The following is a 57671-nucleotide window of genomic DNA, read 5'->3' as shown; positions in this document are numbered from 1 at the left end:
CAATCACGCGTGATTACGGCTTATCGATTGCATATGACTCCGTGAAACGTATTATTGAGGTTATTGACAAAGCCCTAGCTTTAGAAGAGACATCTTCGGATGTTCTTGCACTCGAATTTTTGAAAAAAACTGTTTCCGATTGGAGCAGTCACGCATCTGTCCGGACCAATGTCATTCAATCCACCCTGACAGTAAAAGCAAAAGATATCGGAGTGCATGTATTTATTGGGAATCCTTACAAAATTACTTCTACAAACCTTCCGCAGATTTTTGACGCCAATACACCTACAGATCAGTTGTCACCTGAACTTTCTGATTTGAGACCTGCACTCAGTAAAGCAAAAGTCATCATCGGAGCTGACGGCAAGCATAGTACTGTAAGGAAAGTAGTCATGGGTAATGACGAAGAAATGCTTGCAGATGAGGAAACTTATTCCTATGCAGTGGAAGTGAAGCATGAAATCTACCCCTCTTCAACTAGAAGACCAGGTAAGATAAAAATGAGCTTAAATGCTTCTGAAATGGGGGAAATCATAAATGAATCCATCGGTAAACCGGATGAATCCAATCGCGTTCCAGTCACTGACTTGATTCTTGTAGATGAAGTAATTCACAATAACTTTGTTGTAAAGAACGCGCAAGGCGAAGTTGTGAAAGGATCCCCCGCTAAACCTTGGACTATGACTGAGCTTGAAGAAAGAGCTAAAGAGAATGAAACAGTAAGGGAATTTCTTGATAAAATAAACAAGCAGATCGAACGCACCAAAGACATTTGCCATGCAAATAACGTTGCTGAAACAAAATCTCCTCAAGTGACAACAATACCTCTTTCAATTTACCGCTGCACTGAAATAGCAAAAATATACCTAAATAAAGCTGTTTTGTTGGTAGGCGATGCCAGCTCAGGCCTGATCCTAAGACGTGGTTTAAACAAAGGCTTTATGGAAGTTGCCTTTAGTGCAGAAGCTGTCATTAAGACATTCAAAGAAATGGGTGATGCCGAAAGTTTTGAGACCCTACCTGAACCAATGCGACAGTACCAAGTCCGCTCGCATGAAACTTTTGCTAATGAAAAATGGTGGATCGAAAAATACGCAAAACTGATCGATTTTTTAAAGTGGCCTCTTAGACACATTGTCATGCCTGTATATCATTTTACAGCTAGTATCTTGAATAAAGCCATTCTGCCGATTCGCAGAGCTATAGATGCTTATGCGAATGCTGTTGGCACAGCTCAAGCTTACACATGATTTTTCAATCGTAAAATCAAATCCCTCCCAGGGAGTAGCGGTTACATCCGCTTACTCCCCTACTTCTCATCTACCTAAAACATGTAAAAGGCTGTTCATAAACCTGTAATTTTGCTTATATGGACTAAATGTCCCCCCAAGTGGCAAAATGAAACGTGCAATTATTGTCGGAGCCTCCTCCGGAATCGGTTATGAGTTAGCTAAAATACTTGCTGAGGATGGCTATGAGATAGGTCTTGTCGCCCGTCGCCACGGTCATCTCTTGAAATTACAAGAAGAGATCCCCACCAAGACGCATGTCAGGCCTGTGGATGTAAGCCTAATCCCGGAAACACGCAATGCCATAGAGTCTATTATCCTTGAGCTGGGTGGCGTTGACCTGTTTATCATCAATGCCGGCATCGGTTTTCTAAATCCTCACTTAGAATGGCAACATGAAAAAGACACGATAGACGTCAACGTCTACGGATTTTGCGCCTTAGCAAATCTTGCCTACCGTTATTTTACAAAACAGGGCCACGGTCATTTGGTGGGTATTTCTTCGATAGGCGCATTGCGTGGGAACGCACTTGCTCCAGCTTACAATGCATCTAAAGCCTTTATGTCCAATTATCTTGAAGGGCTGCAAAAGAGGGCTGCACGTGAGCAACCCCAGATCACTGTAACGGATATCCAACCCGGAGCGGTCCATACTGCCATGATGAAAGGTGAAGGACATTTTTGGATAGCCAGTCCCAAGAAAGCTGCAGCTCAAATATTTAATGCTATACGTCACAAAAAACGCCACGCCTATATTACCAAGCGTTGGAGATTGATCGCTTGGCTATTAAAAGTTATGCCGCGCTGTGTGCATGAAAAGATCTAACATATTCATTTAGAGGATACAATGATTCCATTAGGCGACGACAATAGTTCTAGAAAATCTATCCCTGTAGTTACATATGCCTTAATTGCAATCAATATTCTATTCTTCTTACTGGAAATGGCTGGCGGAGAGGCTTTCATTAAGGAATGGGCATTTATCCCTTCACGTTTTCTTGCTAACCCCGCAGCGAATTTCCTTACGATCTTTACGGCCATGTTCATGCATGCCGGCTGGGGTCATCTAATTGGGAATATGATCTACCTATGGATCTTTGGTGATAATGTAGAGGATAGGTTTGGCAAGGGTAAATATATCTTCTTCTATCTATTGAGCGGTATAGCTGCTACGTTTTCACAGTTGGTGTTCAATCCGGAATCTAATGTACCCAATGTAGGAGCTTCAGGTGCTATTGCAGGTGTTTTAGGAGCCTACATACTATTTTTCCCTAGGGAGCGAGTAAAAATTCTTATCGGTCAATATATTACGGATCTTCCGGCATTGGTAGTGATCGGCTTTTGGTTTTTCCTCCAGTTTATCAGCGGTTTCTCCACTTCATCTACTTCGGCAGACACAGGTGGCGTAGCCTATATGGCGCACGTGGGCGGCTTTATTGCCGGGTTGGCTGTAGCTGGAATTTTTAAAGTGTTTGAAACCCGGTCTGTCCGTTGAGCTGATTGGAAAAAGAACTTTAGTCCACTTGGTAAGTGTTAAAATATTGGCCAAGGGGGCTAAATTGTTCTTTCAAAATTGCTACCAACCTCTCTTTAACTTCTTTCATTGTAGGTCTGCCGGCGGGTTCTATTGACAACATATCATTAATCAGTTTGTCCATTGGTGTTATAGGATTTCTAACAGCCTGTGGTTCAACCTGTATTCTATTTAATCTAGATCTAAGAAGGAACCTAATGATCTTATTAAACTTGCCATCGCTAGACTCATTTTCCCTTATCCATATATTTTACTTTGTTCCTAGGAGAAATAATTTACCTCAAAAGTAAGAAAAATAACAATGGTACAATTAAAAACAAAAATTAACGTATAATACAAATGAAACCATGGAGGGTTATATGGCCTATGTACCAACGTTTGGTGATCCCGCTCAGATAGGTGCTGAGGGTGCTAATTCGTCAGAGGTATTAAGTGCTGACACTCTAAAGTTTATAAATAAATGGAATGACGAATCAAAAACAGAGCTTCTTCTAAAGGCATTGGAAACTGCAAGTAATTCTAATCAATTAAATAATATTAATTTTACAATAGTTAGTAAAATCTACTTTTTGATCGGTGACAAAAATTTAGCCGATCAAAAGATAGTTGAAGTGTTTAGCGATCGCGGATTAAGGATGCTCAGTAATTGTATTGAAATGGCGAAAATCGATGCTTCGACTTTCAATAACATAAAAAACGAATCTGCTGAGACTGTAGTTATGCATAAGGCTTCGAGAAGTAAAATTGACTCCTCTGATGTCCAGCAAAAGTCCATATTTTCTAATCTAGCCTCAAGGGTCTCAAAACTTCTAAAATCTAAAATCAAACGTCAAAACGACCCTCCACCAGAAAGTTCATGAAAAATAAAACGATTTAATCCACGGAATTGCATCCTATACTAGGATTTGAAGAAGAAATAAAGACATAAACTGAAGGTTTATGTCTTTATTTTTGTCCCTGATGATTATTTACGTGAAGCTGGAACGCTTTTTGTGGTTGTTTTGGTCAGGGATTTTTTGACTGTCTTTGTTGCTTTTTTAGTTTTTTTAGGCATTTTCAACCTCGAGTTTATTTGTGTATAAAGTTAATTCAAATAACAGCAGGGTTAAAAATTACTTCTCCTTAAAAACAATTATATAACACCAGTTTTTAATTAATATATAAATACACTAAAATAATTAAAATATTTGTACACTGATCTATTCAGGATTTCCCATCTTTTGCACTTCAACATTAAACGCCCTTTCACGTGTTTTTAGAGGTTATTTATTGTAGATAGAATAAAATTTAAATAGGATTATTCATCTTTCTGCTAACCTAGTCAAAAATTTGGGGAGTAGATTTTGGAAGAAGATCAGAATGGCAAGAAAAAAGTACGCTTTGAGGAAAAGAAAAAGTCCTGGAGTATCCTGGCAACACCCTTTGTTCTAGTAGCCCCACTTATCATCGGATATTTTTTCGGAGACTGGCTAGACGGCTACTTGGGAACAGGGGCGATTTTCACTTATATTTTTCTTGCCTTAGGTTTTTTTGCAGGTTTTCGTGAGCTATATATGATTATTAAGAAGACTAGTAACGATGAATAAACTGATATACTCCGTCATCGGAACAACACTCATTCTCGCACTTCTAGCCTCTTTTTTTATTGTTTATGTATTTGACTTTAGCTACTCCTTAGTCTTTTTTGCAGGGGCGCTTTGGGGCTCGGTCAATCTTTTCTTAATCAAATGTTTAGTGGAAAACCTCTTGAGCAATCTGTCAAAAAATTATATAAAGGTGTCTCTGCTCTTGGTATTAAAATTCCCTTTACTCTACGGTGCAGGATACTTTTTACTTAAAAGCGAAGAACAGGCTGTCATAGCATTCATGGCCGGCTTGACCTTATTATTATTGACGACTGTTCTCTTGGGAATCAGCTACTCGCTACAGGAAAGGACTTAAGCATGTGGGAGATCGTACGACAGTTTATCCCGTTAGCAGTAAATAATGTGCCTGAACTACCTAATTTCATCGAGCTGCTTAACCACTATTTCGAAGGCGAACCTGTCCTCCACTACTTGTTTTATTGGGAGGATATTTTCTTCTCGCTCCTCGTCGCAAGCGTGGTTGCCCTAACTTTTCATTTGGGTATACGCAACCACAAAATGATCCCTAGAGGACTGCAGAATTTCTTAGAACTAGTCGTTGAGAAGCTGCGCAAATTGATTCACGATGTTCTCGGACCTAAAGGGGATGAACACCTTCCGTTTCTAGGCACGCTTTTTATATATATATTAAGTATGAACCTATTTGGTTTGATCCCTTTCATGAAGTCCCCTTCCACCAGCCTAAGTGTAACCCTTGGCATGGCTATCTGTGTCTTTATGCGGGTCCAATATTTAAATATCAAAAATATGGGTTTGGGTGGTTTTTTCTACCATATGGCCGGAGAACCTAAAGATTTTGTAGGCTGGCTTTTGGTTCCTCTCATGCTGCCAATTGAGCTGATCACACAGATCTCACGCCCTGCAACTCTGGCTTTGCGACTATTCGGAAATATTATGGGAGAACACATCCTCATCAGCGCTATCGCGTTATTTAGCGTGGGACTGATTGCTTTCGGAGAAATTCGCCTGGGAATTCCTTTACAAACCCCTTTTATGCTTTTTGCCCTGCTGACAAGTACAATGCAAGCCCTTGTATTTACTCTGCTTAGCACCGTTTATATTCTTTTATCTTCTCCCGCTGGAGAAAAACATTGATTAACCTGTAAGGAGTAAGTTTTTTATGAACATCTCTATAGCCATTGCTATGATAAAGCTGACCTCGATCCTCGCTGTTATTGACGTGCCTACTGCTCTAGCAATCTCCGCACCGCTTGCCATTGGTTTAGCTGCCTTTGGTTCCGGCATCGGCCTGGGTCGCGCTGTAGGTAGTGCGATGGAAGCTATCGGACGTCAGCCTGAAGCCTCCGGTAAAATCATGACAAGCATGATCATCGGTGCTGCTCTGATCGAAGCTTTAACAATCTATGCTTTGATCGTCTTCTTTATCTCACTCGGAAAAATGGGGTAGTTTACTAAGCTATGAGCTTTTCAATCGAGCATATCATCACCCAAATCATTGCGTTTATCTTGATGCTATACGTACTTAAGAGATTCGCATGGAAACCGCTGCTTAAAATCTTGGATGACAGGACGGAGAAAATTAGAAAATCCTTCGTTCTCATTGAAGAGCAAAAACTCGAAGTGAACGAACTTGCTCAACTTTATGAGAATAAAATCCTGAACATCAAAGAAGAAGGACGCGTCATAATCCAAGAAGCCGTCAAGCAGGGGCGGGAAATTGCGGATGATATTCAGCACGATGCTCAAAATAATGCTAAAGAGATCCTTAAAAAAGCCCACGAAGAAGTGCAGCGTGAGCTGGTGAAGGCTAGGATAGAGCTGAAAAATGAAATCATCAACACCTCAACCGCTATTTTTGAAAAGCTAGCCCACACAAAACTGAACCAAGCCGAAAACGAGAAGCTTGTAAGTAAGTTAATGGATGAGGTTGAACTTAAATGAAAGACCGCCAATCTGCCATACAATATGCCAAAGCATTGTTAAAGTCAGATTCTGAAGGCAATAACTTGCGCCAATACCAGCAAGAACTGGAGGATATCAGCGGGATATTAAATCATACCCCTGGAATGCTTAAGCTGCTGGACAACCCGCAAATAGAGCATGAGAAAAGGGCCGATATTATTAAAGGTACTTTTGAAAGTAGTGTCAGCCCCACCTTGCTAAGGTTAATGCTCCTCCTCCTAGAGAAACGTAAACTTCACTTCCTACCAGAGATCACTGAGGAGTTCCACCATATGGTAGCTCAGCGTCTTGGAATTGTCGAAGTAACAGTTATTTCCCCGTGGCCCCTAAGTGAAACATTACGCGCTGATGTCAAGCAGGAACTAGAAAAGTACTCGCAGCACGAAATTGAAATCCACGAAGAGGTCGATCCCTCGCTATTAGGTGGCATTTCAATCATTATGGCAAGCAAAATGATGGATTTCAGCCTCCAAGGCCGATTGAATAATCTTAAACAAATTCTATTAAGATAAGAGCTTTTATGTCGCTAAAACAAGACGAAATATCCTGGATCATCCAACGTAAAATCGAAGACTATAAGGAAGAGTTCTCTTTCGAATCCGTCGGCAGAGTCCTCCAGGTAGGAGACGGTATCGCTCGTGTCTGGGGCCTGGATGATGTGATGATTTCCGAACTGGTCGAATTCCCCAACGGCACCATTGGAATGGTTCTTAACCTTGAAACTGACAACGTCGGCGTTGTTTTGCTAGGACCTGATGAAGGGATCAAGGAGCATGACCTTGTTAAACGCACCAATAAGATTGCCTCTGTACCTGTAGGAGAAGGCTTGCTAGGCAGGGTTGTCGATCCGCTCGGCCGTCCGATCGACGGAAAAGGCACAATCGCTTCTGAAACTTATATGCCGATCGAAGGCGATGCCCCTAACGTCATTGAACGCCAACCTGTAAATGAACCCGTCCAAACCGGCATCAAAGCTATTGACTCCATGATTCCTATAGGAAAAGGACAGCGTCAATTGATAATCGGTGATAGGCAGACAGGCAAAACCACTGTCATTTTAGATACTATCCTCAATCAAAAAGGCAAGGACGTCATCTGTATCTATGTTGCTATCGGACAAAAATCCTCCACCATTTCACATTTCGTCTCCACGCTTGAAAAACATGGCGCACTCCCCTACTCCATTATCGTGGCAGCATCCGCTTCTGATAGGGCCCCTCTCCAATATATTGCCCCCTTCGCTGCCACAGCCATGGGCGAATATTTCATGCACAAAGGTAAACACGCCATCTGCTTTTATGACGATCTGTCTAAACATGCTCAAGCCTATCGACAACTTGCCTTGCTATTGCGCCGCCCTCCAGGCAGAGAAGCCTATCCAGGGGATATTTTCTATTTACATTCCCGCCTGCTCGAACGTGCCGCAAAACTCAGCGACAAGCTAGGTGGAGGATCGCTCACCTCACTGCCCGTCATCGAAACACAAGCGCAAGACGTCACAACCTACATCCCTACAAACGTAATCTCTATTACTGACGGACAAATTTATCTCGAATCCGACCTATTTTTCTCCGGTGTAAGGCCCGCCATCAATGTGGGCATCTCCGCCTCGCGCGTAGGGGGTAAAGCACAGACAAAGGCTATGAAACGAGTTGCACAAAGCCTCCGTCTCGAAATTGCACAATACCGTGAACTTGCCGCCTTTGCCCAGTTCGGCTCAGAAATGGATGACGCCACCAAAGCGCAGATCAACCGTGGCGACCGCATGGTTGAAATCCTTAAACAAGACAAACTCAATCCTTATTCGCTTGAACAACAAGTCATCATTATTTTTGCAGGGATTAAAGGCTACCTAGATGATCTTCCTCTTGAGCAAGTCAAACTGTTTGAAAAAGAACTTCTAAAGTTCGTTGAACATGACTACCCCCATATCCCCCATGCCATTGAAGAAACTAAAGACCTAGATAAGAAGACGATGGAAGAGCTTGAACAGGCTGTCAACAGGTTTAAAAACGACTTCATTACTAACCGCAATCTGAATGTCGGAGAGAAATGACGACATTAAGGGATATAAAAAAACGACTTCACTCGGCAGCGAATATCCAGCATATCACTAAAGCTATGGAGATGGTTGCTGCCGTACGCCTGCGCAAAGCGTTGAATAAGTTGGAGCTTTTTCGTCCTTACGCTGAGAAAATGCACCAAATGCTGCAACAGCTCGCTAGAGCATCTAACGAAGTTTCCCATCCCTTATTCGAAGAACGCACTGAACGAAAAAAAGGCGTACTGATCATCACTGCGGATAAAGGGCTCTGTGGTGCATATAACAACAATGTGATCCAAGCTGCTGAGAAATTATTGCGCAAAGATGAATACTCCGGAGCTGTCCTCTTCTTAGTGGGCAATAAAGCCATTGAACATTTCAAAAAGCAGCCCTGGGAAATAAAATTCTCCATGCGAGATCTAAGCAACAAGATGAATGCATCCGAAGTTGAAAAACTTAGCTCTTTTCTCGTTGAAGGATTTCTCAAGCGGGAATGGGACGAAATAACTATTGTCTACACTATATTTAAAAATATCCTCTCAAGGCAAATACGTATCGATAATTTTCTGCCAATATCTAAAGGAGAAATTGACGCTACCGCTCCTTCAATAGATTATATTTTTGAACCTAGCGCGGAAGAGATTTATTCTGTGCTCATCCCCCGCTACTGTTTCACACGCTTGATGAAAGTCCTCTCCGAAGCTCAAGTATCCGAACTCGGAGCGCGTGTAACAGCAATGAAAGCTGCTACAAAAAATGCGGATGAAATGATTGAAAAGTTAACCCTCATAAGAAATAAAGTCCGGCAGGCCGGCATCACAAAAGAAATGTTAGAAATTACTGCTGGTGCAGAAGGATTGGAGTAAAAGAGTTATGTCAGAAGGTAAAATTAAACAAGTCATCGGACCCGTCATCGATATAGAATTCCCACACGGCGAACTACCCAATATTTTAAACGCCATCACTATCGATAACGACGAAAGAAATATCCACCTAACCGCAGAAGTCGCCCTGCACTTAGGGGATAATGTCGTCCGCTGCATCGCCCTTTCCTCCACCGACGGTCTAGTCCGTGGCATGCCTGCCAAAGACACAGGTAAGCAAATCACCGTTCCAGTCGGCAAAGATGTTCTCGGACGTATCCTGAATGTTCTCGGCAACCCTATTGATGAAGGGCAACCTATCCCCGCTAACGCTCCCCGCTCTTCCATCCATAATCCTCCCCCTCCCTTCGAAGAACAAGAAACATCCATGGCTATCTTCGAAACTGGAATCAAAGTCATCGATCTTCTTTGTCCTTATGCGAAAGGCGGAAAGGTCGGCCTCTTTGGCGGCGCCGGCGTAGGCAAATCTGTTATCGTCATGGAACTAATTCGCAATATAGCGCAGGAACATGGCGGATTCTCTGTCTTCTGCGGTGTGGGCGAAAGAACCCGCGAAGGTAATGACCTATGGCTCGAAATGAAAGAATCCGGCGTCCTCTCTAAAACCTGCCTTGTTTTCGGACAAATGAATGAACCCCCCGGTGCACGTCTGCGCGTAGGCCTCACAGGCTTGACAATAGCCGAACACTTCCGCGATACCCAACGCCAAGATGTCCTCCTATTCATCGACAACATCTTCCGCTTCGTACAAGCAGGTTCCGAAGTTTCTGCTCTGCTAGGTAGAATGCCCTCTGCAGTAGGATATCAACCTACTCTTAACACTGAAGTCGGCGCCCTGCAGGAAAGGATCACCTCAACAAAATCCGGCTCCATCACTTCCGTACAAGCCATCTACGTCCCTGCGGACGACTACACAGACCCCGCTCCCGCTAGCCTTTTCACCCACCTCGACGCCTCGACAGCCCTATCACGACAAATTGCAGAGCTAGGCATCTACCCTGCCGTCGACCCCCTCGCCTCCTCTTCACGCATCCTCGATCCCGCCGTCCTCGGCGACGAACACTACAACCTCGCCAGCAACGTAAAGAAAATCCTCCAACGCTACAAAGACCTGCAAGATATCATCGCCATTTTAGGTATCGACGAACTAGCGGAAGACGACAAACTTCTCGTCGGAAGAGCCCGCAAAATTCAAAAATTCCTCTCCCAGCCTTTCTTCGTAGCCGAAACCTTCACCGGTAAACCCGGAAAATATGTCAAACTCCACGACACCATCAAAGGCTTCAAAATGATCATCAACGGAGAACTTGACCACCTACCAGAACAAGCCTTCTACATGACCGGCTCAATAGAAGAAGTCCTCGCCAACGCCGAAAAATTAAAAGCCGATACCAATGTATAAGCTACTTATCTTATCCCCCGAAGAAATTCTCTTCGAAGGCGAAGTTCACAACGCCATATTCCCAGGCTCCGAAGGCTCCTTCGAAGTCCTCCCTAACCACACTCCCATCATCTCCCAACTCAAAAATGGCAACATCACTATCGATAACCAAACCCAAATCCCTATCCCCAACGGCTTTCTGGAATTCTCTAACAACAACTGCACCGTCCTCGTCAACTAGCAGCGCGCAGTGCAAGGCTTCGCCCTGCACCCAGCAGGGTTTCCCCCTGGCAAGGCTTCGCCCTGCACCCACCAAAGGTCTGGCGACCATCTTATTACACATAAGTTGAGTATTTTTGACATAATTCCCATCCCTCAACCATCGCATCATCAGGATAGGGTATACCCTAATTTGACACATAAAACTTTCAGACTTCGCACCCACTGTTTTAGAGCATTCAACACAGAGTCTTTATTGTTGTTAAAATTTTGCATTGTTGAAAAACATCGTAAGTCAACTACGAATTATCAGTTGTTTCATGCGATCAATGATATCGATGGCATCAAAAGCATTTTGTGGGTTTACACTTCCCGGTATAGGCTCAGGGTAAATCTGATCAACATCTACCAAAGTTAGAAATTCGGGGGAATAGACCTCTACTATAGTGCAATAGGGGTAATAATTATTTCCCTCTTTAGCCACTAGATTGTAAATGACTGTGGCAAAAGCACGTTCTTGAGTATGCATTAAGCTTTGCAACCGATCCGGCATATCTTCCACAAGCCCCTTAAAAAAGAGATCCTTCTTGACGTCAAACTCGTATTTTTTTAAAGTCGAACCAATGGAGCCACCAGCCAGAATCTCTTTATGAGCCATCCCTAGCTTATCATTTATATTTGCTTCATATTGAGTGAAGGCTATAGTACGAGCAATTTTCTCACCCTCATGTTCACTATAAAGACTGGATAAGCGGACCCCTGTAACTTGATCTTGAGCTAATATTTGTACTCCATATGATCCGAATTTCAATTCAATACGCGCACTATTAAGTAAGCCTGGTTTAAGCCAGGGGAAAGGATTGTAATTTGCAGCCTGCTCATCATTTGTGATTTGATTTACTGTCCCATATGAAACTAGCAAAGAATTATCTTCCGCATGAGCATACGATACGAGTAAGAATTGTAGCGAACAAATTAAAGTACAAATTTTTTTGAATTTACTTGTAGAAAACATTGTCATTCTCTCGTTTTTACTTTAAGAGGCAACGTCTCAAAATGAGCCTTTGAATGGAAGGATGGATTTAGTAGGGCTTCCATTATATCAGGACGATTCTATCGAAAATTCTATTTTTTCGCCATTGGCTTAATTTCAAATAGATCATCTTCAATATAATTTGGAGTGTTTTCGTCATGTTGCTGCTTTTTCTGCTTCAATGTAAAGCCGAAAAACTTTGTATTTTCAAACATTTAGCCAAAAATCCTTAACGTGCTTTATAATCCGAATTCTGAGCTGACCCCAATAGGGATGATTTTCTGTAAAACAAAGCAGAATTTCACTGTTGAATACGCTTTGAGGGATTTCAATAAGCCTATCGGCGTAGCTGGCTATGAGGTCACTCTTGTCAAATCTCTTTCTAAAGAATTGAAAGAAAGCTTGCCAACCGTGGAAGATCTTGAGGCCGAATTTGGCAAGGATGACTTAAAAAAAGAAGAATAGCTTCAATAGGGAAACAGTTGTTTCCCTATTGGTAACGTTATAATGTTCTCTTTTTCTTTTTACATTCTCCTGATAATATCTGATTAAAATCCTGTAAAAAACTGTCCTCTGATGCGGAATTTTATCATATGCTTGAAAAACAACCCTATCTAAAGCTACTTGAAGAGTGCTTTCCAGGCATTGAGGCCAATATGTTACGTTGCAAAGCCCTCGGATTCCCCTGGGGAGCTAGCTAGCCGACTCTTTCTTAAAGAGGTAAATGGTGAAGTTGTTTCCCACTCGGTTTTTTTCGAGTGCCCTATACTTGTTGAAGGGCAGTGGCATAAGATGGGTGCTTTGCATGCAATCTGTACCCAGTCTGCTCATCGCGAGCAAGGCTTAGCATCGCAATTGATTCAAGAAGCGCTCATATGGGCGAAAGATCGATGCGACTTCATTATTCTTTTTACAGAAATTCCAAAATTTTACGAACGGCTCTCGTTTCATTCCATCCAGGAATATCGGCTTCATCTCCCTTACAAACGCTCAAAAGGATCTGCATTTTTAAGGCCGGTTATTTCTCCTAATGATGACGCTCTTTTTCTTCGATGCTTTCAAGAACGGGAACCTGTATCCAACCATTTATGGGTCAAAGATAACGGCGCTATTGCTTCTTTCAACACACTTTTTACTACCTTCCCCACCTACTGGTCTCTCTATTACAGCCCTGCTATCAATGGCTTTATATCCTATCTAATAGAAGATAAAACCTTCCATTTGCTAGATATCGTTGCGGCTAAAATGCCCTCGCTTGATTTAATTCTCGACCACCTTCCTGCGGCGATTGAGGAAATCTACTTTTACTTTTCACCAGATCGATTCACCGATGCTGCAGTCCCTGAGCCCTATCTTTACGACAAGGGACATCTCATGATTTACGGACCTTGGTCTAACACCAAGCCATTTATGATCTCCCCACTCAGTCGTTGCTAAAGTAAAATACGGCGAGGTTTACCAGGTGAATTAGGCGTTGATTCTTTGCCTTTTATAAGCTATATTCAAGGTCATTTTTTAGATGGAAACGACTCATGTCTCAAAATAAAATTTGTCTTGCTAGCGATAATTGGACTCCAGCTCATCCATTAGTTATAAAAGCAGTGGTCGAAGCCAATGAAGGTTATGCGCCCTCTTATGGATCTGATCCATGGACTGAAGAAGCACAAAAGGTAATTCAGGAAGAGTTTAGGAGTAAATGCAAGGTCTTCATTGTTCCTACTGGCACAGGGGCAAATATTTTTGCACTCAAGCTCGCTTGCCGCAGATACGAATCTATTATTTGTACGGACATTGCTCACATACAATATCAAGAATCCGGCGCTTGTGAGTCTATTGTAGGATGCAAGCTTTTGACAGTACCGCATCAAAAAGGGAAATTGACTTGCGAAGCCGTATTGAAAAAGTTAAGAAGTGAACGAGCTTTTGGGAAACATTCTACCTCTCCCCGCGTCTTATCTATTACTCAACCTACCGAAGTAGGCACAGTTTACAGTCTCGAGGAACTTAAATCCTTATCAAAACTATGTAAAGAAGAAAATTTGCTTCTCCACATAGACGGAAGTCGTCTTTATAATGCAGCAGTCAGCTTAAAGATTGGTTTGCATGAGATGGTAAATTCAATTCATTTAGATATTCTATCCCTCGGAGGAACTAAAAATGGATTAATGGGGGCTGAAGCTCTTCTCATCTTTAATTCTGCTTTGCACGAAGGAAGCGACCACCTGCAGAAGCAAACCTTACAACTGCTATCAAAAATGCGTTACCTTTCTGCTCAGTATATCCCATTCCTTAAGAATAATTTATGGCATACTCTTGCAGCACAAGCCAATCAAAAAGCACAAGAAATCGCTTCCATAATCAAAGCAATCCCTCATCTCACCTTGAGTTATCCAGTTGAGACAAATCAACTTTTTTTCACTGCACCCCCTGCATGGATTCCATTCATCCAAGAAAAGATTTTTTGTTATCCATGGGATCAAGAGAAGAATGAAGTTCGATTTATTACCTCTTGGAATACTTCAGAAGACGATATAACGGGTGTAAAATTGGCTCTTTCTGAAATAGCCAAAAAATCAATCTAAAGGACATTATGACAACTCCACATTATTTGAATGATGCATACCTCAAAGAGATGGAGACAGTGATTACTGAGATATCCAAAGAAATTGACCAGCAACAAAGATGGATGATAGTTCATTTTCTATCCGAGAGGCGGCGGGCAATCAACTGATCAAGGAATGCTCTTTACGGATAATTGGAAAGGTAAAGTTTGCCAAGTTTTAGTTGATCTTATAACTACATCACAGTGTGTTTCTTGCTTTCTCGCTTCATATAGACAGTGAAATGTATCTGATTCTCTGTCTGCGACATAAACTACTTTGGTATTCTCTAGCTTTTTGGATAGATCGCTTGCTTTTGAATTCCTTCTACCCATCTATAGCTTTCTTTTTGTTCTTTTTTCGTTTGCTTATAGTTTCTATTCTTTGGTGGGTGCAGGGGTGAAACCCTGTCCTGCCTGGGGTTATTCTAGGCGGGCGAGGCCTTTGTTGAGGCTTTTTTTGAACATGTAGTAGAAGAAGTAGACGGCGAGGGCTAGGTAGAGGAGGCTGAGAGCTAGGCTGGTGAGGGCGTAGTAGGTGGGGAAGGGTTGGTTATTGAGGATTTCGCGCATGCCTTCGAATACGTATGTTGTGGGTAGAGCCCAGGAAATTTTTTGAGCCCAGAGGGGTAGGGTTGCTACGGGGTAGAATACGCCGCTGAAGGGTGCGAAGACGAATGCAATCATCCAGGCGAACATTTCAACTTGGTGACCTTTATAGATGATGATACCGGAAGCGACGAAGCCGAGGGACCAGCCGAAGATGAAGAGAAGGATGGCGAAGGGAATGAAGGCCCAACCGACGGTGAATACGTTGAGTGAGTAGAGGATGTAGACGATTAGAGATCCGAAGGAGATGGTTATAGCTAGTTTACATAGGCTGAGGAGGAGGACGCCGCAGATCCATTCGGATATTTTTAAGGGTGTGGAGAAAAAATTTACGAGGTTGCGGTGCCAGAATTCTTGGAGGAGGTTGAAAGATATATCTATGGATCCGCGCCAGGCTATTTGCCAGAAGATGAGGCCGGTCATGAGGACGAGCGGGAGGCCTGGTACGCTGTTTTGTTTTTGTATCCATAGAGAAGTCAAGCCCCAGAGGAGGATATCGACGAAGGGCCAATATAGCATGTCTGAAATCTGATGAGGTCCTTTGATGGCGTTGTAGTAATAGCGTAGGAATACGCCTTTGATGCGTCTAAGGTTCATGGCTTTTCTTTGCTATTTTTAGGAAGAAGTCTTCTAGGGAAGGTTCTTCGATTTTTATGCTGGAGTAGACGACTTTTGCCTCACTGAGAGAATGGAGGAAGGGAGGGATTTTTTCTTCGTCCAGCATAACTTCGATAGAGCGATGATCGACGGAGTACATGTGTTGGTTATTTTCAGCGATTGCGATAGTGCGTTTAAGACCGTCTACGATGATAAGGCTGAGGTGGTAGGTAGAAACGCTTTTAGCGAGTTTTTCGGGGACATCGTCAGCGATGATATTTCCTAATTTAAGGAAGATGGCGCGGTCGCATACTTCCATGACCTCTTGCATTTTGTGTGATGTGAAGAGGATGGAAGTTCCTTTTTGGCTTCTTTGTTCGAGGAGGAAGGAGCAAATGTCTTGAGCGATATCAGGATCAAGCGACGCTGTTGGTTCATCGAGTAGGACGACGCGTGGATTCATGAAGAAGGCTTTGACAATCATCAGCCGGGTAACTTGTCCGGCGGAGAGTGCAGCAACGCGAGTTTTTGTTTTATCCGCGATGCCGAAGCGTTCTAGTAGAGGATCATAGCTGATCTTACTTGCTTTGCTGTCGAGTCCATAAAGGTAGCCGAAAACCTCAAGGTTTTCCTCAACGGTAAGCATCCAGGGTAGGCTGGTGTAAGTGCTGGCGAAGGAGACTTTCTCTAGAACTTCAGAGCGGTGGAGAGGGAATTCTTTCCCAAAATAAGAGATAGAACCTGAGGACATCGTCAGGGTACCCAGCAGCATTTGGATGGTCGTAGTTTTTCCTGAGCCGTTAGGGCCGAGGAGGCCGAGGATTTCGCCCTCTTTCAGGTCGAACGACACGTCTTCAACCGCAACTAGTGGAGGAGTTCCGGGGTAGATCTTTCTAAGATTTTTAGCGGATAGGACAGCGTTCATGAACCAGCTTTACCATTAATTTTTTTAAGGGTCCAGGGACTCATTATTAATGGTGGAGGTATGGGAGAGGAGAAAAGTCTCTGGAAGAAATGGGAGGTGTGGTAGTCGTAGGCGTAGCGTTGTTTTAGTAAATCTTCGGCAGTGTTGCCATTGGCATCTTTAATGGTGGCATCGGCGCCATGAAGGATCAGTTGTTGGTAGGCTGAGAAGTTTTTGTGGTAAGCAGCCACGTGGAGTGGGGTGAGTCCCCTGCCGTCCAGGCTATCTAATGGCACTTTATGTGAAGCTAAAAAAGTGATGATGTCATCATGGCCATATTTAGCTGCAGCGCGTAGTGGTGTTTTTTGGCGTAAATCCTCACTTGCTATGTTAGCGCCGAAAGAGGTTAGGATGGTCATGGCTTTTAGGTTGCCGTGGTATGCTGCCCAATAGGCAGGAGATTGTCCCCGTATATCTTGAGCGTTGACATCGGCACCATTAGCGATATAGCGGTAGATGGCGCTATAATTTTTCCCGAGATTGAGTATGTGCAACGGAGTAACATTCTCATTAGTTTCGATGGTTTGTGCACCTTCTAGATAGGCCTTATAGAAACCGAAAGGATCCCATTTTGCCAAGACATTATCTAGAAATGTCGGCCGTTCTTTATTTTTATGAGAATTCTCAGGACGAACAGGATGATTATGTGGAGGAAGCCTTAATTCCGGTATGCTTTTGGAAGGTTCATTGTAGGCTGAAAGTATTTTTTCTCGGATGTCTTGGATGGTTACAAGTAATTTTTCTAGAGGTGCTGTAAAGAAAATGGCTGCATTTTCAATGTAATGACTGATGGATGTAACGTTCATCGAGATCCTGAATATTAATAGGCTTTTTTAGCGGCTATCGCTGATATGAATAGAAGCAGGAATAGGCTGTTCTTCTCCCGAATAGGTGTAGAATAAGAAAATAACAAACAGACAGCAAACGCCAACGAATAATGCTATAGTTTTATCCATAGTCTCTCCTTTTCTCTATACACAAGAACTTTACTTGAGCATAAATGGCAATTTTTCCTTCATATACTAAACTGAAATATATTCTCAAGCCTATTCCTAGAATTCCTTGGGACAAGTTGAGTATTAAAAAGCGCATTGGTGGCAAAAAAACGTCCTCTATGATAAAACCCTTTTACGTTATATTGGAAAAATTGTATGAAACGCAACGCCGGCATAGCCTCTCTTTCTACTCATTACTTATTTCGTGAGATTAATTCCCGCAAGCGTGAATTTCTAAAGAACCATCCCCAAGCAGAGTTAATTCATTTGGGGATAGGTGATACTACGCAACCCATTCCAGCGAGTGTTGCTAAAGAGTTAACCCATGCCGCGCGTAAATTGGGAACAGTAAGGGGGTATACTGGTTATGGTCCTGAGCAGGGCCTGAAAGAATTGCGTGAAGCCATAGCTAAACAATTCTATAACAATACCATAAAGCCGGAAGAAATTTTCATTTCCGATGGGGCGAAGTGCGATATCGGCCGTTTGCAGATGCTATTCGGTCCTGATGTATCGATTGCAGTGCAAGATCCTGCCTATCCTGTCTATATTGATGGAAGCAAAATACAGGGTGTCACAGAAATCCACTATATGGCGTGCAATCCAAAAAATCATTTTTTCCCTGATTTGAAGAAACTGCCGCGCACAGATTTGATTTATTTCTGTTCTCCAAATAATCCAACGGGAGCAGTTGCTACAAAAGAACAGTTAGAGAGATTGGTACAGTTTGCACAGAAAAACCGTTCAATTATTCTTTTTGATGCAGCGTATGCCTGTTATATTCAAGACTCTACATTGCCTAAATCTATTTTTGAGATTGAAGGGGCGCAGAGTGTAGCTATTGAAGTCAATTCATTCTCAAAGATAGCAGGTTTTACAGGAGTTAGGTTAGGGTGGACTGTTGTACCGGAAGAGTTAAAGTACGACGACGGACATTCTGTACGCTCAGATTGGAGCCGTTTAATGTCTACGGTATTTAATGGCGCATCCAACATTACCCAGGCAGGAGGCTTAGCAATCTTGAGAGAAGAAGGAATCAATGAGATCATTCATTTGAATAACTATTATATGGAGAATGCCGCTATCCTTAAAAATGCATTGCAAAATGTGGGGTATAAAGTTTTTGGCGGTGAGAATGCGCCCTATCTATGGACAGAGTTTCCGGGTCAAAAATCGTGGGAAGTATTCCAATATTTACTGGAAAGGTATCATTTAGTGACTACACCGGGATCAGGTTTTGGTCCTGAGGGAGAAGGGTTTATTCGATTTACTGCCTTTGGAACCCGAAATGCAATCCTAGATGCAGCGAAACGAATCAGCAGTATCCATTGATTGACACATTATCTCCTGCATTATAAGTTTATAAATAAATCTATCGGAATAAAATCATGTACAAGTTAGTTATCTTATTATTTTGTTGTATTGCCTCATGCCATTTAAACGCACATACTAGTGAGATGACTTTCGCAGAGTTGGTTATAGTTCGTCATAGCGGCTATGATTATGATGTAACAAAACCTGTTCCGAAAGCTTTATTAATCCAGCTTGCGCAAACGGCCCATTATTCCCCTTCCAGTTATAACGAGCAGCCTTGGAGTTTCATTTTCTGTGATAAGAAGGAAACACCTGAAGCGTATTCAAAATTATTAGGTACTTTAGCGGTAAACAATCAAAAATGGGCTCAGAATGCTCCCGTGCTTATCCTTGTCTCTGCGAATGAGGTATTGCGAAAAAACAATAAGCCGAATAGATGGGCGCAGTATGATACGGGTGCAGCAGCTATGTCTTTAGTTTACAAAGCAGCATCTTTGGGTCTGATGCCGCATGAGATGGGCGGATTTGATGATAAGAAAGTCAGACAATTATTTAGCCTTCCTGCTAGCTATACCCCTATGGCCGTCATTGCTATTGGCTACGAACAACCCAATGCAAACGGTATCCAAGAGAAAAAGAGAAACCCGTTGAGCAGTCAATTTTTCTGGGGTGATTGGGCTAATGGGATTGCACCTTAATGGTAAGGGTTTTTTCACGCCTTTTCAACATATATCAGGGTGAAGAACGGCAAGCGTTTTTCATGGCTTTGCTTGGATTTCTCTGGGCATTAGCGATTTCTTTAGGTCTCCGTTTTGCTGATGTAATGTTTTTGCTGCATGTAGGGGCAGAAAACTTACCTGTCGTCTATAGCATTTCCGCCTGTATTATGATCGTATTAGCATTCTATCTCCTGCATGCCTACCACAACTTTGACACGCACATCGTATATCTCGGGATAATTTTTGTAGCCTTTCTGGCCTATACGTCCATTCTTTGCGGGCTTATTTTGCAAATTGAAGATAGAAGCTTTTGGTATGTTTTACGTGTTATCGGGACATTAAGCATGGCTATTTTTACAACGGGATATTGGACCTTTGTCGACCAGTATTACACCTTACAAGATGCCAAAAGGTTATTTGCACTTTTCAGTTCGTCCATCTTTCTAGGAATTGCGACGACAGGTGTGATCATGCAGCTGGGCTTGTTAGAGTTGGAGCAGGTCTATGGCTTGATCACATTATTATTAGCATTGGTGGGGTGTATTGTATGGGTAGCTAAGACTAAATTTATCCCGGTGCATGACGAAAATTCCCTCCAGGAAAGTGCAAGCCAGGGGGATCTTTCGCTAGGTACTACTCTAAAAATGATTTTTAGCTCCCGTTTTACGCTCTTTTTGATGGCGAGCAACTTTTTGATTTATGTCACTATGGTTGTCACAGAATTTAACTATTTGGAGTCCTTTCAGAGACATTTTCCGGAAGAAGCGTTAGAAATCGGAGAAGGTGAACAAACGCCGCTGGCAATTTTTATGGGACGTTGCTTAATTGGAATTAGCTTAAGCAACTTACTGATAGGGCTATTTATTTATAGCCGCATTGTTCATCGCTTTGGGATAGGCGGTGTACTTCCTTTAACGGGTATATTACTGTTTTTAAACTACTTAGGGTGGGTTACCAGTGACAACATAGCTTTTGCTGTTGTAGGCATGTTTGTGGTGGAAGGGACTATTTATGTCATTGATGATAGTAACTTTAATTTGTTGCTTAACGGTGTCTCTTCACGGCTTAAATATCGAATCAGAATATTTATTGAGTCCTTTTTTGAGCCCCTAGGGATGTTGATATCGTCAGTATTGCTATCCAGTTTCGCTTTAGACGCCCGCATCTTAGGGCTGCTCTTGGCTATTTCCGTATTAGCTTTAGCATTTTTATTAGCTTATAACTACGGTAGAGCCATTTATCTTAATTTAGCGGAAAATGCCATCCTTTTTCACAGAAATGTGACGCAGTGGCTTAGACCAAAATCTGAGAAATCAGCAGAACTCTATAGACAGCGCTTACTTTTCAGATTGAAAGCCGGTAATACCCACGAAAAGCTGCTTGCAGCAGAAGGACTATTGGCATTGCAGGAACAAACTCTGCTTGAAACCATTTTAAAAGAATTTTCCATTGCAGAAGCTAAACAAAAAAGAGAGTTAATTAAGGCGCTCATACGTACCCCCTATGTGTATGATACTGCAGTCATAGAAACGTTGAATAGTTGGTATGATCAGGATACAGATGAGGAATTGTTGCAAGATATCCTTTATTATCTAGCCTGCGGTGGTTTTCTACATCCGGAGAAGGCATTTGCGTACATTGATAGCGATTCCCTGGAGCTTCAGGGTGCAGCCATTGCAGCCTTAAAGAAATCCTGGGCGCACTTACCTCCGGTGCAAGCAACTCAAAATCAGCTAATTGCAGTTCAAAAACAGCAAGAACTACTGTCAAGTTCCATAGAATCAGAAGTTGTTATGGGTTTGAATATGTTAGCGGTAGACGGAGCACCCTACGATGTGGAAGTCCTTATTCCCTTTTTGAAAGACCACCGCGTCTCAGTTGTAGAAAAAGCTATGGAGATCTTTGCGCAGTTAGCAGATGTCCAAGGGTATCGCTATGCTCGTCTTATCAGTAGCTTATTGACCAAATCCTCATCCACGCTAATTAGGCAGTCCTGTTTGGAGGCTTTAGGCAAGGTGGCAGGTACAGCAGCTGTAGAAATCATCATCACAAGCAGCGAACACCTTAGGCCGCAGGAAAGGCGTGTGGCAGAAAATGTCATTGTAAAAATGGGCTTGAGAACAGTCCCCATCTTGCTGGCGCTTACAAAAAACAAAGCTGTGAGAGAACGTTGCAGAACATTGGCTGTAAGGATCTTAAGCCACCTCGCTGTGGCGCAGCTGCATGCAAATCTGAATGATATTGTACGAAAAGAAATCAAACGTGCAGCCTTTTATTTTTATCATTTACATACGATTGATGAGCAAAACTATGGAATCGATTTGTCACTATTGAAAGAAGCCTTGGAGACCAGATACCGTTCCGTTATTGACTTTGTTATCCACGCATTGGGCGAGGCCGGAGAGATTGATGATTGCGAGTTATTAGCTAGGTCTTTAGCAAGCCGAAATTCCAAAGTGCGAAGCCAAGTAGTTGAAACTTTAGAAAAGTATTGTAATATTGAAACATTCAGGCTTATCTACCCTCTAGTCGCAGATATTCCATTGGAGGAAAAGCTTGCGGCTTGTAAGAAGATGATAGAAAATCCACTGAGCCTACCGGAGTTATTAGAAAAAATGAGCGAATCTTTTTCACCCTTAGAAGTGATGGTAGCAGCGATCTACATGCGTCAACTGCATTTACCGTTGTGGAGAGAGACATTGCTTAACCAGATGAAGACACATGAAGAAATTTTCCACCATTTTGCCTACGAGCTATTGCAAGCATGAAGAACCTTACCATTATCGATAAAGTCTTTTATCTGAAGCGCACTCCCCTTTTCAGAATGCTGACAATGGAAATGCTTCTACCGATTGCGGATAAATTAACCGAGGTCAGTTTCGATAAGAACGATACGATTTTTGAGATCAACGATGAAGCCCACCGTATGTATTTTATCCTTAACGGAAAAGTTCAGATTTCCGCCCCGCAAATTCCATCCCCGGTGATACTTGAAAACGGGGGCTTTTTTGGTGATGAAGGGCTTTTTGATGATAATAAAAGAGCCTATAATGCCGTGGCTATGGTTGATTGCGATATTTTAACACTAACTCAGACCAACCTTATCACCATTATCTCGGAATATCCCTCTGTAGCTTTGGGCTTTTTAAGCGTCTTTGCATCTTGCGTTCCTGACAGGGCAAAATTTTTTCTTAAGGATGCAACATGACCATTCGTAAACGTTTACTAAGCCTGTTATTGCCTCCACTTATCGCTTTTGTCACCATCATCTCGCTGTTCTTCCATTACAACTGGAAAAATGAGATCCTGGGGAGCTTTAAGGAAAAAGCCCTAAGCACTGTTATAGGTATCGCATCTGTCCTTCCTACAGAAAAAGTAGATGAGCTAATCCAAGGAGAGGGCAACAGCCTGCAACTTGAAAAGCAATTTACGGATATAGTTGAGAACCTAGGCCTTAACAGTTTATATCTTGTGCAAGTCGTTCCGGTGAAAAAAGGCGAAAAAGTCCTCTTAAACCAGCCACTTAGTCCCCATAATCCTATTTACGACGGAAAAAATACTGACAATGCTTTCCGTCTGGTTTTTCTGCAGGATGTAAGTATCACCTCGCCCCGTGCAAATAAAGAACAAGATTATTCAGAGAGCGGAGAACAGCTGCTCTATCTTAATGCACGTCCGATGGTAACGGATGAGTACAAAGAGAGAGGGACCAATGAACATATCATTACCGCCTATGCCCCCCTTACAAATGCAAAAGGGCAAGTCATTGCGCTATTAGGAGCGGACATTGCAAACAAAACAATCAATGAAAAGCTTAAATCCGCTGCGATAGTCATTGCTTTAAGTGCCCTCGCAACCATCGTTCTAGTGATTTTAAGCGTCTATTATGCCGCAAACCGCATCAGTGAACCCGTACAAAAAATCAAACTAGCTGCCCTAAATTTAGCTGCCGGTGAATATGGAACGACCGTAGACGTCAAAGGTCCGCTTGAGATCGAAGAGCTGGGCAATACTTTGAATACGATGAGCGAATGCCTTATGGAGAATATCCACCGTCTAAAACATTCTTCCGCTATGCGTGAACGCCTCTTTGGCGAATATGAATGCGCTCTTTTACTTCAAGAAAAGATGTTTATGCGTTCGATAGCCGAATTTGAGCATCCCCTTTTTATTGTCAAAGGATTGCATACACAATCTGCTCAAGAGCCGCATGGCATACATGTTTCTTTTTCTACGAAAGAGGATGGATCACTGATACTTGAAATGATGGAAAATCCGGAGAAAGGCTTTGATGGAGTATATCGTCTTTTAGAAAGTGTTGCTGAAGAACATTGCCGGTTTCCCTGCACCCATATAGAGCTTTCTGCGGATATCCTTCATTATGAAAGGCATGGGTTGCCACCCCTTATTATCTGGCAAAATAACCAAATACATTTTCTAGAAGATAAAAAAGGAAGTCTTGAGCTTAAAAAAGATGCTATTATCCTTGTCACATCACGTATTCTTTGGGATATTGTAGGAAACACTGAAGGTATTGAAAAGCTTCTGCAAAGAGTTTTCACTAATTTTTCCAAAGATAGCTTCGATATTTTTGCATCTATGCTGCAACAAGAGCTTAATTTTCTAAGCGATAAGCACCATTTCGAAAAAGATATCTTTGTCACGCTACTAACAAGGAAACGCTAAACTTATGAAGATCAAAGAACTAGTGATTGAGCTTTTTGAAATAGCATTGACCGGTGGAGCCAAACGTTCAGGAGCTATCCTCCGTATAAAAGATGAAGCGGGCAAAACAGCGCAGGGTGAAATATCCCCATTACCTGGATGGAATAATGAGACTTTGCAGGAGTCACTGGAACAGGTGAAGAATAAGAAAGACGAGATACTGTCTATCGATTGGGCTAAATCCACTTTTTTCTATCACCTTCAAAAGCTAGACCTTTATCCCTCTGTGCTTTTTGGCCTAGAATCCGCTCTTTTGCAGCTCTATTTTCCTATAGAGAGCATCGCAGCTCAATCTGCTGCCTTGCTGATGGGGCAGCCTGAAGATATCCTTAAGCACGCAAAACAAAGAAAAAGCGAAGGCTACTCCCATGCAAAGCTTAAAGTCAGCGAACTTACATTCAATGACGCCGCAAACATCATCCACCAACTTAAAAACACTTTTCGCCTGCGAGTTGATGTGAACAGAGCATGGAAAACGCAAGAAGCTATAGAATTCTTTGAGCAGTTTCCAACAGATACTTTTGATTATGTAGAAGAACCCTTTCAGAACTCTGATGATCTAAGTCTATTTGATCACCCCCTTGCATTGGACGAGTCTTATCACGGCTTAGATTTAGACCGTTTTGCAAATCTGCCAACACTTAAAGCGCTTATCTATAAGCCTACGGTGCAAGGCGGCCTGCTTAATTGCCTTTCAATATTATCGTGGGCGCGACAGTTTCAGGTAGATTTAGTGCTTAGCAGCAGTTTCGAATCGACGATCGGCTTGGACCACATCCGCTCGATGGCCCAAAGGCTCTCACTCACAAGTCCTGTGGGAATTGGCACGCAGCACTATATGTCTTAAAAAATATTTACTTATTTTTTGGTGTGGATATCGGCCGAACTAATTTGAGTATCAATTCAAAAGGATTAATGTGTTACCGTACATCTAGGATGTTTTAAGAAATAAGCTTCTCCTTGCATAGGAGAAGCTTATTGATGTAATAAGTAGATAGCTATTTAGAAATTGATAGCATTATAGATTCGTTTACATATTTCTTGCGAGGGTGAGTAGGCGTTAATATCTAAGCGAAAACGATAGTATGCTATATAATCTGCCGTCTTTTCATCCTTAGAGATAAGGCTATAGCCACTTAATAATGCATGCCCCCCTAAAACTACCAATAAACGTACAGGCAGCTCAAAAAAAAGTCCAAATAGACCAATAGAACGCTTAAAGGTAGATGCCTTTGGATTATGCGACCAAGTCAATAGCGGAGAGTTCGGAATAAAAGGACGAAACACATGATCGACAAATTTAGCAGATATTTCAGCTTCTTTTGGATCTTCGATAAGTTCCACTTGGTTATTGGAAGATGTTTTCACAATATCGCGCACTGCATTCCAAACTTTCTTAGTTTCAGTAAAATTTTGATAAATATCTTCATCAGAATCCGCAACATCTAAGAGATAGGAAGCAACATTTGTTTTTTCACATACTTCCTTACCTGTGCAGTAGGGTCCTTGAACACTAAAAGTACTGCGAGTATAGATATCATTCAAAAAAGTCTGAGCAGAAACCCATTGACTGGATACCCCTATATTTTCCTTGCTAGATTGAAATAAAGGTTGTTGAGGATCAGCTTGCCTCCAACATACTAGAGTTCCATTAATATTAACCGATGTAACCATATCTTTAATCCTCGTTAAAATATTTATAACAGTAAACATTATTTCGCAAATTATTTCAATTAAAATTAAATTAAATCATTGTTAATAATAACCTGTTCATAAAAAGTAGTAGATATTCTTTTTCCACTCATAATTTCCACTAAACTTTATAAATAGAGGATGACTGAAATGAATTTTAAAATAATATATAGACAATCATTTTGATCGACATCTTAAGATGACCCGTTATATTTAATGATCTCATATTCTTCTCGTTTGTTTTTGTGAAAGTTTCTTATTTTATTTAACCCTCTGACTTAGCTATAGTTAATCAGACTATTTTAGGATGATATTATGTTTGAACAAATCAATTCATTTGTTAATTCTGATTCACTTTATTGGTTTTGTGCAGTCTTAGGGAGCGCATTATTCCTAATCCAATTTACCCTAAATCTTATCGGCACAGGTGAATTCAGCGAATTCGAATCTGACTCCGGCAATTTTAAATGGCTGACAAAGCAAGCTCTCTCCGGTTTCCTTATGGTGTTCGGGTGGACTGCTCTTTCTTTGAAACATGAATTCCAAATTCAAGGCATATTTAACCTAAGCATAGCCTTCAGTGCAGGTTTCCTAACAATTCTAGCAAGCGGTTTAATTTTTAGACTTGCCCATCAACTACAGAGTACCGGCACGGTCTTTGACATTGATAAGACGATTGGTTTGGAAGCTACCGTTTACCAACGAATCCCCGTAAAAGGTTCGGGTAAAATTACAATTAATATTGAAAATATCACTCGCGAAATCGAGGCAATCTCTCACCATGAGCAAGAAATCCCCTCTTTTTCACGCGTCGTAGTGTTAAAAAAAGCCGACGATAAAACAGTCGTCGTCATGCCACTGTAATAAAAAATAAGGAAATGCTATGGAAAATTTATATCTTGAAATAGCTATAGGCGGATTTGTATTCTTTCTCTTTTCTACACTCTACTTCTTCGCCAAATTATACCGTAGATGCCCCTCTAATAAAGTCCTCGTGATCTATGGACGCGTAGGGAATAACAAGACAGTGCAATGCTATCACGGCGGAGGTAAAATCGTATGGCCCCTTATCCAGGGTTATGCCTTCCTCGACCTGACACCACGCACCATCCATATTCCATTAAAAGGGGCTTTATCCCATCAGAATATCCGTGTCAACGTTCCTAGTACATTCACCGTTGCTCTCGGCGTGACATCGGAAGTGATGAACAATGCTGCGGTCAGACTGCTAGATCTGGACCATAAAGGCATTGAAAGCATGGCTACAGAGATTATAGTGGGCCAGCTTCGCCTTACAGTTGCTTCTCTACGTATTGAAGAGATCAACCAAGACCGCGAAATGTTTTTAGACGCGATTAAAAAGAATATTGAGCCTGAACTACATAAGATCGGCTTGACGCTTCTAAACGTAAACATCACCGACATTACCGATGAGTCGGAATATATCGAAAGCATTGGTAAAAAAGCATCCTCAATGGCTGTCAACCAAGCAAAGGTCGATGTTTCCGAGCAGGAGAAAAAAGGCGATATCGGAAAAGCCCTAGCGGAAAGAGACCGTCGTGTCTCCGTCGCCTCCTATAATGCTGAGGCTGTCAAAGGCGAAAACGATTCAAGAGCACAGATAGCATTAACAAATGCCGTGCTTGCAGAAAGAGAAGCAGAAGCTTCGCAACGTAGTAGAGTAGCAAAAGAGATAGCGGAAGCTGAAGTCCAAAAAGCCCGCGCACAAGCAAAAGCGCAGCTGCTGGAAGCAGAGGAAATTGTTCCGCAAGAGATCAATAAACGCAGGGTATTGATCGATGCTGAAGCTGAAGCACAGCGGACAATCACGATTGCTCAAGGTGAGGCGCGTGCAATTTTAGCGATGCGTGAAGCTGAGGCTGAAGGTATCCAGAAAATGTTGGATGCTAAAGCTAAAGGTTACAAGCTGCTTGTTGAAGCCTGCGGCAATGATGCTAAAAGTGCATCTACCATGCTTCTGCTTGAAAAATTAGAGCAGATTGTCGGATTACAGGCGGAAGCCATAAAAAATATCAAAATTGATAAGATCACAGTTTGGGATAGCGGCAATAATGAGAATGGGTCTTCTACCTCCAACTTCATTAGTCAATTCGTAAAATCGTTGCCTGCATTACATGATATCGCAGCAATGGCAGGTTTAGAACTACCTGAATATCTAGGTAAAATAGCCTGCGATAAGGTTGTCCCAGCGGAGGAATGCACAATTAAGCCTCTTTCATAGTTAGCTTTGAAAGAGAATCCATAAAGCGGCGGTTAATCCGCCGTTTTTTTGGGTGCAATGAGCAATCCTATCCCGCGCTGTATTGCTTTACGTAAAATGGTTCTTCCGTTATTATTTGTTTGTTTTTTTTGGAAGTTGGAATGAATAAACCAATTTCAGAGAGTGTGCTTGGAATTATTCCAGCACGTTTCGCTAGTCAGCGTTTTCCCGGAAAGCCTCTCGCATTTCTGGCAGGGAAGTCCCTCCTTCAAAGAACTTATGAAAATGCCCAGAATTCAAAGTGTTTTGACCATATCGTCATTGCTACCGATGATGAGCGTATTTATGAACATGCCGTAGGATTTGGTGCAGAGGTATTCATGACCCCTGTAGACTGTCCGACAGGAACTGACCGCATCTCCACGCTGCTAAAAAACACTCCGAAACTCAAAGACTATTCCCTGATCGTCAACATCCAGGGCGATGAACCTTGCGTATCAGCAGAATCGTTCCGAGCCGTAATCTCAGCTTTAACAAATAATCCTGATGCCGTCGTAGGAACATTAGTTACCCCTTTGACCTGTCTCGAGCAAGCAAAAAGCCGTTCTATCGTCAAATGTGTACGAGCATTGAACGGCAAAGCGCTCTATTTTACGCGATCCCTTATCCCGGGCGGGAAGACAGATGACCATCAGGGCCGCAACTACTACCGCCATATTGGCGTATACGCATTTAGAAATGATTTTTTAATAAAATATGACTTGCTGGAGCCCACACCGCTTCAGTCAGCCGAAGATTTAGAACAACTCAAGATCCTTGAACATGGATACACCATAGCAACTGCCTGCGTAGAGGAAGAAGCTATCGGGGTGGACACTCCTGAGGATCTTCATAATTTAGAATTAAAACTATGCACTGTAAATATATCTTTGTCACCGGCGGCGTCTGTTCATCCCTAGGAAAAGGACTGACCGCAGCTTCTATAGGCATGCTCTTAGAGAAAAAAGGGCTGCACATTGCTATGATGAAATTAGACCCATATCTTAACGTCGATCCGGGCACGATGAATCCCTTTCAGCATGGCGAAGTTTACGTCACTGACGATGGCGCTGAAACTGACTTGGATCTAGGCCATTACTTCCGTTTTACTTCTTCGCCCCTTTCCATCCTTTCCAATACAACCTCAGGACAGATCTACAATACTGTCATTCGGCGTGAAAGACGTGGAGACTATCTAGGCAAAACAGTCCAAGTAATTCCCCACATTACCGACGAAATTAAACAACGCATTTTAGCCTGTGCAAAACAGAGCAGTGACATCGATGTCGTGCTGGTCGAGATCGGCGGTACCGTAGGCGATATCGAATCACAGCCCTTCATGGAAGCAATCCGTCAATTCCGCAACGAACATACCGGTTCCTGCTTAAATATACACCTCACCTATGTTCCTTTCATTAAGGCTGCCGGCGAGGTTAAAACTAAACCCACACAACACTCTGTACAAGTTATGCGCAGCATCGGCATTTCTCCGGAAATTATACTTTGCCGCTGTGAAGAAAGCTTGGATGAAGATGTAAAAGATAAAATCAGCCTATTTTGCAACGTCCAACGGGAAGCTGTCATCGAAGAACCGGATGTGCGCCACAGTATTTACGAAGTTCCTCTGAAGCTGCAAGAACAAGGACTCGATACTCTCATTTGCCGCATGCTAGGACTTAAAGAAGCATTCAGCGACCTGACAGAATGGGAAAAGATTTTGGACACCATCAAAAATCCTAAAGGTAAAATCACCCTTGGCCTCGTCGGTAAATACGTGCTGCACCAAGATGCATATAAGTCCGTCACTGAGGCTTTACATCATGCAGCCATGTTTCATGGTTATAAACTTGAAGTTAAAGCTATTGAGGCTGAGTCACTTCCATCTCATCCTACATTGGATGACTGCGACGGCTGCCTAGTGCCTGGCGGTTTTGGTGAAAGAGGCTGGGAAGGAAAACTCCTCGCCGCTAAAATCTGCCGCGAGCAAAAACTCCCTTATTTTGGCATTTGCTTAGGCATGCAAGTCATGGCTGTTGAATTTAGTCGCAATGTGATGGGGTGGAAGGAAGCCAATAGCACTGAAATTGATCCTCACACACCTTTTCCGGTGATTTCCCTGTTATCTGAACAAAAAGAAGTGCAAGATATAGGCGGAACAATGCGTTTAGGCGCCTATCAAGCTAGGTTAACGCCAGGCAGCCTTGCCCATGCTGCTTATAAAAGCGATGTTGTTAGCGAAAGGCACCGCCATCGCTACGAATTCAACAATAAATATTTAACCGAAATGGAAGAAAAAGGTTTCAAAGTCACCGGCTTACTCGAAGGGGGCTCCCTGTGTGAAGTCGCCGAAATCGAAGGACATCCTTGGATGCTAGGAGTTCAGTCCCATCCTGAGTTCAAATCCAAGCCTACAGCACCTCATCCGCTCTTTGTCGCTTTTGTGGGCGCCATGATCAAAAAACATACCGGCAAAAATGGCTGATTTAGCAAAACGCATTCTCGCTGTAGACTTCGGTTTAGCGCGTGTAGGATTAGCGATCTCTGATGAACGTCAGATGGTCGCTCTTACCGTAGGCCGTGTCGCCGGATCCAAAAAGACAGACGTGACAGTTAAAACTGTGATGGATGCTTTAGAAAAAGCCCAAAAAGATTACCGCTGTCAAATCGATGAAATTGTCGTCGGTTTGCCATTAATGATGAACGGTACGATCGGTTTTTTAGCAGATGAAGTGAAGCATTTTGCTAAGCTTTTAGAGGAAGCTTCCGGCCGCAAAGTTATCTTCTGGGATGAACGCTTAACCTCGGTTCAAGCGGAACGCACCCTGAAAGAAGGGGGCATGTCTCGCAAAAAAAGAACGCAACACGTTGATAATGTGGCAGCTGTGTTAATATTGCAAAACTATTTGGATCACTTGGCTTTCAAAAAAAATTCAGTATATAATCCCGATTGAAACCAAAGGTACCCCCTATGACTTCTACTCCAGCACTTCAATTCGAAAATCCTCTTGAAGATCTTGAACGTCCAGTCAAGAGTGTTCAGCCTTGTATCCTCGTTATTTTTGGCGCCACCGGTGATTTAACGGGCAGAAAACTTCTCCCTGCACTATATAATCTTGCGCAAGATGGCGAGCTACCCGTGCGTTTCGCCTGTGTCGGCTTTGCTCGCAGGCCCAAGTCCCATGAAGAATTCCGCGAAGAGATGCATAAAGCCATCAATGAGTTTTCCAGGGTAAAACCTGTGGATGATAATTTTTGGAAGACCTTTTCTGAATCCATCTACTACCACCGCTCAGAATTCGATAATGACGAAGGGTATAAGGATCTTAAAAAGTTTTTGGACGATCTCGACACTAAGCTCGGAACACAAGGGAATAGAATCTATTATCTTTCTACACCCCCAAGCTATTTTCCACAGATTATCGAGAAGTTGTCCCACAACAATCTCATCTATGAACAGAGCGATCAAACAGGACCTTGGTCACGTGTCATCATCGAGAAGCCCTTTGGCCATGATTTGGAGACAGCGCAAAAACTGCAGACAGAAATCACACACTATCTGGACGAACAGCAAATATACCGTATTGACCACTATCTAGGGAAAGAAACGGTCCAAAACTTAATGGTTTTCCGCTTTACCAATCCAATCTTCGAATCTCTTTGGAACAAGCAGCACATCGACCATATTCAAATTACTGTATCTGAAGATATCGGCATTGGAACACGTGGACACTTTTTTGAAGAAGCCGGAAACCTGCGGGATATCGTCCAAAACCACATGATGCAGATCTTCTCTATTGTCACGATGGAGCCGCCGAATAATCTAAATGCCGCTTCTATCCGTTCTGAAAAAGTTAAGGTGATGGAGGCAATCCGCCCATTTGATAAGGAACAGCTTAAAACAAATATCATCCGAGGACAATATGGTCCAGGCTATATTGAAGGCAAGCCTGTCTTAGGATATCGAGAAGAGAAAGATGTTAACCCTAAAAGCAACGTGGAAACCTTTGTCGCCATGCAGCTTTTTGTCGACAACTGGAGATGGGCAGGTGTACCATTTTTCTTGCGAGCAGGAAAAAGGCTCCCAAAACGTACGACAGAAATAGCCATTACTTTTAACCGCGCTCCTAGTTTTATCCACCAATATGATGTTAAAAGGGCAACAGCAAACGTGTTGGTCATACGCATTCAGCCGGACGAGGGTATAAGCCTGAAATTCAACTGTAAAGTCCCCGGTTTACACGCTCCCTTGCAGCCTGTAAAAATGGACTTCCTTTACAGTTCATTCTTCGGCTCCACTCCTCCAGAAGCTTATGAAAGGCTTATTTGCGACTGCATTGCTGGCGACAACACATTATTTGCTTCCATTGATGAGGTTTTTTCTTCGTGGAGGTTATTTTCCCCCGTTCTTAATGATTGGGAACAAGATACCAACCCGCCTTTCCCTAACTATGCCTCCGGAACGTGGGGTCCAAAAGAAGCTGATGACCTAATCAGCCGTACTGGACGTCAGTGGCGTTTAATATAATAAAGCTAGGATAGGAAAAATACATCAATGACATCCACACAAGATATATCCGACCTAATAATGCCTTCTCCCCCCTCCAAAAATATTCCTCGAGCTTGTTTGTTTAACTTGGTTGCATACGCACCCAACGCTAAACGTCTGCCGCGCATCTTAGAGATAGTCCACGCGATAGGATCAAAATTTCCTTGCCGGCTTGTACTGATTACGCACGCGCAAGAGGCAGCCGGTGTAAGGGTAGAGACATTACCCAATCCTTGCGTTAAGCAGAAAAACGGCTACGATCAAGTCTTCATCTATGCAGACTCAGAGAAGTTAAATAAAGTTCCTTTTCTGGTAATGCCCTATCTCATTCCCGATCTGCCCATAAACCTTTTATGGGATGAAGATCCCACTTCGGATGATCCTGTCCTTAATTATCTTAAAGGTTTTGCTACCCGTATCATTTTTGACGCTTCGGGCATTGAGGACTGGTCTGCTTTTGCACACCGCATGGGGGTTCTTATAGGTCAAAATTCGTATGACTATATGGATATCTCCTGGGCATTGATCAGCAGCTGGAGGGATACTGTAGCACGCCTATTTAATGACGCCCAAGCCCTGGACGAACTGCGCCGCTGCCAAAAGGTGCGTATCCTATGCCGCCATTCCACAGACTATGCCACAGGGATCTATCTTCTCAGTTGGCTTTCAGCACAGCTAGATTGGAAGCTTGTGCAGAGCAAACAGTGCGAAGGCGTGATCGAAACCACTTTTGCCTTCGACAAAGCGAACATCGCCACCGCAATCGCAGAACAACCCTCTACAGTAAAAAGCGAACACGGCATTGCATCTGTCGAAATCGTCACATCGAGTGGAACTGTCTATCAGATGACCCACCGTCCCGCCTGCAGAACAGTCATCACACATGTCATCCACGATAGCTGCTGCGACCTTCCTATCACACTCCCCTTTGCATGCCTTAACCAAAGTTTTGCTTTTATGAAGGAACTCCTTCACCACCGCTCTAGCAGCCATTATCGCAATATGCTCTCCAAACTGACCGAATTTAAAAACGTTAAGAAAAACCACTCCTAAGTAGGTAAGCAATGTATTCATTTGACGATCGCAGAAATATTATTGTCATCCCTACTAAAGATGAAGCAGTGCAGTTTGCTGCCAACGATTGGATTGCAAATGCTAAATCCGCCATCAGCCGACACGGGGCCTTCTATGTTGCACTTTCCGGAGGAAGCACTCCTACAGCTATTTTCAAAAATTTAGCCGAGAGGCATAGTACAGACATCGATTGGACTAAAGTGTTCCTGTTCTGGAGTGATGAAAGGAGTGTTCCTCCTGAACACAAAGATAACAATTATCGCTCTGCAATGGAAGCCGGCCTTATCGCTTTGCCGATTCCTACACAGCATATTTTCCGGATGCATGCAGAAGACGGACAAGAGGCGGATAAACCCTATGAAGAACTTATCCGTAAAACAGTGCCTAACGCTGCCTTTGATCTGATCATGCTAGGCATGGGCGATGACGGCCACACAGCTTCCTTATTTCCTCATACAGAAGCGCTTAAAATTTCTGATCACTTAGTCGTTATGAATCACGTTCCCCAAAAATCTACCTGGCGTATGACATTCACATACCCTCTCATTCACAAAGCACATTATATCGTCATCTATGTGCTAGGGAGCGGCAAAGAAGAAATGGTTAAAAAAATCTTTAAAGGTCCTTTTCAGCCTATGGAATATCCTATTCAAAAGGTAGGAACTTCATCGAATAAAGCTTTATGGATCTTGGATGCTGCTGCAGCAGCCAACCTCGCTTTACCGGAGTCAGCATGCTTGTCTTAGGAATTGAAAGCACATGCGATGAAACAGCGTGTGCTCTTGTCAAGGATGGCAAAGAAATACTGGCAAATATTGTATCCTCACAAGCAGAAATGCACCTGGTCTATGGCGGAGTCGTTCCAGAGCTCTCTTGCCGGTCCCATGTAGAGACACTGATTCCCACCTTAGACCTTGCCTTAAAAAAAGCAGGATTACAGCTATCTGATATTGATCTCATTGCTGTCGCCTATGCTCCCGGTCTTGTCGGCGCGCTATTACTGGGGCTCAACACAGCCAAAACACTTAGCCTTGCTCTGAATATCCCCTTTGTCGGCGTTAACCACGTAGAAGGCCACCTGTATGCAGCTATCATGTCGCACGAAGAAGAACCGCGTTTTCCTTGTTTAGGTGTAGTGTTGTCAGGTGGACATACAGCACTGTGGAAGGTTGGTGCTGTGGGAGAATATCAATTATTAGGACAAACGATTGATGATGCTATCGGCGAAGCTTTTGATAAGGTCGCTAAGATGTTAGGTCTTCCCTATCCCGGCGGACCCGCAGTCGAAGAATTAGCATTAGCAGGAAAACCTATTATTCCCCTTCGCCCAGGTAAGATCAAAGATAAGCCGCTGGATTTTTCTTTCAGTGGACTCAAAACCGGTGTCTTATATTCAATTCGCAAGCCTGGAGAAGAGGTGAAAATATTATCAGACGAACAAAGAGCTGATGTAGCAGCATCTTTCCAGGAAGCTGCATTGAATGATGTTGTTTCTAAAGTCATCTTAGCTGCTCAAGAGCATGATTTAAAAGATGTTATCTTGGGCGGCGGAGTCGTCAATAACAAGCGGCTCAGAGTGATCCTTCAGCAAAAAGCTCCCCACTTGAAGTGCTTTTGGCCTAGTCCTGAGATGAGTTTAGATAATGCTGCTATGATAGCAGGTTTGGGGTATCATGTTTTCCGTCGTAAAGGAAATACCGGTGACAGTTTTACGTTGCAATGCCAAACACGTTTACCCATTACAGGAGGCTGAGTGACAAGCCACGTTATCACTTAGCCCATTGTATATATATTTCTCTTTCAGTTCCTTTGACTGAAGATAAAATTCTCTCAGTAGCTCATTGTGTTCTCATGAACTCTCTCAAGGTTTGTTTATTGAATACCTTAATCCTAAACCAATCGCTAACTTTACGAATACCCATTGCTTTCAATTTGTCAGAGACAATAACGTTCAATTCATGAGGTTTCAATCCTCCTGCCTCATCTTCCTTAAGTATTCCGCACTCGATATAATCCCTTCTGGTGTAGATAGAACACGCACTAAGCAACTCAAAGGCTTTTGAAGAAGCAACCAAATCATTATCCAAAATGTGATTGCGATAGATGATACCGTACGGGCACCCTTCAATCAGAGAGCTATTAGTTTCCACTGCAAGATTCTTTTCAAGATGCTCGTTCAACATTTTCAGGATTTGAGCCGATTGTGGATCACCTTTATGCTTTTCCATTAATAAGGAATTTAAGTGGATTAATTCTTTTATGTGTTGTGCATCCTGTACACAAGAATACACTTCTTCACTATTACTTAAACGTAAGCTGAAGTGATGGTACTGTGAGATAAGTTCCTTTAAAGAGTGAAGTGTTTCGGAATCTTTGATAAGCCCCTCAAATAGCATAAGTAATTTCTTTGTCGCTTCAGATCTTATGGAAATCAGGTATGAAAGTCGATCAATCTCCTTAATGTCATCACAAGTTAATTCACAAGTGATGGAGATACTGCGGAACCTATCATTGATTGCATCAATTTCATTTTTCGTACTATTGTTCCTTTCGATAAATTTCTTACGGATGTCTCTCATTGCCGTTCTCATTTCATTCGAAGGTACTTTCCTAAACATTTCATTTACTTTTTTTATCCAGTCTATATCAGCGCTGAACAAGATTTCTTCTAAAACATCCACTGATACTGTAGATAATATTTTAGCTGTTTTGTGATGATAGCTAGCGCACCTTTCAACCTTGTATAATAATGAAACGACTTGCAAGGAACCAAAATTTTGAACAACTTGTGATATGTCTTCAAGCCTATCCAAAATTAATATGGACGACATGACATTATCCACCTTATCGGAGCCGTTTGTCTCGTTGGATGTTTCACGGCTAAATGTTTCCAACCTTTGGCTGTCTTGTATTTCTTTTAAGTGATCCGATGCCATAAGATATCTTGCAGCAATATTAGGCGAAGAGGAAGGGCTGACAGGAGAGTGCTGAGAAGGTAAATAGAATATTGCACTTTTATTACGCGACATATGATTGGAAACTATTTCTTGAATGACCTCATTCAATCTCGTTAATGAATTAACCAGTTTACTATCGTTGATTTTCAGTTTGATGATTTCGTTTTCTACTATGAGAAGAATGCCATCTTTAGAAATTTTATCTACTTTAGTTTTAAGAACTGATAACATGCCTTTATCTTGTACTGAGCGAAAGAATTCTGATGTTAATGAGTTTGCTAACTGCTCAATTTTATCTCGTAATATTTTACTTTCTTGCCTGGAGAAATTCTTTTCATCTATGTTTCCGGTTTTCCATGCTAACGCTAAAATTCCATAGCGCTGTATTTGGGCTACCCTCCCTTTTTGATAGTCTTCCTCTTGGATTAATTGTTTAAGATTTCCCGCGGTATTATAGCTTAGTAATCTGAATAAGAAAGGATCAGTGCTCATAAGGTATCCTTTTTTTAGTACATTGCTTTCCTAACGATTTTCTAAAAAAACAACAATAGATTTGACAGCAAAGCAAATGAAGTTATACCTTCTCCAAATATTTTTAGATAATTTTGATTTGGGAGAAAATCATGAAAATATTTCACTGGTTTATGCTTGCATGCATATTTTGTTTTGGGCAGTTGTGCGCGATTAAATATCAGCTTTCTGCAGTAATGATCTTTAACAACGAAGCAAATTTCCTGCGTGAATGGATAGAATATCACAAATTAGTAGGTGTAGAACACTTCTGGTTATATAACAACAATAGTACAGATAATTATAAAGAGGTTTTACAGCCTTATATCGACTCAGGGCTTGTGGAACTTACCGAATGGCCATCTGACCGTTTAGAGAATGATTGGGATCATTACACCTTAGGTGTACAGCCGGCAGCATATGTAAATGCTGTTAATAGAAGTAAGAAGAAAACTAAATGGCTGGCAGTGATCGATTCAGATGAATATATCGTTCCAGTCAAACATGCAACTGTCACAGAATGTCTGAACAAGCATTTTAAAAATGCTGCAGGCGTTTGTGTAAATTGGCAGTGCTATGGAACTTCCTATGTTGAAAGCATCCCCTCCAACAAACTTATGATCGAATCATTGTTATATAAAGCACCAAAAGATCACCCAAAAAATCTATATTATAAATCTATCGTGCGCCCAAAATACGTAACCGACTGCGGCAACCCGCATTACTGTATGTATAAAGACAAGTATTTTCATGTGAACTGCCTCAATCAGCAGGTGGGACAACAAAATAATGGTGTCAACATTGACCTGCTCCGCATTAACCATTACTGGACAGGTGATAGAGATCGCTACTACAACATCAAGATTCCTCGTTATATGAAATGGGGACATCCAATGGAAATGTTAATTCAATGGGAAAACTGTTTTAATGAAGAATATGATGATAGTATTTTGCCATTTGCAGAAAAACTTAGAAAACGTTTAGGAATGAAGTGATAACCTAGGAGTCTTTATGCGTAGTTTTATAAATTTGAAGTTCATTCTTGCTGCACTAACCATTACATCGGTTTGTTACGGCGCAACATACACTCCTCAAGCGAGTCCTTCCCAGCAACCAGCAACTACGCCGTCTGAAGATCAGCAAACTCCGGCAGCTCAGCTTCCTCAAGCTGATTTAGAAGCAGGACTTGCAGCGGGTGAGCAGTGGCTTAAATTTATCGATAGCGGCACTTATACAAGCAGTTGGGATAATGGCTCCCTACAATTCAAAACAGTGGTATCCAAAGGGGATTGGGACACTGCAATGAAGAAATTAAGACAACCACTGGGAACCGTGAAATCTAGAAAGCTTGTAGATCTACGCACAGCCGTTAATCCTCCCGGAGTAGCAAAAGGCGACTATATTGTCCTTGTGTATGATACAGACTTTTCAACACGGCCCAAGGCTGGCGAGTTATTGACCCTTGTAAAAGAAAGCGATGGCCAGTGGCGCGTTATGTCCTATTTTGCGCGTTAATGCCCTTTAATTATGCGTCTATTTTCTTGTCAGAGTGGCTACATTGTAGCCGCTCTATTTATCTCACTGTAATTGCATATTATATTTACTCACCTTAATTAAATTAAAAATTTAATCTAACTTTACAATAAATATTTTCTGGGTATAAATTAAAGATATACTGCTACTATAATTTAATAATGGATTTAATATGAATATGCAATTGAGTCCAGACCAGTATAATGCCTTCTTCGGAGAGATTATTGAAAAAGGCGTAAACAAAAAATTTGGAACACAAACGACATTTGATGAACTGCTCAGCAATCCCCAATATCTTAAAAATGAAGAAGTCTATTCTGTAGCATTAGAAGTCTTTAATAAAGCAATGGCTCTCCCGGATAGTGATGAAAAAATGGAAATGCTGGTGAGGGCTCATGAGATCCTTACGTCAAAAAGTTCCAATATAGCTTCTGTCATTTCTTCTTTTCTAACCTATATCCCCGGAACACAAAATAACACTGAAAATAATGCTATGATTTCGACAGAATCGTATTTCCACTCACATTTCAAAGATTTTATCTTAGCCCGCAGCCATGTGCATGAAAAAATGGATATGTTTCAAAGAAATTTCACCGCAAATTATGATCGAATCGATAGATGCATGAACGAACTAGGTGTTGATCCTCAGCAATGGAATGATTTAAAGGTCGCTCTAGAAAAGAACAATCAAAGCGATAGTATGCACCATTGGGATAATATTCTGACTAACATAAGAGGGAAATTTCCCGGGTTTAAAAGTAATGGAGATGTTCAAAAGTTTTTGTTCAATCAATTGTCTATAGGTGCGGCTGTCAAAGCCCAATCCAATACAGAAGCACGATTTTTAGCCTTATTTCCCTCTTTTCCTAAAGATGTACATCTTTTGGAACAAGAAATCAGTCTTTTGAAAGGAAGGGGTTTAGTCAAATTAGATGATTTTATTGACTCCCAAGCAAAACGGATAGAAGTTCCCTTTAATCCGAAAGAATTTACATCAAAAAGTCTTACAGAAATCTCCCCTCATGAATTTAAAAAGCTGCAGCAATTTCTAGAAGATGTTCCGCCAAGTCATGAGCAAAAATATATAGACTTCCTACGTACCAACAATATTGATGAACAAGATCTAAATGCTCTATCACATTTTGAGAAGGATTATAGAACTTATTTTACTCGTTTCCCTCCCAAAGAAATTCAAACAACAGAACAAACAAATAGCTTAAGGGAGTTCTTTTTTCCTCCCAAGACAAGTTATAGTTTAGATGAACTTATACTTGCGGAGGAAAATAAACGGTCATTTAACAATACCCTAGATGAATTTGAGGAATCTCAAGTCGAAAGGGAGGGAGGGGTTAATACGGAGAATCGGCATCAACCTATTGTTCAAAACCCTTTTGATGAAGAAGTCCCGATAACATCTACAAGTAAGATCACCCGCCCCTCCTCTTTTAACTCCCAACATCTCGAAGAGCATTTACCTAATATCATAAATAATGAAAAACTATCACCCCAACAAAAGGGCCATATCTATTCGATTGCTTTAGAGAACCAAAATTATCTCTGCGGAAATAGCCCAGAAACTCCATCTCAGACTATATCCTACTTCAAGAGGTTAGATCAAGAAAGCGTCGAAACCATTGTGCAATTATCTAAGCCTTCTTTTATTCCTTCTTCTGTAGATAAACCCATTCAATTAGGTGCTAAGTCCTCCGTCAGGCTTGTTGTTGGAAACACGCAACCTGTAAATAAAACAGACATATTAATGAATCGATCCATTATAGAGGTTAAAACTGAAAACTCTGTTAAGAGATATGAAGTGCTTTCGCTGCAAGACAATGGAAATGTAAAGAGTTTTTTTGACCCCGAAATGATGCCGGAATTTACAATAGCCGAAGATGATGACTGGGACTTTATTCAAGAAAACGATATTTCTCTTTCAGAAAAACCTTCTGTTTTTAATCCCGTATTAGAAGCGGATGATCCTTGGAATCCAGAAGGGAAAGCCCTGACAATAGAAGATACCTCACCTAAATCGCAAAACAAAGCCACCCCTTCTTTAACATTTATAGGATCCTACGGGCAATTATCGGTGCAAAGGCTGGCTATACTTAGCGCTGAAATAAAGAAAAGTGAGGATCAAGGAAAAAGATGCATCGTCAACGACACGCCTGACCAGGAAAACAGTTCCGCCTTAGTCATCTTTCATCATTTGAACGAAAACTCAAAGAAGGAGTTAAAAGCAGAAGGTACAATTCGAGAATACCAGCAATTCGCCCCTGTCTTACGTGACAAAGACTACTTAAAGACAGTGGTTCTCAAGGCGCTAGAGAACAGGAATCAACCCCCAAAATAATTGGCCTATTCTTTCAAAGCATCATAGATAGAGTTGTACTTGTGAAAAATATGCTTCTTCATCAGCTGTACAGCATCTAAGTGAGGTGTTTTACCGTGGCTATCTTTAGCCCCATTCTCAATGAATTTAATCGCGTTATCAAGATCGCCTTTTTCATCTTCTATAAATGCAATCGTCGCTTTGATGTAAGCATTTTTTAACTGCTGTTTTTCATCGCCATTTTCAATGAGGGCTTTGTTAAAAGCTAAAACAGCTTTCTTATTATTATCTGCCAATGCGTACATCTGCCCCAAATGAAAATACAAGGTGCTTATTTGGCTTTTATCCAGCTTATTATTTATGCTGAGGTATTCCTGAATAAGAATTGCCGCTTCTTTATATTTCTTTTGGACTGCATACAAACGCCAACCGTTATTTAAGGACTCAAACTTATTGTAGTGCAGATGCAGAAGGTCGTCAGGCTTAGGCAAATTTGACATGGTTGATAGAGCTAAAGCTGCTGAGAAGACCATAAATTACTCCTTATAAAGGATAAAAAATTCATTTATCCTCTAATAACTATTATACCTCCAGAAAATTTTATTTAGAATAGACTGTGACGTTTATTGTTCAGCTTTGACATGTCTTTTTTTCTTAGCCCTTAGAAAATTAGATTCTGCAGCCCTAACTTAGATTAAGTGAATAATATTGAGATGTTTATAGTGATAATTCTATTTTGCGAAGTGAAACGTTCCCTAGCTTATTACATTTCCTAACTTCGTGGCTTGTCGAGGGCTGGGAAAGCGGTGACACTTGTCACCGCTTTCCTCTACTAAAGTTAAGCTTATCCAATACGTGAACCCGGTGGAGCATTGGGTACGGTCAAAAGTTCGAGCTTATCATCCCATTTTGCTGCTAATAGCATTCCGTGGCTTTCCACTCCCAAAAGTTTAGCCGGCTGCAAGTTAGCGACTAATACAATGTGTTTATTCAAAATTTCTTCCGGAGTGTAGTAAGTAGCTATCCCTGCAACAATCGTACGCATTTTAGATCCATCATCCAATTGTAGTTTGAGGAGTTTTGTGCTTTTAGTTATCTTCTCGGCAGCAACTACTTTTGCAACACAAAGGTCTACGCTGCGGACTTGATCAATAGTAATCACATTTACATGCGCACATTTTGCTTTTGCTGATGCTGCTTCTTCCTTATGCAGGGAGGCGTGCAGCTTAGCAACTTCCGCTTCAATAGCGCTATCCTCAATCTTTTGGAAAAGAATTTCCGGCTTACCTAACTTCATATCCTCTTCCAGTTTTTCGTCTAGATTTACAGGAAGATTTAAACCCAGCATACGCCAAATTTTTTGTGCGCTCTCAGGAATAATAGGATAACTCGCTATTGCAAGGATTCGCAGGCATTCAATACATAGACGGATAGTTGTATTGACTTTCTCAAATTGCTGCTCTTTTGCATCTTGCCAAGGTTTTTTATCGTTAAAGTAAACGTTTCCCTTCTGAGCAATTTCCATGACCAACTGACAGGCGCGGCGAACCTTGAAATTTTCAAAAGCTTCATTTAGCTCGTTGTGAAGCGTCTCTAAGTCTGCCAGGAATTGACGGTCTTTATCCGATAACTCCCCTGCTTTCGGGACTGCCCCATCGCAATGCTGTTGTGCAAACACAAGCACACGGTTGACTAAGTTACCAAACTTTCCAACAAGTTCGCTATTGACTTTGAGCTGAAAATCTTTCCATGTAAATTCAGAATCTGATGTTTCGGGCATATTGGAAGCAATGGTATAGCGGATTTGATCGCTTGTATAAGTTTTTAAGAATTCTTCCAAATCGATATACCATCCATCGGACTTACTGAATTGACGGCCTTCCAGTTTATAGAATTCGTTAGCCGGAAGTTCATCCACCAGTTTGTATGGCTGCTTTTGACCCATTGTCATGGCGGGGAATATAGCGGCATGAAAAGGGATGTTGTCTTTTCCGATAAACTGTACAAGCTTGGTTTTGGGATCCTGCCAATAGTCTTTCCATTTTTCCGGGGTGCCATTGAGCTGAGCCCATTCAATCGTAGCTGAGATATATCCTATGGGAGCATCAAACCAAACGTATAGTACTTTACCTTCTGTACCGGGCAAGGGAATAGGAACACCCCATGTCATATCGCGTGTGATCGCTCTGGCATGCAGCCCGTCAATATACCCCTTGATAAAATTGACGACGTTAGGCTTCCAATTTTTACCTTCCAACCATGTGAGCAATTCGCCTTTGAAATCTTCCAGCTGAAGAAACCAATGTTTTGTGGGTCTACGGGTTAGTGGTGATCCGGTAAGTTTTGAGCAAGGATTGATAAGATCGATCGCGTCATAGGAAGTGCCGCATTGTCCGCATTCATCGCCACGCGCTTTCTCGTAGCCGCATTTAGGGCAAGTTCCTATCACATAGCGGTCTGCTAAGAATTTATCATCTTTTTCTGAATAAAGTTGGTCTGTCACCTTCTCAACGATATGTCCTGCTTGATATAAGTCATTGAAGTAAGCATGTGTAACAGGGATATGGCCTTCCCAAGTGGTACGAGCATAATGGTCGAACGAGACATTCATTTTGGCAAAAAGCGACTGGTTGATGTGGTGGAAGTTGTCCACATGTTCTCGCGGTGTTTTTCCAGCCAACTCGGCGCTGAGGGTGATTGCCATGCCATATTCGTCAGAACCGCTGATATATAGGACATCATTACCTTGGAGTCTTTTGAAACGGGCATAGCAATCAGCCGGTAGATAAGCGCCAGCAATATGACCAAAGTGCATAGGACCGTTTGCGTAGAGAAGTGCAGAAGTTATTAAGATTTTTTCTTTATGTTTTAGAGTCTTCGACATTGACCATGACCACTTTTGTAGGTTTTTGTACTATGAGCACCTCGAATTCCGTTCCGGGCACTATTTTCCACCCTAACAATACATTATTATCGACATCGACATAGAGCGGGCCGGGCTTTGCTAGGGCGAACTCGGGCTGTACATCGCGCGGAGAACTGTTTGAAGATGAATATGTGGTTTGGAAGCCACGTAAGGGAGGGTGTGTTTTTTTTATATAATCTTGTTGATCTTTGGTGAGGCTTCCCCAGGATACATAGCGTCCTGGATGTCTTTTTTGCAGGAATGTCCAATCTACCCGGACTGTATCATACCAGGTGAGCGAGTTGGAAAATATTCTGCCGGTGTCTCTGCAAAAGGATGAGCTTTTCAGTTTGAACATCGGATTATCGTAGGAATTATATTCGTAGAGGAAGCGTAGGATCTGTTCTTTGGAATAAAACGTTAAGGATTCAGCCCTTCTCAATGGAGAGCCCGTGTAGGGGCAAACACTGTCCCTTTGTTTCTGGACCCACCACCCAAAAAAGAAGGTCAGGCAGAGCGAAGCAAAGAGTAATAGTAAGAGGATAGTTGTATAGAGGATGTCTCCAGTGAAGCTGCGATCAACCATATTTACATCCAATTCTAAAAAGATTTGCTTAAATAGCCAAGCCCAACGATGGAGTCCTGGCTATCTGTTGCTATAGGGAGCCCTTAGCTTTTTTCGCGGGAGCTTTTTTTCCCTTCGCTTTTTGCAGGAGGTTCGCTGTAGCGATAAGGTGCAGCTTCTTCTTCGTCTTCATCATCCAATAGATCTTCTAAATAATCTTTATTTTCAGAGATTTCTGCAAGGATGATGCTTGTGGGATTGAGGCCGATAGAATCTATACGTACGCGTGCAGATCTGCCTGAAATAATCATATTTTCGACGAGCTTAATCGCATGGTTAACTAAATCAAATTGGTTTGTGAATTTTGATTTAATAAATTCTGAGGTGATCCTGTCTTTTGAATCGGGGTGTTTGTTTTTGTCCATAACAGTCCTTTATTTAATTTTTAACAAAGCAGGACAAGAAGAGTCCTTTAATAAATGCTTAACTTTATACTCTTCAGCCTCAATAATCGTTTTAAGTGTGGCAACTGCCAAATCGATTTTACTGTTCACAATAGCATAATCATACTCGCGTGCGACTTTCAATTCCACCATCGTATGCAACATTCTTTGCTCAATCACTTCGGGAGTGTCTGTGCCTCGCAAAATAAGTCTTTGCCGCTGAATTTCAAGTGAGGGTGGCAAAATGAAAATATAGGACGCTTTAAGCTTTTCTTTTAGAAGGAGAGCCCCCTGTGTATCGATTGTCAAGATGACATGTTTTCCATCTGCTCTTTGTTTTTCTACCCAATTTAAGGATGTCCCATAATAGTTGCCGCAGAATTCTACATACTCAAGAAAATCCCCTGCAGCGATTTTAGCTTCGAAGGCTTCCCGTGAAATGAAATTGTAGTGAATGCCGTTAAATTCACCGGTTCGTGGGGGACGTGTAGTGAAAGAGATACTGGCAATAACGCGGGGCATGACATCGGTCAGTTGTTTTACAAGTGTTGTTTTTCCTGTGCCTGCAGGAGCGCTAAGAACAAAGAGAAGTCCCTCCTTTAGATTGGGAGGTAGTGAAGAGGAGTTTCCTTTATTCGACATTTTGCACTTGTTCGCGGATACGTTCGACTTCATTCTTCATTTGCAACGTGAGCTGAATGATATCTAAATCCTGAGATTTTGAGCCTGATGTATTGATTTCCCGCGTAATCTCTTGGAGCAGAAATTCCAGTTCTTTCCCTACGGTAGGTATGTCGGCCTTTAGAAGCTGTTCCAGTTTGATAAGATGGGTTTTCAGTCTCAGGGATTCCTCGCTAATGTCAATTTTATCCACATAGATGCAGATTTCTCGGAGGATGCGTTCATCATTTTCAGTACCTGGAGATAGGGCTGCAAAGCGTTCAGTCAGTCTGTCTTTTAGTTTATTGGGAGCTTTTGAGGCCTTACTTGCCACTTCTTCAGACCATTTTTGCAGGTTTCCGCAGCGTTGCAGTAAGTCTGTCTGAATAGATTTACCTTCTTGCATTTTGGCTATTTCAAGATTGTCTAAAGCTTCCTGCAATCCCTTGAACAAAGGCTCCCAAATCCCCTCTTCATCCGCATGGTGATTGTCGGCAACAAAAAGATGATCTACGCGTGAAAAGAGACTTAGGGGGAGTTTCTCGTGCTCAGCATACCCCAGATGATCTGCAACAGTGCGCCAGGCTTTGCTTAGTTCATTAAGAAGGGGAACATTGACGTGTATGGGGTGATTTTCCTCACCTTTCCCCACTTGATGTATGCGGACAACGACGTTGCCGCGGTGGATGCGTGAGGAGATCTGAGCGCGAATTTTTGCATCGAAACGCAATAGATTGGCAGGGACGTAGCACTGCATCTCCAGATGCCGTTTATTCACGGATTGGATTTCTATCGAGTAAACGCCAAAGGAGGTTTCAACCTTGCTTCGGCTATAAGCTGTCATGCTTTTTAACATAGTCACTAAACTATATAGTTATAAATCAAATCCGTCAAGGAGTTAGGGCGCCTTCCGAACCACGCAGCCAACCGGCACGGGCTAAGTTGACCCTAGCATTAGGAAAGATCTCCTCTATTTGCTTCAACATGTCATCGGCTTTTTTACGCATAGACTTCTGCCCCACCGGGCAGCGGCACATTGCACGAAGAAAGCCTTTATCTTTCGCATAGGAAATAATTTGGTCTTCCGAGACGAATAGTAAGGGACGGATGATAGTTACGCCATAGTGGACCATCGGCACTTTGGCTAGATTCCCGGCAAACTCCCCTTTATGAAGAAGGTTCATCAGGAGTGTCTGTATATGGTCATCGCGATGGTGTCCGAATGCAACAATGGTGCTATCGTTCGCTTTGGCTGCATCAAACAAAAGACGGCGTCTCTCCCGGGAGCAGCTGTAGCATTCGAGAGTTTCAAGCTTCTGAGAGCTTTCAATCACTGTCAAGGGAACATGGAGATCATCACAGCATTTTTGCAAAAATTGTCGGCTCACTCCTGCGCCACAGGAAAACTCCCCACCGATATGGACAGCATGCAGCTTGAAGGGGGCGATTCCACGACCACTCACCTGGTGGAGTAGATGCAGAAGGGTAAGGCTATCTTTTCCTCCGCTTAACGCTACAGTGATCTTTGCCTCATCAGGAATGAGTTTATACGTAAAAATTGCTTTACGCATTAAACTTTCAACGACTCTAATACCGCTCATTATTCTTAAACTATTGAAAATAACTAATATTTTGTAGAATATAGATGTATAGTGTCAATACAAATGATAATTTTAAAATATTAGGTTGAAAATGACTGACAAACCAGGAAGAAATGATCCCTGTCCATGCGGATCAGGAAAAAAATACAAAAATTGCTGTTTAGGCAAAGCCCCCAGCTTGAAATTAAAGCATAAGGTCAGCGTTTTATCAGGCGTTAAAAAAGAAGCTCCTAACTTGATGAATAGAGCATTTGGCGATGCAATTGAAGAAGCGCCTGTCGACAATCTGCTCATGCCGCAAGCATTTCCTGAAACTTCACCTCCTCCCCCCGGAACTGTAAGCCCCTTAGGTGTTCCTTCTGACGAGAAGTAAATTTTCATTTCCGGTATGACTTTAGTATGATTTCTTATTACTAAGTCATACCTTATAATATTTTTACAATTAATTTTTGACATTTAATATGTAAAATTATATAATGTTTTAATAAATAATAAAAAATATCGAAAGGTTTAATAACTTATGTCTGCTCCAACAACAATAAATGACCAGCAGGTCCTCTGTTCTAACGAACAGGCTGAAAACTGCTTTTCCCACTACGGGAAGCTTATTGGTCGTGAGATTGAGGCTTTAGATGTTTATGGGGTACTGTGCACTATTTCAGCAGTTGTTTCAGCAATTTTCGCTCCTGCAGCCTTTCTTACAGGTTCTGCAGCCATGTTCACGTTTTGTGTTTATCGTATGCGTATGGGAGCGTATGAGAATAAAACAATTTGCTTTTCAGCAGAGATCACCAAACTTTTACAAATCACCACACTTCAAATCCTTTTAAGTAAAGCTGACGCAGCATTGATTGCAGCTCGAACTTCCTCCGCTGCTACAGCGGCTATTTCTCAAAATGTTCTTCCGATGTCCACACTCCGCTATGGGTTATTACGTGGGGCTAGTATAACGTCTTCATGCCTGGGTCTATTAAATGGTGTGTTCTTTGGATTTTATGTTGCAAATTTTGCAGGAAGGATATTTGATATTAAACCAAAATCAGCGATAATTTAAAATGGCTATAGATTCTTTATTTTCTACTAGTTCAACAAATAATAATTGTATTAGTTTCGAATGCATTCCATATTTTAAATCACAGGCATTTCGTTGTGCTGATAAGATTAAAGAATTTGCCTTCTCCAATGGGGGCGTTCTTATCGCAACTTCACTTATTAGTTTTGCATTAACTCCTACTCCTTTTCTCATCGGCTTTGGAGTCGGGACTTCTTACGGATTAGTATGCGCCGCAATCCAAAAGAAATTCCCTAAAAAACTTAACAGCGAAACAATTTATATTAGTGCAATGGGTACCGCCTTAAATGCTTGTTTAAGAGTACTCTCTTTAACTATACCCTATTCTAACGGCAAGATAATTAGCGTGAGTTCAACCGTATTTGGATTTTACCAAGGTTTTATAGCGGGAGCTCTTACTGTTTGTTATATAGGCAAAAAAATTTCTAAGATGTCTTAATGGCAACTCCGTCAATACTGCAAGAAAGTAATTCACCCCCTGACATTCACACCGTTTCAACACATGCACCTGAAACGCGCATACAGAGATATGGAAGGCAATTTTCGAAAGAGCTTGAAAGGCTAGATCGTTACGATCTAATTTTTGCTGTAGGCTCTCTTGCTAGCGCTGCACTTTGCCCCGCTTTTTTTCTTGCTAGTGTGGGAATATCTACCGGTGCGATTTTAAGCCTAAATTACTTAAACACTAGAAAAACGTTCAGGTTAGATAACTTTGCAAAATTACAACCGTTAGTCGCAATACCCCTCCAGATTCTTCTAGGAAAAGCAAATTCCATGCTAAATCCTCATCCGGCCGTAAACTCAGCTTTAGCAGCCATAAATGTAGGAACTAATACGGTTACAACACCTATTAAATTTTATTTGTGGAAGGCTGCAAATACATATTCAACCGGTGCAACGTGTTTAAATGGATTTCTATTAGCTTTTTATATTAGCGATATAGCTATAAGAGCATTTGCTACTGAGTCTGATATAAAGAACCCAAGCTAGTCATTTCAGGGTTCTATTCTAAGGAATTGGAAGGTAGGATTTGGATTAAGTCCTTACCTTTCATCTTTTTCACGCATCCTCAAAATCAAAGATATTCTTAAGACTATTACTGAATAGCTTATCTATTTTGTAGAGCTAGTAGGAAAATTTTGTAGAGAAAGAGAAGAAAAGATTTTTGGACTATGACAGAATGTCATAGTCCAAGACGCTACAATCTAGCGCTGACGTGAACCAGCGTAACCGCCGGAACGTTCGCCACGATAGTTGTCACGATCGCCACCACCGCTACGGTTGTAGCCGTTGCCACCGCCGTTTTCACGACGCTGATAACCGCCTTCACGGGGTTCTTTGTTTTGGCGACGGTCTTCTGCTAAAGAAACTCTCAACTCACGACCTAGGAAAGTCATTTTGTCGAGGTTTTCGATTGCAGCTTGTGCTTCTTCAGGTGAGCCCATGATAACAAAAGCAAACCCACGCGATTTGCCGGTGTAGTTATCCATTACGACTTTCACTTCAAGCACAGCACCGTGCTGTTCAAACAGAGGACGTAGATCCTCTTCGCCTGCTTTCCATGACAGGTTGCCAATGAACAGCTTATTTTTTTCGTTAGACATAATCGGCTATCTCCATAACCATAATTTAAATATAATATCTCCGCTTCAATTAAGCGGTTAATCACACCACTTGGAAAAAAAATTGGGCTACAAGTAAGGCCCTGGGTTGGAGATGCCTGCAGGCTAGCGTGGGCTAATAGTCAACGACAAAGTCTTGCATAAGGCATGAATGAGACAGTCGCTCATTTCTTTGAGACGAGTAACTTGGCTCGAAACACTTGTATTTAACCTTTTTTCCACTTCCACCTTCTTAATAGTTTAAGCAGCGGACGAGCTGATTAGAACTTTTATTAAGTTTGCAGAATATGGTGTTATCTTAATCATGTATCATTATACTCTTTTTCGTCTACAAAATAATAATTTGGGGAAGTATGCAGGCCGTTAAATCAATAGAATTAGCTCTTCAAGCTTTAAAAGAAGGCAAGCTCATTATCGTAGCAGATGATGAGGATAGGGAAAACGAGGGCGACCTTATATTCTCTGCTTCCCACGCAACCCCTGAATTACTTGCGTTTGTGGTGCGGCATACTACCGGTATCGTCTGCGTCCCTATGCTAGGGGAAAGATTGGATGAACTTCAGATCCCTATGATGGTGAACAGCAATACGGAATGCTACCGAACCGCTTTTACTATCTCCGTAGACTATTTTCATGATACGACAACGGGTGTTTCAGCCGCTGACCGCACACAGACAATTAAAGCGCTCGCCAACCCACAGAGTAAACCTGGGGAATTCCGCCGTCCCGGACATATTTTCCCGTTAAGATATCGTGAAGGAGGCGTATTAAAACGCGCAGGACATACAGAAGCCGCCATTGACCTATGCCTACTGGCAAAACTACCGCCTGTTGCCGTACTTTGCGAGCTTGTCAATGATGACGGCACAATGATGCGCTTCCCCGATCTGTTGAAATTTGGCGAGAAATATAATATCCCGGTCACAACGGTAGCAAACTTGATCAAGTACCGGCGTAAGACAGAAAAACTTGTAGAGAAAGTCTCCCAAGCTAAATTACCTACACCATTTGGCATTTTTGAAGTACACGCTTACAGATCAGCATTGGATGGGATCGAACATCTGGCCCTGGTCATGGGAGATGTCAGTAAGAGTGAGTCCCCTCTTGTAAGAGTCCATTCGGAATGTTTAACCGGCGATGTTTTTGGTTCTTTACGCTGTGATTGCGGCACCCAACTTCAGCAGGCAATGGAAATGATTGCTTTGAATGGAGAAGGCGCCATAATCTACCTAAGAGGACATGAAGGACGCGGCATAGGATTGGCCCATAAAGTCAGCGCCTATAATCTTCAAGACCAAGGGCGTGATACTGTTGAGGCTAATTTAGAGCTCGGCTTTCAGAATGACTCCCGCGAATACGGGATTGGAGCGCAGATATTAGCAGACCTCGGGGTAACGAAACTCCGACTGATCACAAACAACCCAAAAAAATATGGCGGAATAGAAGGGTACGATTTAGAAATAACTGAGCGGGTGAGTTTGCCGCCTTTTATGACAACAGAGAACCGTGGCTATTTACTGACAAAAAAGAATAAACTGGGCCATTTACTAGAAATTTAGTGGAGAAAAGATGAGATATCAAACCATTCAGGGCAATTATAATGCCACTTCCTTGCGCGTAGGTATCGTTGTAAGCCGTTTCAATCAAACAATCACTCAAAACTTGCTTGATGGCGCAATCGACGCCTTAGCGCGACATAATATCTCATTAGAAAACGTCACTGTCGTATGGGTGCCCGGTGCAATGGAGCTTCCCCTAACAGCACAAGCCTTAGCAGATACAGGCCGTTTTGATGCGATTATTTGCCTTGGAGCCGTCATTCAAGGGGCTACTGACCATTACGATTACGTTTGCCAACAGTCTGCTTCAGGGATAGCCCGTGCTTCACAAGAATGCGGTTTGCCGATTCTATTTGGCGTATTAACGACACATACGATTGAACAAGCTTTGGAGCGCGCAGGACTTAAAAGTGGAAATAAAGGTTTTGAAGTTGCCATGGCAGCCATTGAAATGGCAAATGTCATGCGTCGCATCGAAATGTTGAAAAGTAGCCATGCGCCGGTTCAACGCGGTGTAGTGCAGGATTCAACAGTTCCGCTATGATTAATAAGGCAAACAGTAGATGCTCATAGGGTCATCTCTGTTTGTCCTTTTGATACCCTTTCAAATATTACTTCTTAATTCTCCCTTAATATTATTTGCATATAATATAATTTATAATATCACCAATGTTAAATATGAATATAATATCAAATATTCCTAACATAATACTTTATCCATTAAATCATAATTTAAAAGAGTTAGCTAATCCCCTTACACTCTTGTTTTATGATTATGTATTTTCACCCATTGTTAATAATTGTATTGGACTTCTTCCAAATAAAACAGATTTTGAAAACATTCCTTTAATAAAACTTGAGATGAAGTTAGGGTTATTTGTTGCCGATCCATGGAGTCATCGCTTAACTATTAAAGAAATTAAGTTGCTTATTCATGCGTTACAAAATGTTTCATTAGAAAAAGGTAACGCACACGAGATCCGTATTCATGAACTTCTTATCAAGCAAAAACTCATTTATAATAATCTTCCAACAGTTTTTTTTAAACACTTTACAGTTGCAGTCAATGCTTTGCAAGAAGATCCGGATAATTACCTAGCTTATTACCGCGATTGTGCACGAGAAAATCACACTTATTTTGCAGAGCTTCTTGCATATCCCGCAGAGCTTCCCATGCCACCTACTATGACGAGTCAAGAATATACAAGAATAAATTGCCTTTGCAAAGACGTTCAATCCGACAAAGATTTACAAGATCACCTCGGTAGATTATCTATCCTCATTAAGACATTCAAAGGCGATAACGCCTTTGAAAACGATTATCTTTTAAGCGGCAGCAAGTTCGTTTCTACAGATTTAATTTTTGCTAACTCAAAGAATTTTCAGCACCTCAAAGATTTTCTTAAATTATATAAATCCTATGGATCCTTTGAAAATTTATTCAAAGCGGTCTTAGAAGATCGGTTATCACTGACTGAGTGGTTAGAAGTATTAAAATATGCTGATAGTTTTGCTGATCATTTAAATCCACCTGCAAACTTACCTGAAGAGCTCTGCTTTTTATTACTTACTATACAAAAAGCTAAGGAAAAATTCGTCCCTGATATTTTCTTCGATCTTACTCATAAACAACTTGAGAAATTGGATGACATTCTAAAATTAGATTTGACTAAGAATATATGGGATCTATTTCAAAATGAAAAAATCCGGAATTTATTTTTTAAACTGGATCTAAGCTTTGAACAAATCGATGACCTTACTAAGTTTGGAAATCAAAATACGCCTGCCATTCTTTTACCTTTAAGACAAAATAAAACAAGAGCCCATTTAAAATATACTTTAGAGATGAGCAAGATCTTATTTGCAGAATGCTCTCATAGTTATTCACCTCAATTCTTAAATACTATTTTTAAATTGCTTGGAGAACATAAGAGTTTTTCCACATTATGCAAAAAACTTAAAGCTAATGAGCTGTCGCTTACGGGTGGAGACCTACATTCTTTAATTGCATATAGGCTAATGTTGAATTTTCCCCAGGCGAAAATGATAAATGGCAAAAAAAGTACCTGCAAGTCAAAGAAAACCGCAAAGTTCCTTCAGTTTCTAGAGCAGTTTAAGATCCCCCATCTAGCAAACTTCACAGCGGCACAATTAGATTTGTATATGAAACTAGATAAAATAGATTTCAATCGTCCCGCTCAAGAAATTCTGAATGACTTAGATTTGCATCAATTATTATATGAAATGAAAGAAGTGCTACCAAAGGAACTTTTTCAAAAGATTTCCCTCCCGATTTTTGAAAATCTGCGGGTGGAGACTCATATTGATAAAATAAACGCTATGGCCCTATTTATTAATAGAAGCGATTTACCGGAAAACTTCCTACAAAGTTATGAAACATTAATTTTTAAAGCAAACTTATTATTGGTTAGATTTAACGACGAAACTATGGGTGAAATTCCCCCAGAGCAGAAACTTACAAGAGATGAATTTAAACTGCTCCGGGACTGTGATAACGTATTCTTTCTTTTTGACGAAAAAACAAACCAACTTTTACAGAAGGTAAGAGACTCTATTGCAAAAAATTCTTTAGGGCCGGAGACTACTCACTTCTGTATTGTAACCACTAACCCTGCGTCTTGGGTTTCTTCAGTTTTACCTTATGTCCATACCTTTTTCAAATTTAATCCCTATAAAACACAATATCCACGAGCTAATTATAGGTCATGGCGAGGCTTTGTACAGGGAGAGCAGGAAATAAAAAACATTCGCGTTCTGAAGACGGAAGAATATAAAATTCGTCCTTGGGTACTCTTTCCACATCTTAATAATGAAGAAAATATGGGAGTAAAAAAAGAGTTTAAATTGCGTTTTAGAGATAAGTTAATTCTAAACATGTATCAAAAGTTGGATGAAGATAGGAACTATGTTTTTTTAGCTGATGATCCAAATCTCTACAAAAAAATCTTATTATCTTTAATCGTGACCATAAAAAAATTCGCAAGCCAATGGATGAGTTACCTACCCTTCCAATCTAACGTGCCATTAACGGAATTAAACTATTCTACAAGCATGCTTTGCCACCACTATCCGATGATTTCTATCATTAAAGCTACGGAAGAGGTATGTAAGGATATGAATCTTCAACTGCCTACAAATACACTTGCTGACTTCGGGTTTCCTAATATGCAAGCTCTGCATATATCTTCTTATCGTATTATGACCGTCTGGAAAAAGATGGGGCTTCTAAAGAATGTCATTAAGCCTGAAAAAGGCATTTACCCATTAGAAATGTTCCTCCAAGATTAGTGCATGAGCAATGCTAACCTTATCCTAGCACAGGAGTGCAGCGACTTGTCGCAGCACTCCTGTGCTAGAGAGCGTTTCGCTTTGCAAAAGAAGCGTTAGGTTCTACCTGATTTCTTTTGGTCGTTTGCGAAAGACTGAGGGAGCGTTATACCGAATTGGAATCCTAACACAAATGGCATATACTTTGCTGTAAATGCGCAAGCTGAGGAAATATAAGTAGCACATCCGCCTAACTTGATAATGTCTAGGGCTTTTGTCATGCGTTCTAAAGAAACAAAATGATGCGTTAGTAGGGTGACATATATGAATTTATTTGTAAAAACAGAATGAAAAAATGGTTTAGCAATTTGTGTGCAAATAGGACTCTTAGTTAATTTACCAGCTATAGCCACTGCGCCACCTGCAAGTGCACCACCCAATACAAAATATGTAGAGGCGTATGTTGAGACGGCAAGACTTGCAAGCCATAATACCGTATTTAACGTGAAAGCTTTTTCTCTGTTTCTTTTTACATCTGCAGGCAACCGTGTAATTACAGTAGCTGCATTTTCTTGTTGTTCAGAGTTAACATCACTTAGCCGGAAATTACCAGCATACATTGATTGACTTTCCATAAATAAACCTATTATGTTAATGATAAAAAAAATCATTATACACTAAATAAGTTTAATCACCAAAAGAATTAATTCAATATTATCTTCTTGGCCTTACATCTAAAAAGTACCGATAAAGTTTAACAAATGCATAGGCAATATCATCTACGCATTGGTTAATATGAAAGGGCAGCTCTTCGGTAGCTGCCACAAGTAAATGCTGTCTGTCCCAAGTCATTGCTTGGAATGTTCCGTTATCTATCTGCACACGTTTATTTTCTACCTGCTCAAAAAGATTGCCGGCACAGTAGACTGCATATCCTTTATTAATGGGCTGTGCAATTAAAACAATATTAAGGAAGGGCAGTGGAGGTTTGTTATTTGATAATTCAGCCTGAGGCGTTATCCCGGCCGATTGAAGAATACTTTTGACCCGCTCTTTAATGAGTTCAGCTCTGACAGGGAAAGCGCCTTCATCGGGAACGACGATCTCTACCCCTACAGCAATATGGTCAGAAATATTATAGATGTTATCTGAGCCTGACCAAGATCCGCCTTCATCGAGTACAACTATTCCTGGATGGGTATATTGGACTCCTCCTTCAGGATAAAGTCCGGGTTTCATCTGCGCTTGAAGTTTATCTCTAAGCTGCCCAGAAATCTTTTGTGATTGTTTTTGACGATCAGCATCTCGCTTTTTCTTTTCCTGATCTGCCTGAGGATTAGGTTTGCCTAGCGGCGAATCAGACAGCCCCGGTTTAGACGGTGTTTGTGAGAGTAAGGGGGCTGTGCAAAGACACAGTAGAGTAATAAGAATGCGTTTCATAGGTTACTTCTTCAGGGTATTGGTGGAATTATCATTATTTTTATTCAATTTGAACGACGTGATAAAGCGTTCGAAGTCACCGTTTTCAGGAATGCCTGTTTTAGCAACCCTAGAGAGTACATAGAGAGTATTTCCCTGTAGAAACATTTTACTGTCGACGATAGCGTCGTCATTTTTCAATTTAAAACTTCTACCTTCTAGGCCATCTAATTTAGTGTCTTCTGAAGAGACAAGCTGGTTACGTGGATTCGAAGAAATCATGTCATCCATAAAACTTTGATAGAGGCCATTCTTATCCGTTACATCTTCAGCATTTTGGTAAGTCACAAGATTTACCATGTATACTGCGCCATCAGCACCTTCAGCGACATACATTTCATAGCGTTTAAGCTGCTGTGTCGTATTGTCGTTGATCATATCGCTAGCGTGCTGGGGAATAACTGGAAAGTCGACAGAGAACTTACCCGATTGTGGTTCATAATGGCGCCACCCATTGGATATTTTTGCGCTTATGGGTTCTTTAATTATTTCTTCTGAGGTAGGGGGGCGGAAAATCCAGTATCCGATGACAGCGAGTATAGCGAGGATCAAAAGTAGAATAAAGCGGTTCATAAGAGAGTCCTTAATGCAAACATATTTATTGTTGTGTATACGATAAAGCTAATAATCCTTCAATCAAGTTGTCTCATCTTAGATCACAATATAAATTTTAAAACACCTCTTCCTCCTAAACTAATTCCTTCCTAGCAGCGGCGTGGAATTTTCTAGGAAATAAGCCCACAAGTTAACGAAATATTTCCATTCTGAAATTCTTGAATTCATTTACCTCTTGGGGTGATAATCCCCACAGCAGGCAGCATTTTCCTAATCCGGAGTTAATAGGATGAAACGAGTAGTCGGTTTTTTATTTATTTTATTTACGTCATTGACATTTTACAGTTGTCAGCAAAGCCAATGCCCCACGGGTTTTATGAAGCCGCACGAAGAGGGGCTATTGCGCGTTTCTATAGATAATGACCTTTCTACCATGGATCCCCGCAGAGTCCGTGATTTGAATACGATGACATTTATGCGCATGTTTTATGAGGGATTAGTTAGGGCCAAATCAGATGGAACCTATGAACCTGCCGTTGCGGAAAA

General features: G+C 41.6%; 64 protein-coding genes (2 of these 64 only partly in view). 44 read left to right on the top strand and 20 right to left on the bottom strand.

Annotated elements, in window-relative coordinates:
• The 3 genes from WC222_05580 to WC222_05570 all read left to right on the top strand — a co-directional run.
• Positions 1–1250, top strand: partial view of a hypothetical protein gene (locus WC222_05580; protein ID MFA6915848.1) — the 3' portion only. 130 nt of this gene lie to the left of the window's left edge; the window shows 1250 of its 1380 coding nt (coding positions 131–1380); its start codon lies off the left edge, out of view; it ends in the stop codon at positions 1248–1250.
• Positions 1251–1398: 148 nt separating this feature from the next.
• Positions 1399–2115: an SDR family NAD(P)-dependent oxidoreductase gene (locus WC222_05575; GenBank protein MFA6915847.1), complete on the top strand. Its 717-nt coding sequence runs from the start codon at positions 1399–1401 to the stop codon at positions 2113–2115.
• A 21-nt stretch (positions 2116–2136) separates the two neighbouring features.
• Positions 2137–2784: a rhomboid family intramembrane serine protease gene (locus tag WC222_05570; protein MFA6915846.1), complete on the top strand. Its 648-nt coding sequence runs from the start codon at positions 2137–2139 to the stop codon at positions 2782–2784.
• A gap of 19 nt (positions 2785–2803) precedes the next feature.
• On the opposite strand, the gene WC222_05565 is transcribed toward WC222_05570, so the two are convergent.
• Positions 2804–2947 (bottom strand): hypothetical protein, encoded by a 144-nt coding sequence (locus WC222_05565; GenBank protein MFA6915845.1) that lies wholly within the window; start codon positions 2945–2947, stop codon positions 2804–2806.
• Between the two features lie 235 nt (positions 2948–3182).
• Between WC222_05565 and WC222_05560 the strand changes: the two genes are divergently transcribed.
• From WC222_05560 to WC222_05510, 11 genes are all read left to right on the top strand, one after another.
• A complete protein-coding gene (locus WC222_05560) occupies positions 3183–3683 on the top strand; it encodes a hypothetical protein (protein MFA6915844.1) in 501 nt (166 codons plus the stop codon).
• A 483-nt stretch (positions 3684–4166) separates the two neighbouring features.
• On the top strand, positions 4167–4409 hold the full coding sequence (locus tag WC222_05555) for an AtpZ/AtpI family protein (protein ID MFA6915843.1): 243 nt from the start codon (positions 4167–4169) through the stop codon (positions 4407–4409).
• Entirely contained in the window at positions 4402–4764 is a 363-nt protein-coding gene (locus tag WC222_05550) for a hypothetical protein (protein MFA6915842.1), read from the top strand. The genes WC222_05555 and WC222_05550 overlap by 8 nt, the downstream gene beginning before the upstream one ends.
• Before the next feature lie 2 nt (positions 4765–4766).
• Entirely contained in the window at positions 4767–5564 is a 798-nt protein-coding gene (atpB, locus tag WC222_05545) for a F0F1 ATP synthase subunit A (GenBank protein MFA6915841.1), read from the top strand.
• Positions 5565–5649: 85 nt separating this feature from the next.
• Positions 5650–5877: an ATP synthase F0 subunit C gene (gene atpE, locus WC222_05540; protein ID MFA6915840.1), complete on the top strand. Its 228-nt coding sequence runs from the start codon at positions 5650–5652 to the stop codon at positions 5875–5877.
• Positions 5878–5888: 11 nt separating this feature from the next.
• Positions 5889–6371, top strand: coding sequence for a F0F1 ATP synthase subunit B (gene atpF, locus WC222_05535; protein MFA6915839.1), 483 nt, complete (start codon positions 5889–5891; stop codon positions 6369–6371).
• Positions 6368–6904: an ATP synthase F1 subunit delta gene (gene atpH, locus WC222_05530; GenBank protein MFA6915838.1), complete on the top strand. Its 537-nt coding sequence runs from the start codon at positions 6368–6370 to the stop codon at positions 6902–6904. Before atpF ends, atpH begins: the two co-directional genes overlap by 4 nt.
• A gap of 8 nt (positions 6905–6912) precedes the next feature.
• Positions 6913–8448: a F0F1 ATP synthase subunit alpha gene (gene atpA / locus WC222_05525; GenBank protein ID MFA6915837.1), complete on the top strand. Its 1536-nt coding sequence runs from the start codon at positions 6913–6915 to the stop codon at positions 8446–8448.
• Positions 8445–9302: an ATP synthase F1 subunit gamma gene (gene atpG / locus WC222_05520; GenBank protein MFA6915836.1), complete on the top strand. Its 858-nt coding sequence runs from the start codon at positions 8445–8447 to the stop codon at positions 9300–9302. The genes atpA and atpG overlap by 4 nt, the downstream gene beginning before the upstream one ends.
• 7 nt (positions 9303–9309) lie before the next feature.
• Positions 9310–10722: a F0F1 ATP synthase subunit beta gene (gene atpD / locus WC222_05515; GenBank protein ID MFA6915835.1), complete on the top strand. Its 1413-nt coding sequence runs from the start codon at positions 9310–9312 to the stop codon at positions 10720–10722.
• The gene (locus tag WC222_05510) at positions 10715–10942 is read left to right on the top strand and encodes a F0F1 ATP synthase subunit epsilon (GenBank protein MFA6915834.1); all 228 of its coding nucleotides are present in this window, start codon (positions 10715–10717) and stop codon (positions 10940–10942) included. Before atpD ends, WC222_05510 begins: the two co-directional genes overlap by 8 nt.
• A gap of 273 nt (positions 10943–11215) precedes the next feature.
• Here the strand turns inward: WC222_05510 and WC222_05505 are convergent, their stop codons facing one another.
• Positions 11216–11935: a hypothetical protein gene (locus WC222_05505; GenBank protein MFA6915833.1), complete on the bottom strand. Its 720-nt coding sequence runs from the start codon at positions 11933–11935 to the stop codon at positions 11216–11218.
• A gap of 110 nt (positions 11936–12045) precedes the next feature.
• A complete protein-coding gene (locus WC222_05500) occupies positions 12046–12168 on the bottom strand; it encodes a hypothetical protein (protein MFA6915832.1) in 123 nt (40 codons plus the stop codon).
• A 19-nt stretch (positions 12169–12187) separates the two neighbouring features.
• On the opposite strand from WC222_05500, the gene WC222_05495 reads away from it, so the two are divergent.
• The 4 genes from WC222_05495 (at position 12188) to WC222_05480 (ending at position 14684) form a co-directional block, all read left to right on the top strand.
• Positions 12188–12418, top strand: coding sequence for a PDDEXK nuclease domain-containing protein (locus WC222_05495; protein MFA6915831.1), 231 nt, complete (start codon positions 12188–12190; stop codon positions 12416–12418).
• A 159-nt stretch (positions 12419–12577) separates the two neighbouring features.
• Positions 12578–13390 (top strand): GNAT family N-acetyltransferase, encoded by an 813-nt coding sequence (locus WC222_05490; GenBank protein MFA6915830.1) that lies wholly within the window; start codon positions 12578–12580, stop codon positions 13388–13390.
• A gap of 95 nt (positions 13391–13485) precedes the next feature.
• The gene (locus WC222_05485; protein ID MFA6915829.1) at positions 13486–14535 is read left to right on the top strand and encodes an aminotransferase class I/II-fold pyridoxal phosphate-dependent enzyme; all 1050 of its coding nucleotides are present in this window, start codon (positions 13486–13488) and stop codon (positions 14533–14535) included.
• Between the two features lie 8 nt (positions 14536–14543).
• On the top strand, positions 14544–14684 hold the full coding sequence (locus WC222_05480; protein ID MFA6915828.1) for a hypothetical protein: 141 nt from the start codon (positions 14544–14546) through the stop codon (positions 14682–14684).
• 291 nt (positions 14685–14975) lie between these two features.
• Here the strand turns inward: WC222_05480 and WC222_05475 are convergent, their stop codons facing one another.
• The 4 genes from WC222_05475 to WC222_05460 are packed head-to-tail and all read right to left on the bottom strand — an operon-like array spanning position 14976 to position 17678.
• Positions 14976–15758, bottom strand: a complete 783-nt coding sequence (locus tag WC222_05475) for an ABC transporter permease (protein ID MFA6915827.1) — start codon at positions 15756–15758, stop codon at positions 14976–14978.
• On the bottom strand, positions 15748–16683 hold the full coding sequence (locus tag WC222_05470) for an ABC transporter ATP-binding protein (GenBank protein ID MFA6915826.1): 936 nt from the start codon (positions 16681–16683) through the stop codon (positions 15748–15750). Before WC222_05470 ends, WC222_05475 begins: the two co-directional genes overlap by 11 nt.
• Positions 16680–17528: an ankyrin repeat domain-containing protein gene (locus WC222_05465; protein MFA6915825.1), complete on the bottom strand. Its 849-nt coding sequence runs from the start codon at positions 17526–17528 to the stop codon at positions 16680–16682. Before WC222_05465 ends, WC222_05470 begins: the two co-directional genes overlap by 4 nt.
• A 27-nt stretch (positions 17529–17555) precedes the next feature.
• The gene (locus WC222_05460; GenBank protein MFA6915824.1) at positions 17556–17678 is read right to left on the bottom strand and encodes a hypothetical protein; all 123 of its coding nucleotides are present in this window, start codon (positions 17676–17678) and stop codon (positions 17556–17558) included.
• 195 nt (positions 17679–17873) lie between these two features.
• On the opposite strand from WC222_05460, the gene WC222_05455 reads away from it, so the two are divergent.
• The 6 genes from WC222_05455 (at position 17874) to menC (ending at position 25322) form a co-directional block, all read left to right on the top strand.
• Positions 17874–19049: an LL-diaminopimelate aminotransferase gene (locus WC222_05455; GenBank protein ID MFA6915823.1), complete on the top strand. Its 1176-nt coding sequence runs from the start codon at positions 17874–17876 to the stop codon at positions 19047–19049.
• Between the two features lie 56 nt (positions 19050–19105).
• On the top strand, positions 19106–19729 hold the full coding sequence (locus WC222_05450) for a nitroreductase family protein (protein ID MFA6915822.1): 624 nt from the start codon (positions 19106–19108) through the stop codon (positions 19727–19729).
• Between the two features lie 62 nt (positions 19730–19791).
• Complete coding sequence (locus WC222_05445; GenBank protein MFA6915821.1) at positions 19792–22518, top strand: hypothetical protein; 2727 nt, start codon at positions 19792–19794, stop codon at positions 22516–22518.
• Positions 22515–22958: a cyclic nucleotide-binding domain-containing protein gene (locus tag WC222_05440; GenBank protein ID MFA6915820.1), complete on the top strand. Its 444-nt coding sequence runs from the start codon at positions 22515–22517 to the stop codon at positions 22956–22958. Before WC222_05445 ends, WC222_05440 begins: the two co-directional genes overlap by 4 nt.
• Positions 22955–24436 carry a HAMP domain-containing protein gene (locus tag WC222_05435; GenBank protein ID MFA6915819.1) on the top strand — a complete coding sequence of 494 codons (1482 nt, stop codon included), beginning with the start codon at positions 22955–22957 and terminating at the stop codon, positions 24434–24436. The genes WC222_05440 and WC222_05435 overlap by 4 nt, the downstream gene beginning before the upstream one ends.
• 4 nt (positions 24437–24440) lie before the next feature.
• Positions 24441–25322: an o-succinylbenzoate synthase gene (menC, locus tag WC222_05430; GenBank protein MFA6915818.1), complete on the top strand. Its 882-nt coding sequence runs from the start codon at positions 24441–24443 to the stop codon at positions 25320–25322.
• Between the two features lie 155 nt (positions 25323–25477).
• Here the strand turns inward: menC and WC222_05425 are convergent, their stop codons facing one another.
• Positions 25478–26149, bottom strand: coding sequence for a hypothetical protein (locus tag WC222_05425; GenBank protein MFA6915817.1), 672 nt, complete (start codon positions 26147–26149; stop codon positions 25478–25480).
• Positions 26150–26482: 333 nt separating this feature from the next.
• Between WC222_05425 and WC222_05420 the strand changes: the two genes are divergently transcribed.
• The 9 genes from WC222_05420 (at position 26483) to tsaD (ending at position 35800) form a co-directional block, all read left to right on the top strand.
• Positions 26483–27031, top strand: coding sequence for a hypothetical protein (locus WC222_05420; protein ID MFA6915816.1), 549 nt, complete (start codon positions 26483–26485; stop codon positions 27029–27031).
• A 19-nt stretch (positions 27032–27050) separates the two neighbouring features.
• The gene (locus WC222_05415; GenBank protein ID MFA6915815.1) at positions 27051–28409 is read left to right on the top strand and encodes an SPFH domain-containing protein; all 1359 of its coding nucleotides are present in this window, start codon (positions 27051–27053) and stop codon (positions 28407–28409) included.
• A 140-nt stretch (positions 28410–28549) separates the two neighbouring features.
• Positions 28550–29347: a 3-deoxy-manno-octulosonate cytidylyltransferase gene (kdsB, locus tag WC222_05410; protein MFA6915814.1), complete on the top strand. Its 798-nt coding sequence runs from the start codon at positions 28550–28552 to the stop codon at positions 29345–29347.
• Complete coding sequence (locus WC222_05405; GenBank protein MFA6915813.1) at positions 29299–30909, top strand: CTP synthase; 1611 nt, start codon at positions 29299–29301, stop codon at positions 30907–30909. Before kdsB ends, WC222_05405 begins: the two co-directional genes overlap by 49 nt.
• Complete coding sequence (gene ruvX / locus WC222_05400) at positions 30902–31378, top strand: Holliday junction resolvase RuvX (protein MFA6915812.1); 477 nt, start codon at positions 30902–30904, stop codon at positions 31376–31378. Before WC222_05405 ends, ruvX begins: the two co-directional genes overlap by 8 nt.
• Positions 31379–31395: 17 nt before the next feature.
• Positions 31396–32952, top strand: a complete 1557-nt coding sequence (zwf, locus tag WC222_05395; GenBank protein ID MFA6915811.1) for a glucose-6-phosphate dehydrogenase — start codon at positions 31396–31398, stop codon at positions 32950–32952.
• Positions 32953–32979: 27 nt separating this feature from the next.
• Entirely contained in the window at positions 32980–34026 is a 1047-nt protein-coding gene (locus WC222_05390; protein ID MFA6915810.1) for a glucose-6-phosphate dehydrogenase assembly protein OpcA, read from the top strand.
• An 11-nt stretch (positions 34027–34037) separates the two neighbouring features.
• Positions 34038–34793 (top strand): 6-phosphogluconolactonase, encoded by a 756-nt coding sequence (gene pgl, locus WC222_05385; GenBank protein ID MFA6915809.1) that lies wholly within the window; start codon positions 34038–34040, stop codon positions 34791–34793.
• Positions 34730–35800, top strand: coding sequence for a tRNA (adenosine(37)-N6)-threonylcarbamoyltransferase complex transferase subunit TsaD (gene tsaD / locus WC222_05380; protein ID MFA6915808.1), 1071 nt, complete (start codon positions 34730–34732; stop codon positions 35798–35800). The genes pgl and tsaD overlap by 64 nt, the downstream gene beginning before the upstream one ends.
• Before the next feature lie 85 nt (positions 35801–35885).
• Here tsaD and WC222_05375 read toward each other — a convergent pair whose 3' ends face one another.
• Positions 35886–37496 (bottom strand): hypothetical protein, encoded by a 1611-nt coding sequence (locus WC222_05375; GenBank protein ID MFA6915807.1) that lies wholly within the window; start codon positions 37494–37496, stop codon positions 35886–35888.
• Positions 37497–37627: 131 nt separating this feature from the next.
• Here WC222_05375 and WC222_05370 point away from each other — a divergent pair, with 131 nt between their 5' ends.
• The 3 genes from WC222_05370 (at position 37628) to WC222_05360 (ending at position 41397) form a co-directional block, all read left to right on the top strand.
• Positions 37628–38509, top strand: coding sequence for a glycosyltransferase family 92 protein (locus WC222_05370; GenBank protein MFA6915806.1), 882 nt, complete (start codon positions 37628–37630; stop codon positions 38507–38509).
• 16 nt (positions 38510–38525) lie between these two features.
• Positions 38526–39029, top strand: a complete 504-nt coding sequence (locus WC222_05365; GenBank protein ID MFA6915805.1) for a DUF4019 domain-containing protein — start codon at positions 38526–38528, stop codon at positions 39027–39029.
• 190 nt (positions 39030–39219) lie between these two features.
• On the top strand, positions 39220–41397 hold the full coding sequence (locus tag WC222_05360) for a hypothetical protein (GenBank protein ID MFA6915804.1): 2178 nt from the start codon (positions 39220–39222) through the stop codon (positions 41395–41397).
• Positions 41398–41402: 5 nt separating this feature from the next.
• Here the strand turns inward: WC222_05360 and WC222_05355 are convergent, their stop codons facing one another.
• From WC222_05355 to WC222_05325, 7 genes are all read right to left on the bottom strand, one after another.
• Positions 41403–41909 (bottom strand): hypothetical protein, encoded by a 507-nt coding sequence (locus tag WC222_05355; protein MFA6915803.1) that lies wholly within the window; start codon positions 41907–41909, stop codon positions 41403–41405.
• A 311-nt stretch (positions 41910–42220) separates the two neighbouring features.
• Positions 42221–44260, bottom strand: a complete 2040-nt coding sequence (gene metG / locus WC222_05350; GenBank protein MFA6915802.1) for a methionine--tRNA ligase — start codon at positions 44258–44260, stop codon at positions 42221–42223.
• Positions 44238–44867 carry a hypothetical protein gene (locus WC222_05345; protein MFA6915801.1) on the bottom strand — a complete coding sequence of 210 codons (630 nt, stop codon included), beginning with the start codon at positions 44865–44867 and terminating at the stop codon, positions 44238–44240. The genes metG and WC222_05345 overlap by 23 nt, the downstream gene beginning before the upstream one ends.
• A gap of 83 nt (positions 44868–44950) precedes the next feature.
• Positions 44951–45271: a hypothetical protein gene (locus WC222_05340; protein ID MFA6915800.1), complete on the bottom strand. Its 321-nt coding sequence runs from the start codon at positions 45269–45271 to the stop codon at positions 44951–44953.
• A gap of 9 nt (positions 45272–45280) precedes the next feature.
• Positions 45281–45931, bottom strand: a complete 651-nt coding sequence (gene gmk / locus WC222_05335) for a guanylate kinase (GenBank protein ID MFA6915799.1) — start codon at positions 45929–45931, stop codon at positions 45281–45283.
• Positions 45921–46793 (bottom strand): YicC/YloC family endoribonuclease, encoded by an 873-nt coding sequence (locus WC222_05330; GenBank protein MFA6915798.1) that lies wholly within the window; start codon positions 46791–46793, stop codon positions 45921–45923. Before WC222_05330 ends, gmk begins: the two co-directional genes overlap by 11 nt.
• A gap of 46 nt (positions 46794–46839) precedes the next feature.
• The gene (locus WC222_05325; GenBank protein MFA6915797.1) at positions 46840–47550 is read right to left on the bottom strand and encodes a tRNA 2-thiocytidine biosynthesis TtcA family protein; all 711 of its coding nucleotides are present in this window, start codon (positions 47548–47550) and stop codon (positions 46840–46842) included.
• Positions 47551–47641: 91 nt separating this feature from the next.
• Between WC222_05325 and WC222_05320 the strand changes: the two genes are divergently transcribed.
• The 4 genes from WC222_05320 (at position 47642) to WC222_05305 (ending at position 49612) form a co-directional block, all read left to right on the top strand.
• Complete coding sequence (locus tag WC222_05320) at positions 47642–47923, top strand: SEC-C metal-binding domain-containing protein (GenBank protein ID MFA6915796.1); 282 nt, start codon at positions 47642–47644, stop codon at positions 47921–47923.
• 147 nt (positions 47924–48070) lie between these two features.
• Positions 48071–48604 carry a hypothetical protein gene (locus WC222_05315; GenBank protein ID MFA6915795.1) on the top strand — a complete coding sequence of 178 codons (534 nt, stop codon included), beginning with the start codon at positions 48071–48073 and terminating at the stop codon, positions 48602–48604.
• A 1-nt stretch (position 48605) separates the two neighbouring features.
• Positions 48606–49061: a hypothetical protein gene (locus WC222_05310; protein ID MFA6915794.1), complete on the top strand. Its 456-nt coding sequence runs from the start codon at positions 48606–48608 to the stop codon at positions 49059–49061.
• Positions 49061–49612, top strand: a complete 552-nt coding sequence (locus tag WC222_05305; GenBank protein ID MFA6915793.1) for a hypothetical protein — start codon at positions 49061–49063, stop codon at positions 49610–49612. Before WC222_05310 ends, WC222_05305 begins: the two co-directional genes overlap by 1 nt.
• Positions 49613–49827: 215 nt before the next feature.
• On the opposite strand, the gene WC222_05300 is transcribed toward WC222_05305, so the two are convergent.
• On the bottom strand, positions 49828–50226 hold the full coding sequence (locus tag WC222_05300; protein ID MFA6915792.1) for an RNA-binding protein: 399 nt from the start codon (positions 50224–50226) through the stop codon (positions 49828–49830).
• A gap of 371 nt (positions 50227–50597) precedes the next feature.
• On the opposite strand from WC222_05300, the gene WC222_05295 reads away from it, so the two are divergent.
• The 3 genes from WC222_05295 (at position 50598) to WC222_05285 (ending at position 55112) form a co-directional block, all read left to right on the top strand.
• Entirely contained in the window at positions 50598–51803 is a 1206-nt protein-coding gene (locus WC222_05295) for a bifunctional 3,4-dihydroxy-2-butanone-4-phosphate synthase/GTP cyclohydrolase II (GenBank protein ID MFA6915791.1), read from the top strand.
• 10 nt (positions 51804–51813) lie between these two features.
• The gene (ribE, locus tag WC222_05290; GenBank protein MFA6915790.1) at positions 51814–52347 is read left to right on the top strand and encodes a 6,7-dimethyl-8-ribityllumazine synthase; all 534 of its coding nucleotides are present in this window, start codon (positions 51814–51816) and stop codon (positions 52345–52347) included.
• Positions 52348–52481: 134 nt separating this feature from the next.
• A complete protein-coding gene (locus WC222_05285) occupies positions 52482–55112 on the top strand; it encodes a hypothetical protein (protein MFA6915789.1) in 2631 nt (876 codons plus the stop codon).
• 95 nt (positions 55113–55207) lie between these two features.
• Here WC222_05285 and WC222_05280 read toward each other — a convergent pair whose 3' ends face one another.
• From WC222_05280 to WC222_05270, 3 genes are all read right to left on the bottom strand, one after another.
• Complete coding sequence (locus tag WC222_05280; GenBank protein MFA6915788.1) at positions 55208–55726, bottom strand: hypothetical protein; 519 nt, start codon at positions 55724–55726, stop codon at positions 55208–55210.
• A gap of 79 nt (positions 55727–55805) precedes the next feature.
• Entirely contained in the window at positions 55806–56531 is a 726-nt protein-coding gene (locus WC222_05275; GenBank protein ID MFA6915787.1) for a hypothetical protein, read from the bottom strand.
• Positions 56532–56534: 3 nt separating this feature from the next.
• On the bottom strand, positions 56535–57143 hold the full coding sequence (locus tag WC222_05270) for a hypothetical protein (protein MFA6915786.1): 609 nt from the start codon (positions 57141–57143) through the stop codon (positions 56535–56537).
• A gap of 271 nt (positions 57144–57414) precedes the next feature.
• On the opposite strand from WC222_05270, the gene WC222_05265 reads away from it, so the two are divergent.
• On the top strand, positions 57415–57671 hold the start of the coding sequence (locus WC222_05265; protein ID MFA6915785.1) for a peptide ABC transporter substrate-binding protein. Its footprint extends 1384 nt past the window's final position; the window shows 257 of its 1641 coding nt (coding positions 1–257); its start codon is at positions 57415–57417; its stop codon lies off the right edge, out of view.

The organism is Parachlamydiales bacterium (assembly GCA_041671045.1).
Classification (GTDB): Bacteria; Chlamydiota; Chlamydiia; order Chlamydiales; family JABDDJ01; genus JABDDJ01.
Note: the sequence above shows the minus strand (reverse complement) of the source record. Positions and strands in the feature narration are given on the sequence as shown.

Bases quoted from the DNA above. Each gene is read 5' to 3' on its own strand.
- WC222_05575 (MFA6915847.1), top strand. From the start codon at position 1,399: ATGAAACGTGCAATTATTGTCGGAGCCTCCTCCGGAATCGGTTATGAG.
- WC222_05570 (MFA6915846.1), top strand. From the start codon at position 2,137: ATGATTCCATTAGGCGACGACAATAGTTCTAGAAAATCTATCCCTGTA.
- WC222_05565 (MFA6915845.1), bottom strand. From the start codon at position 2,947: ATGGACAAACTGATTAATGATATGTTGTCAATAGAACCCGCCGGCAGA.
- WC222_05560 (MFA6915844.1), top strand. From the start codon at position 3,183: ATGGCCTATGTACCAACGTTTGGTGATCCCGCTCAGATAGGTGCTGAG.
- WC222_05550 (MFA6915842.1), top strand. From the start codon at position 4,402: ATGAATAAACTGATATACTCCGTCATCGGAACAACACTCATTCTCGCA.
- atpB (MFA6915841.1), top strand. From the start codon at position 4,767: ATGTGGGAGATCGTACGACAGTTTATCCCGTTAGCAGTAAATAATGTG.
- atpF (MFA6915839.1), top strand. From the start codon at position 5,889: ATGAGCTTTTCAATCGAGCATATCATCACCCAAATCATTGCGTTTATC.
- atpH (MFA6915838.1), top strand. From the start codon at position 6,368: ATGAAAGACCGCCAATCTGCCATACAATATGCCAAAGCATTGTTAAAG.
- atpA (MFA6915837.1), top strand. From the start codon at position 6,913: ATGTCGCTAAAACAAGACGAAATATCCTGGATCATCCAACGTAAAATC.
- atpG (MFA6915836.1), top strand. From the start codon at position 8,445: ATGACGACATTAAGGGATATAAAAAAACGACTTCACTCGGCAGCGAAT.
- atpD (MFA6915835.1), top strand. From the start codon at position 9,310: ATGTCAGAAGGTAAAATTAAACAAGTCATCGGACCCGTCATCGATATA.
- WC222_05510 (MFA6915834.1), top strand. From the start codon at position 10,715: ATGTATAAGCTACTTATCTTATCCCCCGAAGAAATTCTCTTCGAAGGC.
- WC222_05505 (MFA6915833.1), bottom strand. From the start codon at position 11,935: ATGTTTTCTACAAGTAAATTCAAAAAAATTTGTACTTTAATTTGTTCG.
- WC222_05500 (MFA6915832.1), bottom strand. From the start codon at position 12,168: ATGTTTGAAAATACAAAGTTTTTCGGCTTTACATTGAAGCAGAAAAAG.
- WC222_05485 (MFA6915829.1), top strand. From the start codon at position 13,486: ATGTCTCAAAATAAAATTTGTCTTGCTAGCGATAATTGGACTCCAGCT.
- WC222_05480 (MFA6915828.1), top strand. From the start codon at position 14,544: ATGACAACTCCACATTATTTGAATGATGCATACCTCAAAGAGATGGAG.
- WC222_05475 (MFA6915827.1), bottom strand. From the start codon at position 15,758: ATGAACCTTAGACGCATCAAAGGCGTATTCCTACGCTATTACTACAAC.
- WC222_05470 (MFA6915826.1), bottom strand. From the start codon at position 16,683: ATGAACGCTGTCCTATCCGCTAAAAATCTTAGAAAGATCTACCCCGGA.
- WC222_05465 (MFA6915825.1), bottom strand. From the start codon at position 17,528: ATGAACGTTACATCCATCAGTCATTACATTGAAAATGCAGCCATTTTC.
- WC222_05460 (MFA6915824.1), bottom strand. From the start codon at position 17,678: ATGGATAAAACTATAGCATTATTCGTTGGCGTTTGCTGTCTGTTTGTT.
- WC222_05455 (MFA6915823.1), top strand. From the start codon at position 17,874: ATGAAACGCAACGCCGGCATAGCCTCTCTTTCTACTCATTACTTATTT.
- WC222_05450 (MFA6915822.1), top strand. From the start codon at position 19,106: ATGTACAAGTTAGTTATCTTATTATTTTGTTGTATTGCCTCATGCCAT.
- WC222_05445 (MFA6915821.1), top strand. From the start codon at position 19,792: ATGGCTTTGCTTGGATTTCTCTGGGCATTAGCGATTTCTTTAGGTCTC.
- WC222_05440 (MFA6915820.1), top strand. From the start codon at position 22,515: ATGAAGAACCTTACCATTATCGATAAAGTCTTTTATCTGAAGCGCACT.
- WC222_05435 (MFA6915819.1), top strand. From the start codon at position 22,955: ATGACCATTCGTAAACGTTTACTAAGCCTGTTATTGCCTCCACTTATC.
- menC (MFA6915818.1), top strand. From the start codon at position 24,441: ATGAAGATCAAAGAACTAGTGATTGAGCTTTTTGAAATAGCATTGACC.
- WC222_05425 (MFA6915817.1), bottom strand. From the start codon at position 26,149: ATGGTTACATCGGTTAATATTAATGGAACTCTAGTATGTTGGAGGCAA.
- WC222_05420 (MFA6915816.1), top strand. From the start codon at position 26,483: ATGTTTGAACAAATCAATTCATTTGTTAATTCTGATTCACTTTATTGG.
- WC222_05415 (MFA6915815.1), top strand. From the start codon at position 27,051: ATGGAAAATTTATATCTTGAAATAGCTATAGGCGGATTTGTATTCTTT.
- kdsB (MFA6915814.1), top strand. From the start codon at position 28,550: ATGAATAAACCAATTTCAGAGAGTGTGCTTGGAATTATTCCAGCACGT.
- WC222_05405 (MFA6915813.1), top strand. From the start codon at position 29,299: ATGCACTGTAAATATATCTTTGTCACCGGCGGCGTCTGTTCATCCCTA.
- ruvX (MFA6915812.1), top strand. From the start codon at position 30,902: ATGGCTGATTTAGCAAAACGCATTCTCGCTGTAGACTTCGGTTTAGCG.
- zwf (MFA6915811.1), top strand. From the start codon at position 31,396: ATGACTTCTACTCCAGCACTTCAATTCGAAAATCCTCTTGAAGATCTT.
- WC222_05390 (MFA6915810.1), top strand. From the start codon at position 32,980: ATGACATCCACACAAGATATATCCGACCTAATAATGCCTTCTCCCCCC.
- pgl (MFA6915809.1), top strand. From the start codon at position 34,038: ATGTATTCATTTGACGATCGCAGAAATATTATTGTCATCCCTACTAAA.
- tsaD (MFA6915808.1), top strand. From the start codon at position 34,730: ATGGATCTTGGATGCTGCTGCAGCAGCCAACCTCGCTTTACCGGAGTC.
- WC222_05375 (MFA6915807.1), bottom strand. From the start codon at position 37,496: ATGAGCACTGATCCTTTCTTATTCAGATTACTAAGCTATAATACCGCG.
- WC222_05370 (MFA6915806.1), top strand. From the start codon at position 37,628: ATGAAAATATTTCACTGGTTTATGCTTGCATGCATATTTTGTTTTGGG.
- WC222_05365 (MFA6915805.1), top strand. From the start codon at position 38,526: ATGCGTAGTTTTATAAATTTGAAGTTCATTCTTGCTGCACTAACCATT.
- WC222_05360 (MFA6915804.1), top strand. From the start codon at position 39,220: ATGAATATGCAATTGAGTCCAGACCAGTATAATGCCTTCTTCGGAGAG.
- WC222_05355 (MFA6915803.1), bottom strand. From the start codon at position 41,909: ATGGTCTTCTCAGCAGCTTTAGCTCTATCAACCATGTCAAATTTGCCT.
- metG (MFA6915802.1), bottom strand. From the start codon at position 44,260: ATGTCGAAGACTCTAAAACATAAAGAAAAAATCTTAATAACTTCTGCA.
- WC222_05345 (MFA6915801.1), bottom strand. From the start codon at position 44,867: ATGGTTGATCGCAGCTTCACTGGAGACATCCTCTATACAACTATCCTC.
- WC222_05340 (MFA6915800.1), bottom strand. From the start codon at position 45,271: ATGGACAAAAACAAACACCCCGATTCAAAAGACAGGATCACCTCAGAA.
- gmk (MFA6915799.1), bottom strand. From the start codon at position 45,931: ATGTCGAATAAAGGAAACTCCTCTTCACTACCTCCCAATCTAAAGGAG.
- WC222_05330 (MFA6915798.1), bottom strand. From the start codon at position 46,793: ATGACAGCTTATAGCCGAAGCAAGGTTGAAACCTCCTTTGGCGTTTAC.
- WC222_05325 (MFA6915797.1), bottom strand. From the start codon at position 47,550: ATGAGCGGTATTAGAGTCGTTGAAAGTTTAATGCGTAAAGCAATTTTT.
- WC222_05320 (MFA6915796.1), top strand. From the start codon at position 47,642: ATGACTGACAAACCAGGAAGAAATGATCCCTGTCCATGCGGATCAGGA.
- WC222_05315 (MFA6915795.1), top strand. From the start codon at position 48,071: ATGTCTGCTCCAACAACAATAAATGACCAGCAGGTCCTCTGTTCTAAC.
- WC222_05310 (MFA6915794.1), top strand. From the start codon at position 48,606: ATGGCTATAGATTCTTTATTTTCTACTAGTTCAACAAATAATAATTGT.
- WC222_05305 (MFA6915793.1), top strand. From the start codon at position 49,061: ATGGCAACTCCGTCAATACTGCAAGAAAGTAATTCACCCCCTGACATT.
- WC222_05300 (MFA6915792.1), bottom strand. From the start codon at position 50,226: ATGTCTAACGAAAAAAATAAGCTGTTCATTGGCAACCTGTCATGGAAA.
- WC222_05295 (MFA6915791.1), top strand. From the start codon at position 50,598: ATGCAGGCCGTTAAATCAATAGAATTAGCTCTTCAAGCTTTAAAAGAA.
- ribE (MFA6915790.1), top strand. From the start codon at position 51,814: ATGAGATATCAAACCATTCAGGGCAATTATAATGCCACTTCCTTGCGC.
- WC222_05285 (MFA6915789.1), top strand. From the start codon at position 52,482: ATGAATATAATATCAAATATTCCTAACATAATACTTTATCCATTAAAT.
- WC222_05280 (MFA6915788.1), bottom strand. From the start codon at position 55,726: ATGGAAAGTCAATCAATGTATGCTGGTAATTTCCGGCTAAGTGATGTT.
- WC222_05275 (MFA6915787.1), bottom strand. From the start codon at position 56,531: ATGAAACGCATTCTTATTACTCTACTGTGTCTTTGCACAGCCCCCTTA.
- WC222_05270 (MFA6915786.1), bottom strand. From the start codon at position 57,143: ATGAACCGCTTTATTCTACTTTTGATCCTCGCTATACTCGCTGTCATC.